Raw genomic sequence first — 57,671 nt, 5'->3', positions numbered from 1 at the left:
TCATAGAGGATTTCGTAGGCTCTGCGGTATAACTCTTCCATCTTAGCTGCTTTTATAGCTTCGCTACTGAAAAGTCTTGTCTCTGACATTCTATTATTCGCCGATTCGACCTCTGAGAAACCAGCACCTGCGAGGGATGTCATCCAAAGATCAAGCAGACGATTGGCATTCTGAATGTCACCACTTGCATTTACATCCATCACTCCATAAATTAAAGACACACCTGCTTTTCCTGCCAAAGTCTTCGTTATATCGTTCAGAAGTTCTTCTTCGTTTTTCAAGTAAGTAGAACAGCCATTCTCGAAGCCACCAATGCAGCTCTGATTCCCACGAATGGTAACGATGCCGATGCTGTCAGGATTCAGAATCTCTCCTACAACTGCGTGGGCTGCTTCATGTAATGCAATATTCTGGCATTCGGTCAAATCAAGGCACTTGTCTGTTTTGGAGAGCTTATAAACTACCTGAAGCAGAGCATCTGTCACATCATCTTTGTAAATATGCTCGTGTCCTTGGTAGGTGCTATTCAGCGCAGCAAGGTTCATTACCGTTTCAAGGGTAGCACAGCTCACCTTGGGCATAGCTTTAACAATATCCGAGATAAGAATATCTTCTGCCAAATCCTTGTCCCGGAGATAATAGCTGACGATCCTCTCTGCAATCTTTCCCGTTGGAGGGTCAAGATAAAGCGTGTAGTCGAATCTGCCGGGCCTCAGCAGCGATGGAGGCATATACTTTGTGTCATTCGTCGTAGCAATTACAAAAAGATCTGTGCTCTTTGCGTCATCAATACAGGCTTGCAGACAAGCCCATTCCGGCGCATAGGGAGAATTGGATTCTACATAGAGGTTCAAATCCTCCAAGAGCAGTATACTAGGTGCGGCTTCCTTTGCAGCCGAGAAAGCAGCCCTCAATTCATCTAAAAAACTGTTTTCCTGACTGGTTTTCCGAAAGACATAAGACCTGCGACCTGATTCTTTTATAAAGACGGTTGCCAGCAAACTTTTACCAAGGCCAGGATCGGATTCCATCAGAAGTCCTCTGGGGATAGAAGCTCCTTTGCTTTTATAGAGTTCTGGCCTTTTCAGGGCATCCAGTATTTGACGTAGAATGTTTTTAGTGGATTCATAACCGATGATTTTTTCATCAAATCTGTCCATGGTAGTAGTCCTTTCCATTTTTACCGCCAACCTGCGGCTTTCATCTGTGATTCTTTAACGATGTACTCTTGAACGGCTCTTTTGGGAATTTTCCAAACCCTGCCGATTCGCATAGCCTTGATTTTGCCTGTTTTCAGGAGCTTGTAGGTTGTATTCATGCCACATCCCAGTATGTTGGCTACGTCTTCCGGGGTGATAAGAACGTCGTAGTAATCGAACATAACGATCAGCCTCCTTCTGATACTTCGTTATAATGAAGTTGAGGCACAGAGGATGAAAGAGGTTGCAAGATGATTTTTTGCAACAAAAAAGACACCTCCGAAGAGATGTCTTAGTTGGTTGTGTGGGCTGGACAGAGGAGAGTACTCACCCTTTACTCACCCTTTTGCCATGAGAATGCAGCAGGATGTACAAATTTACATAGAAGTGCAAATGACATAGCAACGATGAATATAAGGATATATGAAGTGGTATCAGGATACATTGCAGGCAGTGCAAACTCCGATACCTAATTTCATTTTATTATACTCCTTGCGAAAAAGATTTTACGCTGCGGTAAAAAGCGATATTATAACAGGATAATTGTAGCACAATGGACGTTTTTTCTCAATACTCACTTAAGTGGAAACGAAAAGCCGCCCGTGGAAAAGCAGTGCTGCTTTTCCACGGGCAGTCCTTATGATTCAGGTTGTACGGGTCTTACTTGCAGATGGTAAGGGTGCCGGATGCGGTCTCCTCAAAATGGCTGGCGTAGAATTCCTCCATCAGCCGGATGAGAGAAACGATGTCCCGGGCACCGGCGGTCTCGTAGCAGGAGTGCATGGCCAGCTGGGGCAGGCCGATGTCCACGCAGTTCATGGATACCTGCGCCATGGCAAGGTTGCCCAGAGTGCTGCCGCCGACCTTATCGGAACGGTTGGCAAAATACTGCAGCGGGACACCGGCGCGGGCGGCAAGCTCTTTGGCAACGGCTATGCTCATGCCGTCGCTGGTATACTTCTGGCCGGCATGGACCTTGACCACAACGCCCTCGTTCATGTAGGTGCAGTTGTTCACATCGGTATATTCCGGGTGGTTGGGGTGCACGGCGTGGGCGTTATCGGCGCTGAACATGAAGCTGGAGGCCACCGCACGGTGGAAGTCCTCATCGCCGGGGCAGACGTTCTGCGCGATGCGGTGCAGAACGTCGTACAGGAAGGTGGAAGCTGCGCCCTGCTTGGTGCCGGAACCCACCTCTTCGTTGTCGAAGAAGGCGGCAACGTTGATGGAGCGGGCGCAGTGCGCGTTCAGAAAACCTTTCAGGATGCCGAACACACACTGCTGGTCGTCCAGACGGCCGGAGGAGATGAACTCCTCATTGCAGCCCCAGACGGCGGCCTTTTCGCGGATGCAGAGGAACAGGTCACTGCCAAGGATCTGCTCTTCTGCCACCTGCAGCTCAGCGGCGATCAGCTTTTTCAGCACGCCTTCCTCGGCGGCACCGCCCAGCAAAGGCAGCATATCCACCTGCTTGTTGTAGGAAGCCCTGTCGTTGACTTCGCGATCCATGTGGATGGCTACGCTGGGGATCATCAGCAGGTCGCGGTCCAGCGTGAGCAGGCGGGAAGTGATGGCATTGTTCTCCTTTATCAGCACGCGGCCTGCCACCGACAGCGGCCTGTCCATCCATGTGGAGCAGATCATGCCGCCGTAGCCCTCGGTGTTCAGCTTAGTGTACTTCTGGCCCATGTGGATCTCGGCGTTTTCCTTGATGCGGAAGCAGGGGGAATCCGTGTGGGCAGCGGCCACGTTGAAGCTGTAGTTTTCCAGCTGTTCTCCCATGCGGAATGCAAGGATGCTGGAGCCGTTGCGGCAGACAAAATAGCTCCTGCCGGGTTCCAGCTGCCACCGGCGGCTCTCCAGCAGCTCGGAAAAGCCCTCCTTCAGCAGGATGTTCCGGACGGATGCAGTGGTGTGGTATGCGGTAGGATTGCCGTCAATGAAGGACAGCAGCTCCTGTACTTCTTTTTCGATCATTGGAAGACCCTCCATGGATTTATCGGTTTGGATGCTCCTATTCTACTTCTGCTGTTTGCGCTTTGCAATAGCCGGCCCTGCGTGCGGGGAAGAATTTGTTTTACATTGCGCGGGTTCTATAGTATACTATTCCTGTTGGTAAATATCGAATCGACAGGAAAGGCAGGGACCCGTCATGGAACGCAGTGATCCGCGCTATCAGGCGTATGTGAAAATATTAAAAGAGGAGCTCATCCCGGCAATGGGCTGCACAGAGCCCATTGCACTGGCTTATGCTGCGGCCCGGGCACGCGAGGTGCTGGGCGCACTGCCCGAGAGCGTGCAGCTGCAGGTGAGCGGCAGCATCATCAAAAACGTGAAGAGCGTCATCGTGCCCAACACCGGCCACCTGAAAGGCATGGAAGCCGCTGTGGCAGCGGGCATCATTGCCGGTTCGGCAGACAGAGAGCTGGAAGTCATCTCCGAGGTCAGCGAGGACAAGAAGGCTGCCATCCGGGACTATCTGCAGACGGTGCCCATTTCCATCCAGCACATCGAGCAGGGGCATGTGTTCGATATCATCGTTACCGAGCGCAGCGGGGATTCCTACGCAAAGGTGCGCATTGCGGATTTTCACACCAACATCTGCCTGATCGAAAAGAATGGCCGGGTGCTCTACGAAAAGCCGCTGCTGAACGAGGAGACCCGGCGGGACAGCCGGGCCGACCGCAGCCTGCTGAACATGAAGGACATCTGGGACTTTGCCGAGACGGCCGACCTGCAGGATGTGGCGGACCTGCTGGAACGCCAGATCCGCTATAACAACGCCATTGCAGAGGAGGGCCTTCTGGGCGACTATGGCGCGAACATCGGCCGGGTGCTGCTTTCTACCTACGGCAACGATGTGTCTATCCGGGCCAAGGCCAAGGCGGCCGCCGGTTCGGATGCCCGCATGAACGGCTGTGAGCTGCCGGTCATCATCAACTCCGGCAGCGGCAATCAGGGCATCACCTGCTCGGTGCCGCTCATTGAATATGCCAAGGAGCTGCACAGCGGCAAGGAAAAGCTTTACCGTGCCCTCATCATTTCCAATCTGGTGGCCATCCACGAAAAGACCGGCATCGGCACCCTGTCCGCCTACTGCGGCGCAGTCAGCGCCGGTGCGGGCGCTGGCGCGGGCATCGTATATCTGTGCGGCGACGGCTATCAGGCCGCCATCCACACGGTGGTCAATGCGCTGGCCATCGTGTCCGGCATCGTGTGCGACGGCGCAAAGGCCTCCTGCGCGGCAAAGATCGCATCCTCGGTGGATGCGGCCTTGCTTGGCTACAACATGTACAAGTGCCATCAGGAGTTCAAGGGCGGCGACGGCATCGTGATGAAGGACATCGAGACCACCATCAAGGGCATCGGCCGTCTGGGCAAGGACGGCATGAAGGAGACCAATGAGGAGATTATCCGGCTGATGATCGAGTAAGGCCGGGCCGGAATTGTGAAAAAATCATACAAATCCTTCTTTATTTTGTCATAACTCTTCCGTATAATAAGAAGTGGAATACTTTGCTGCTCTGCCCGCCCGGCGGGCATCCGATAAAATGGGAGGAGATCATTATGGCCAACGAAAAGATCCTCGTTGTGGACGACGATACCAATATCTGCGAGCTGCTGCGGCTGTACCTGACCAAGGAGGGCTATCAGGTCACGGTGGCAAACGATGGCGAAGAAGGTCTGGAAAAGTTCAATCAGGTCAAGCCCGATATGGTGCTGCTGGACGTGATGATGCCCAAGATGGACGGTCTGGAAGTGTGCCGCCGCATCCGCAAGGCGGGCAACACCCCGGTGATGATGCTCACGGCCAAGGGCGAGACCTTTGATAAGGTGCTGGGCTTGGAGCTGGGTGCAGACGATTACATGGTAAAGCCCTTTGATGCCAAGGAAGTGGTGGCCCGCATCAAGGCGGTGCTGCGCCGCTGCCAGACCACCACGGCTGCTGCCGAGAGCACCGAGGGCGTGATCGAATTCGACAACCTGCGTCTGGACATGAACAGCTATGAGCTGCGGGTCAAGGGCAAGGTGGTGGAGGCTCCCCCCAAGGAGCTGGAACTGCTGAACTGTCTGGCCTCCCACCCGAACCGCGTCTACACCCGCGACCAGCTGCTGGACGAGGTGTGGGGCTTTGAGTATTACGGCGACAGCCGCACCATTGATGTGCATGTCAAGCGCCTGCGCGAGAAGCTGGCCGGTGCTTCCGACAAATGGGAGCTGAAGACCGTATGGGGCGTGGGCTATAAGTTCGAGGTGCGTCAGTAATGCGCAAAAGTATCTCGGTGGCGTTCTTCTCGCTGGTGTCCACCCTGATGGTGCTGGGCATCGTGCTGATGGGCGCTTCGGAGTGGGTGCTGTTCAAGAACTACTTCGCCAAGGACCGCTACGAAACACTGGATCAGGTGGTGGGTGTCACCCAGCGCACGGCCCAGTATCTGGTCCAGCAGGCGGAGCTGCCGGAAGGCGATGAGCTGGACGCACTGAGCACCAAGCTGGAGATCATCGGCGAGAGCGCAGAGGCCTATCTGTTCTTTACCGACAACGACGGCCGGGTGATGATCGCCTCCAGCCCGGACAAGCTGGAGTGCCTGACCGTGCCGGAAGAAATGATGGAGAAGATCGACGCTTCCGATGCAGATTACTACCATGTGTTCGGCACGCTGGGCGGCATGCTGGACGGGAAAAGCTACATCACGGTCAGCGAAATGCGCAATGAGAACGGCCAGCCCAGCGGATACCTGTTCCTGTGCTCTTCCGGCGAGCAGCTGACCCAGTTCAAGCAGCAGTTCTGGTCCAACTTCCTGCTGTCGGCCTGTGTGATGCTGCTATGTGCCAGCATCCTGACCAAGATCCTGATGCGCCAGCTCACCGACCCGCTGCAGAAGGTGACGGATGCCGCCCAGCGCTTTGGCGGCGGTGATCTTTCCGTCCGTGTGGAGGGAGTGGAAGGCGAAGGCGAGGCAGCCGACCTTGCCCGCACCTTCAACCGCATGGCAGACAACATCCAGATGAACGACAACTCCCGCGGTCAGTTCATGGGCAACATCGCCCACGAGCTGCGCACCCCCATGACCACCATCAAGGGCTTTGTGGACGGCATTCTGGACGGCACCATCCCGCCGGATATGCAGAACCACTACCTGCAGCTGGTCAGTGAGGAAACGGGCCGTCTGGCACGGCTCATCCAGAACATGCTGGATCTTTCCAAGCTGGAAAGCGGCGAATATCAGGTGAATGCCCGGATGTTCAACATCTGGGAGACGATCACCGGCGTGGCGCTCTCGGCAGAGCAGCGCATCAACGACGGCATGATCGACATCGACGGCCTGACCATGGACGAAAAGGTGCTGGTCTACGCCGACCCCGACCTGATCCATCAGGTGGTGTATAACCTGCTGGACAACGCCATCAAGTTTACGCCTGCGGGCGGCACCATCCGCTTCGGGGTGGAAAAGCTTGGCCCGGAAGCCGAGATCTCCATCTGGAACTCCGGTCAGGGCATCAGCCCGGAAGCGCTGCCATACGTGTTCCAGCGGTTCTACAAGGAGGACCGCTCCCGCGGCCTGCACGCCCGGGGCGCGGGTCTGGGCCTGAACATCTGCAAGGTGCTGGTGAACCTTTCCGGCGGGCAGATCCGGGTGGAGAGCCAGCAGGGCGAGTGGTGCCGGTTTGTGTTCACCCTGCCCACCGTGGCCCCGAACCCCGGCGGCATGAAGCGTCTGCCGGACGAAGCCGGCGGTGAACCCACCGTGGAAGACCCTGCAAGCATGAAGCCCGTAGAATGAACTTCCAGCCAGACTGCCCCGGACCCGGGGCGGTCTGGCTGTTTTGGCGTGGGGAACTTTGCCGCCGATGAAACTCCCCCAGTCATCTCGCTGCGCTCAATGCCAGCCCCCTCTGGGATGGGGCCCGTGGCATGGCGGTAAAGCTTCCGGTTAAAGTGCAAATCTTCCGGGCGTGCCAGAGGCTCCCTCTCCGAGGGAGCTGGCAAAGCCGTCAGGCTTTGACTGAGGGAGTTTCTTCGCAAATGGACAAATCTTTCCAAATACGTCATTTCCGTGAAAAAGCCATTGGCGGGTTTGATTTTTTGCTCGTTTTCATGTAAACTAAAAGATAACCATGCCCATGCTGTTTTTGCGGTTTGAAACCGCCAGTACAATGGGACAAATGGGAATAAGAATTTATAAAATAACGGAGCGTAAAGATAGAATATGGCAATCGTAAGTCCTTCGATCCTTTCCGCTGATTTTGGCAAACTGGGTGCAGACTGCCGCATGGTGCTGGATGCCGGTGCACAGATGCTGCATTACGACGTGATGGACGGCCACTTTGTGCCCAACATCAGCTTTGGCGTGCCGGTGCTCAAGAGCCTGCACAAAAATCTGCCGGATGCCTTTTATGATGTGCACCTGATGATCAGCCATCCGCTGCAGTATGCGGAAGCCTTCATCAAAGCCGGTGCCACTCTGTACAACTTCCACCTTGAGTGCGAGGACGATATCCAGGCCACCATCGATGCCGTCCGGGCGCTGGGCTGCAAGGTGGGGCTGACCATCAAGCCCGGCACCGAGCCGCAGGCGCTGGCACCGTATCTTGACCAGCTGGATCTTGTGCTGGTGATGAGCGTGGAGCCCGGCTTCGGCGGGCAGAAGTTCATGCCCTCGGCGCTGGACAAGCTGCACTGGCTCAAGGCAGAGCGCGAAGCGCGCGGCGCACACTATCTGCTGGAAGTGGACGGCGGCGTGGACAATGCCACCGCGCCCCAGTGCGTGGAAGCGGGCGCTGATATTCTGGTGGCGGGCAGTGCGGTGTTCGGCGCAGCAGACCCTGCTGCAGCCGTGCAGCACCTCGCCAGCCTTTGAAAGGATAACCATTTATGGATGAATCTTTGATCCGGGAGCAGGAGGCACAGCTCCAGAAGACCGGCCGCTACTATAAGCATATCTGCTTTATGGCGGTGCCGGTGCTGTGCATGGCCTGTTTTCTGTACGGTGTGCGCCCGCTGCTGCTGTGCGGCATTGCGGTGCTTACCGGTAACCTGTGCGACCGTCTCGTTTCGCTGCTGCGCCGCCGCGTGTATCAGGGCAGTGACTTTTCCAACGAGAGCTTTGCGCTCGTCATTGCCCTGCTGATGCCGGTGACGGTGGATATCTATGTTCTGATCGCCGCAGTGCTTGCCGGTGTGCTGATCGGCAAGGAGATCTTTGGCGGCTACGGCAGCTACCCCTTCAACCCGGCTGCTGTGGGCTATGTGGTGGCGGCAGTGTCATGGCCGGAACAGGTGTTCCGCTATCCGCAGCCCTATACGAACATCCCTTTGTGGGACGCTTCCATGGTGCCGGTCTCCAGCGCCATTGAGGACACCCTGCGCAGTGGCGGCATGCTGAACATCGGCTCGCTGGCGCTGGGTCTGGGCGAATATGCTGCTCCCATGGGCACCGGCGCTGCGCTGGTGATCCTTGCCTGCGGCCTGTTTTTGTGGACCCAGAAGGATGCCCACATGTCTGCATCGATCAGCTTTCTTGTGACCTGTGCGGTCATTGCATTCTTCTTCCCGCGGCAGGCGGGCCTTGCCGACAGTGCCGTGCTGTCAAATATCCTGCCCCGCCTGCAGTGTGTGCGGGATGAGCTGCTGACTGGCGCGATCCTGTTCAGCGCGGTGTTTCTGATCAACGAGCCTTACACCTGCGTGCACCACCGCATGGGCCGTGTGCTGTACGGCGTGCTGGTGGGTGTTGTGAGCATGGGCTTCCGCTACTATGGCGTGTACGAGACCGGTGTGTGCTTTGCACTGCTGGCGGTCAACAGTGTGTCGGCATGGATCGACCGCACCGAGGCAAAGCTGTATCACCTGACCCATCTGCAGGCAGATGCCGGAAAGGAGGCAGCACAATGAGACGCGCAACGGCTGAACTGATCGTAAAAGATCCCAACAAGTTTGCCCACCACGACCGTGTGTTCCTGAATAACCCGGTGGTCATGCAGGGCATGGGCCTTGCCCCGCTGGTGGTGCTTGCCACCAGCGGCCAGAATGCGGTGATGCTGGCGGTGGCGGTGGCGCTGCTGCTGGTGCCCTCCCGCGTGCTGGCCTGTCTGCTGAGCCGCCTTGTGCCCCTGCACGACGAGGACCCCGCCCCGGAAACGCTGCAGAAAAAGCTGCTGCCCCGTGCACTGGTGTACGGCTTCAGCACGGCGGTGGTGTATCTGGCGGTGTATCCCATCCTGAATATGCTGTTCAGCACCAGCCTGCTGAGCCTTGGCATCTACCTGCCCCTGCTCACGGTGGAGCCGCTGCTGACCTACCGCTTTGGCCGCGTGCAGGAGACGGTGCGCAAGGCTGTCTCCAAGGGCCTGCGCATCACGGTGGGCTATGCTTTGCTGCTGGTGCTGCTGGGCTGCGTCCGTGAATGGCTGGCCGCAGGCACCATGTTCGGTGTGGTTGTCAGCCGCCCGGTGCTGCCCATGGCAAGCATGCCGGCAGGCGGCTTTATCGTGCTGGGTGTGCTGTGCGCCGTATGGCGTGCACTGGCCCAAAAGCGCAAGGCATATCTCACCAAAGAGGCACGCAACCTTGTGGATGTGCATTCCCAGAAGGAGGCGGACCGCGAACAATGAGAGATGTTGTAACAACAAGCGCAGTGTTCTTCAGCTATGCACTGCTGGCGGTGTTCGCGCAGAACGCCGTCTTTACCCGTGCACTGGGCGTTTCGCGTCTGGTGCAGCTGGTGGGCGATGACCGCACCAGCAGCTGGCTGTTTGGTATGCAGCTGTGCATCACGCAGGTGCTGGTAACGCCGTTTGCGTGGTATGCCGGCAGCCGGATCGCGCCGCTGGCAAACCGTGCCCAGCTGCGCCCGCTGGTGTATGTTGCCAGCATTGCCGTGGTGTGCGTTCTGGAGCACGCCGTGCTGTGGCTGGCGAAGGGCCTGCCGCACCGCAGCGCATTGCTGCGCATCGTGCCGCTGGCGGGCCTGAACAGCTGTGTGCTGGGCACTGTACTGGTGGAGCGCACCCAGAGCTTTACGCTGGGGCAGAGCCTTGGCTTTGGCCTTGGCAGCGGCCTTGGCTATGTGCTGGCGGTGCTGCTGGTAACGGAAGCCCGCCATCGCCTGCGCAGCAAGGCCATCCCGGAAGCATTCCGCGGCCTGCCCATCACGCTGGTGTATATCGGCGTGCTGGCACTGGCAATCTATGGTTTCACCGGACATTCTGTGATCCTGTAACATTGGCAGGGAGGAGAATCGACAATGGCAAAGTATAAACGTCAGAAGGTCAAGCGCTACCGCCGCAGCTTCTACAGCCGCGGTACACGCATCAAAAAAGGCATCGGCATCGTGGTGCTGGTGCTGGCGGTGCTGGGCGCAGCCTGGCTGGCAGCACCCCACGTGCTGGACTGGGCTACCCACACCTGGTATACTGTGGTGAAGAACCGTGATCTGGAAGCTGAATCGGCATCCCGCGCAGCCGCCTCGTCCGAAGCAGCTGCATCCTCGGCGGTACAGGAAGCGGCTTCGTCCCAGCCGGAGCCGGAACAGCCCAAGGAGCTGGACGGCAAGGCCATTACCGGCGGCAGCTGGGCCGCAGTGGATGTGAGCACCCTTGCCGATGATGCGGCCATCCGTGCAGCGGCGCAGCAGCTCAAGGCGCAGGGAGCGGATTACGGCCTTGTGACCCTGAAAACACCGGATGGCAGCATCTGCTACGCTTCGCAGGTGCCGGCTGCCGCCCAGAGCATTGCCGACACCACCGTGGACCCGGCCCGCATCGCGGCCATCTTCCGGGAAGAGGGCGTGATCCCTGTGGCTCAGCTTGCAGCCTTCAAGGACCCCATCTCCTCCCGCACCGACCGCAGCATGGCCATCCACTACGGCGACGGCCTGTGGCTGGACGCCCAGAAGGACGGCAATGCATGGCTGAATCCCTACTCCGCTGCGGCAGTGGAATATGTAGGCGATCTGGTAGCCGAGGTGCAGGGCATGGGCTTTGAGCAGGTAGTCCTGACCAATGTCCAGTTCCCGAAGCTCAGCCGCAAACAGGACTACGGCGAGACCAGCGGCGTTTCCCGCGCGGATCAGCTCAAGGCGGATATCGCCGCCCTGCAGAGCCGCTTTGCGGGCAGCATGACCCTGTGGTTCAGCTACACGCTGGATCAGTGCAATACCAACAGCGTGTCGCTGGATGTGCCCGCTGTGACGCTGGGCATGGACAACCTGCTGGTGACGGCAGACAAGGCGATGGACGCCGACAGCCGCACCGCACTGGAGCAGTCTGCCGCCGGACAGGGCGTGCAGCATCTGGTGCTGCACAGCGCCGACATTTTCCAGTAACGTCTCTGGTTTTATAAGAGGGAGGAATCTGCTATGAATACCAAATCCTGCTTTGCACCGGCCCACATCCTTCTGCCTTCGGAGCAGATCCCACTGGAAAAGTGGGGCTGCATTGCCTGCGATCAGTTCACCAGTGACCGGGATTACTGGCAGAAAGCCGAGGTTGCCGCGGCAGGCAGCCCAAGCACCCTGAACATGATCCTGCCGGAGGTCTATCTGGAAGACGGCGATGCCGATGCACGCATTGAGAAGATCCATGCCACCATGGATGACTATGCCCGAAACGTGCTGACCCGCGCGGTGGACGGCTTTGTTTACGTGGAGCGCACCGAGCAGAGCGGTAAGGTGCGGCAGGGCCTTGTGGGCATGGTGGATCTGGAAGCCTACAGCTACCGCCGGGGCGAGAAATGCACGGTGCGCCCCAGCGAGAGCACCGTGGAAAGCCGCATCCCGCCCCGCATGAAGGTGCGCACCGGTGCCGCGCTGGAAACGCCCCACATCATGATGCTGGCGGACGACCCCGGCTGCACCCTCATCGAGCCGGTGGCGGCGCATAAAGCCGAACTGCCCAAGGTATACGAGGGCGAGCTGATGCTGAACGGCGGCCACATTGCGGGCTGGGCTGTGGAAGACCCTGCCCTCATTGCGCAGATCGAAGATGCGCTGGCTGTGCTGGGCAGTCAGGAAGAATTCGACAAAAAGTATCCGGATGCCACCCGCCGCGACCCGCTGACGCTGGCCGTGGGCGACGGCAACCACTCGCTGGCCACTGCAAAGGCCTGCTGGGAGGAGCTGAAAAAGACACTCACACCGGAGCAGGCAGCAAACGATCCGGCCCGCTGGTGTCTGGCCGAGGTGTGCAATGTGCACTCGCCTGCGATCGAGATCGAGCCGATCCACCGCGTGCTGTTCAATGTGGACTGCGCAGCGGTGCTGCTGAGCCTGATCACCTGGAGCGATTCCAATATGGCCGGCTGCAGCTTTGGCGGCAGCAAGCAGCAGCCCTTCACGCTGGCCGGGCCGCACATGTCCAACGTGCTCAGCTTTGAGGACCCGACCGCACCGCTGACCGTGGGCACCATTGACGAATTTATCGAATACTATCTTGAGCACCACAAGGAAGCCCGCGTGGACTATGTGCACGACGAGCCTGCTGTGCGCGCCCTGTGCAAAAAAGGTGCTGTGGCATTCCTGATGCCGCCGTTTGCCAAGAGTGACCTGTTCAAAGGCGTTGTGATGGGCGGCGTGCTGCCGCGCAAGACCTTCAGCATGGGCCACGCAGAAGAAAAGCGGTACTATGTGGAGTGCCGGAAAATTACGGAATAATTATTGGAGAACCATGACATTTAAAGAATTGAATCTGTCCGCCCCGCTTCTGCGCGCTGTGCAGGAGGCAGGCTATGAGACCCCGTCGCCCATTCAGGCGGCGGCGATCCCGCCGGTGCTGTCCGGCCGGGATCTGATGGGCTGCGCCCAGACCGGTACCGGCAAGACGGCTGCTTTTGCGCTGCCCATGCTGGACCGGCTCACGGCCAATGCGCCCCGCAGAAAGGGTGCCATCCGCGCCCTGATCCTGACCCCTACCCGTGAGCTTGCTTTGCAGATCGGCGAAAGCTTTGATGCCTACGGAAAGTATCTCAAGCTGCGCAGCACCGTCATTTTTGGCGGCGTGGGCCAGGCACCGCAGGTGGAAGCGCTGAAAAAAGGCGTGGACATCCTGATCGCCTGCCCGGGACGGCTCAACGACCTGATCGGTCAGGGATTTATCGATCTCTCGAACCTTGAGATCTTTGTGCTGGACGAAGCCGACCGGATGCTGGATATGGGCTTTGTGCACGATGTGAAGAAGGTGATCGCAAAGCTGCCCGGGGAGCGTCAGAACCTGATGTTCAGCGCCACCATGCCCGCCGAGATCGAACAGCTGGCCGCAGGCATCCTGCGCAAGCCCGCCTTCGTCAAGGTGGACCCGGTGTCCAGCACCGTGGACCGCATCCAGCAGAGCCTGTACCATGTGGAAAAGGGCAACAAGAAATTCCTGCTGCCGTGGCTCATCAAGAACCTGCAGCCCCCGGTGGTGAACGCGCTGGTGTTCAGCCGCACCAAGCACGGCGCGGATAAAATTGCAAAAGACCTCACCAAGCAGGGCATCCCGGCGGCGGCCATCCATGGCAACAAGAGCCAGACCGCCCGCGTGACCGCGCTGGAAAACTTCAAGGCCGGTAAGACCAAGGTGCTGGTAGCCACCGATATCGCCGCCCGCGGCATCGATATCAGCGAGCTGTCCCATGTGTTCAACTACGACCTGCCCGAGGTACCGGAGACTTACGTGCACCGCATCGGCCGCACGGCCCGCGCCGGTGCCGACGGTACGGCGGTCAGCTTCTGTGCACCTGAGGAGCAGGAGTATCTGGCAGGCATCGAAAAGTTGAACCGCCGCAAAATTCCCGTGGTGAGCGGCCACCCGTGGGACGGCGTGCCCGCGCCGGTGCGCCCGGAGCCGCCGGTGCGCGGCAAAAAGCCCAAGGCAGCCGCCGCTGAACCGGCAGAAAAGCCTGCCGCAAAGCAGCCGAAGCCCGCAAAGGCCGAAGCAAAAAACGCAAAACCTGAAAAAAAGGCTGCACCCGCACCCAAGGTGCAGGCAAAGCCCGCAAAAACCGAAAAAGAGGAACCACTCATGGATGATACCAAGCGTACTACCGGCGGACGCAGCAATGACCGCCGTTCCAATAATAACAGCCGCCCGCGCCGGGAGCAGAACGCTCCTGCCCGCGGCAGCAATGCGCAGCCCAAGTTTGACCCGCATTTTGTGAGTGCCCCGGAGGCCACTCCGCTGCGCCCGGCCAAAAAGACTCCGGCTGCACCCGCCGCCCCGGCCATCCGTACGGCTGCACAGCCTGCTCAGCAGAATAGCAGCACGCAAGGCCAGAAGAGCCGTCGCAATGACCGCAGCGACCGTCCGGCCCGCCAGAACAGCCAGCCTGCCGCCCAGAGCCAGAGCGCAGAGCAGGGCCGCGGTGCAAACAACGGCCAGCGCGGCCGTCAGAATGCGTCCCGCAATGCACAGCCTGCACCGGCCCGTGCCCCCAGAGCGGAGAGCAACCGCCGCGGCCGTGCCGCTGCTGCAAGGGACGAAGACCCGGGCCTTATGCTCATCAGCCGTCGTCCGCCGCAGCAGAAGTTCACGAACTTTGAGGAGTATATGAACGCCCACGGCGGTGCAACTGCACCCATTGAGGACCACAGCGACGAAGTATGAGCAAAAATGAACCGTTTGCCCCATGGCAGTGCCCGCTGTGCGGGGAGAAACTGACCGGCGACAGCACCCTGAAATGCACAAAAGGCCACTGCTTTGACCGCGCCAAGGAGGGCTACTGGCATCTGCTGCCGGTGCAGAGCATGCGCACCAAGGCTCCCGGCGACAGCAAGGAGATGGTGGCCGCCCGCCGCGCGTTCCTGAATGCCGGATACTACGGCATCTTTGGCAAAGCGGTGGGTGAGCTGTGCGCAGAGTACGGCCAGCCTGCCAGCCCGGAGGCGGCGCTGCATCTGCTGGATGCAGGCTGCGGCGAGGGCTGGTACGACCGCTGCATCGCGCAGGCGCTTGCCGAAAAAGGCCGCCGGGTGCAGCTGGCGGGTTTTGATATCGCAAAGCCTGCGGTGCGTCTTGCGGCCAAGGCCCTGCCCACGGCACAGTATGCGGTGGCATCCAGCTTCAGCCAGCCGGTGCGCGCCGGCTGGGCCGACCTGCTGCTGAACTGTTTTTCGCCCTTTGCACAGGAGGAATTCCTGCGGGTGCTGCGCCCGGGCGGACGGATGATCTATGTGGTGCCCGGTGCCGAACATCTGTACCAGATGAAGGCCGTGCTCTACGAAAAACCCTATAAAAACCCGGTGCAGCAGATCGCCTATGACGGTTTTGCCGCCATTGGGGAACGGGAAGTGACCGGCCGCGTCACAGTGCCCCACGAACAGCTGAAAGCGCTGTTCGCCATGACACCCTATTACTGGAAAACGCCGCGCGGCGGGGCGGAGCGCCTTGCTGCGCTGTCCCAGCTGGAAACCGATATCTCGTTCCGGTTCCTTGTATTTGAAAAGCTGTAATGATAGCAGTTTGCGTTTTTAATGCACAAGCAACATCCGCAGACTGCATATTGCAAATATGCCGTTTTAATAGGCACTATTTTTGAAAATTGCGATAAAAAGCAAAAAACGCTCGTCATGCAGAATTGTGTGACGAGCGCTTTTTTGCTTCAGTTTCTGTCAAAAGCCCCATCCCCGAGGGGGCTGTCGAGCGAATGCGAGACTGGAGGAGTTCCGTGTGATAGGTCGTCCACGAAAAACACCACTGCCCCCACCGCCGGAGGATAGGAGAAGTCCGGCAGGTGAGGGCAGCAGTGCTGTATCAGGATAGAGAGATCGCTTAGTGTTTTTCGCCCTTGGGCAGCAGACCGGCACGCTCCAGGGCCGGACGCAGGGCGAGGTACAGGATGACCGCACACACGGTGGAGGCCACGCTGTTTACAAAGGTGACGCCGCCTGCAATTTTGGTCAGCGCCTGTGCCACGGTGTATTCCTGACCAAAAATGTACACATTGCGGAAGTAGCCCAGGAACGGGTCGGTCAGCACGTTCAGCAGCAGGCCGGAACCGGCAGAAACGATCACCTTGACGAGATAGCCGGAGCTGTGCTTGTCGAGGTCGCGCAGCTTGAATGCCTTGTGCGCCACGGCACCGCAGGTGATGCCGATGATGAACTTGAGCACAAAGGTGGTGACGGCGTAGCCCGGGTCACCGGCCAGAATATCGGCCAGCGCCAGACCAATGGCACCGGCCAGACCGCCGGACACACCGTCCAGCAGCAGGGCGGTCAGGGCGGTGAAGGTGTTGCCCAGATGGAACGAAGAGCCGCCGTAGAACGGCACACGGAAGAACAGATAGGCCACAAGGCTTAAAGCGGCCATGACACCGGTCATGGCCAGCTCCTTGGTGGTGAAGGTGCGCTTGTACAGCACACTTGCAAACAGAATGACGATGACAACGACTGCCAGAAGCAGCCACATTGCAGTAGTAGACATGATTTTACTCTCCCTCCAAATTTCCGTTCCCGCGGCACCAAAGCCCCACTGGGGCTTTGATTGCTTTGCAACCACTTACCTACAATCCTACTTGACATTTGGGTGTCCAGCGGGTATGCTCCTATTATACGCAGAACTGACACCATGAAAATACCCAGAATAAAGTTTTTTAATGGGGTCAGTTTGATGCAATACCCAGACAGGAGGGATAATTTATGGTCCATCTGACCACGGCGCTGGATGCTTCTTCTGGCGTGCCGCTGTACGAACAGCTGTACCGCAGCCTTGCCGGAGAGATGCGAAGCGGCACTCTTGCGGCGGGCACCCGGATGCCCGGCAAGCGGCGGCTGGCGGCAGAGCTGTCCGTCTCGGTGAATACGGTGGATGCCGCCTATCAGATGCTGGCGGCGGAAGGGTATCTGGAATCGCGGGAGCGCAGCGGCTTTTATGTACAGGAATATCTGGCCCTGCCGTCCCGGCCTGCCAACGGGCCGGAACAGCCCGCACCGCCAAAACCGGAACCGCCTGTGCTGCCGGTGCGGTACGACCTTTCCACCCGCGGGGTAGACCCGGAGCTGTTCCCGTTCCGCACATGGGCGCGGCTGCAAAAGGAGCTGCTCTATTCTTCGCCCCAGCTGCTCACCCACGGCGATGCGCAGGGCGACCCGGCCCTGCGGCAGGCGCTGGCGGAATATCTCTCTGAATACCGCGGTGTGCAGTGCGGGCCGCATCAGATCGTGGTGGGCGCGGGATTGGAATATCTGCTGGGCCTGCTGGCACCGCTGCTGCCCGGCCCTGCAGCGGTGGAAACGCCGGGCTACCCCCGTGCTTTGCAGGTGCTGCAGAACAACGGTGTGCACTGCTGCTGCCTACCGGTGGACGAGGACGGCCTTTCGGTGGAAGCACTGAACCGGTCGGATGCAGCGGTGTGCTACGTCACGCCCAGCCACCAGTTCCCCACAGGCGTTACCATGCCTGCAGGCCGCAGGGCCGAGCTTCTGCACTGGGCAGCCCGCAGGCCGGGCGGGCGGTATATTATAGAAGATGATTACGATTCAGAGTTCCGTTTTGATACCCGGCCTCTGCCCAGCCTGCAGGGCATGGCGGGTGCAGACGGCCCGGTGGTGTACCTCTCCACCTGCTCCCGCAGTCTGGCTCCCAGCATCCGTATCGCCTATATGGTGCTGCCGGAGCATCTTCTGCCTGCATGGCGGAAAAAATACCGCCTGTACTCCGGCACGGTGAGCCGGTTCGAGCAGCAGACGCTGGCCCGCTTTATCACCGAGGGCTACTTCACCCGGCATCTGGCCCGGGAGCGGGTGGCCTACAAGGCCCGGCGGGACGCGCTGGCGGCAGCATTGAACACTGCCTTTGCTCCCGGCGAGCTGACCCTTGCGGGCCTGCACACCGGACTGAACCTGCTGGCAAAGCTCAAAGACCCGCCGCCGGATGCTGCGCTGCGCTGCGCGGCGGAAGCCGAAGGCGTGCAGCTGAGCCTGCTGAGCGATTACGACCTGACCGGAGAAGCAGCCTCAGCGGCGGGCACGCTGGTGCTGGGTTATGGCTCGCTGAAGGACGAGGCCTGCGCCTCGGTGGGCGAAACATTGAAAAAGGTCTGCATGGCAGCGCGGGAAGCATCCGTGACCGTGTAAGTGCCGCTGGCGGCATTCCACTGGCCGGGCAGGGCCTGCGCCGCCACAGCGGCGCTGTTGTTGGCAAGAAATTCCAGTGTGCGTTCCAAAGCGTCATAGTCCAGCGCGGTCAGGTCGGTGAGCAGGGCCGAACTGCTGGCACGCAGGGCATCCGGCAGGGTGGCGGGCAGCAGGTCCAGATCCTGCCGGAGAAACGCATCCCACACGGCAGCGCGGGCCGCTGCGGTGCGTACTGGTGAAAAGGCTTCGTCGGCCTGCAGCTGGCACAAGAATTCGTGCGCGTCCCCGGCGGAAATGCCCTGCACGGCCCGGCTGCGGCCATAGCGGGCAAGCTCTTCCTCGGTCAGTGCGCCGGTAAAGCCTACCCGCACCGGCCCATACCGGCTGGCAATGCGCTCCAGCACATCGGGAGAAAAGGCCAGATACCTTGTGCCCTCCGGCAGGGCCAGCACCTGTGCCAGCGCTTCGCGGCAGCGGGCCGGGCCAGCGGCGGCATAGCAGCGGGCAAGGGATGTTTCTTCTTCTGCAAAAGGCACGGTGAGCACGGCAGGCACGCTGAGCAGATGCACGCAGTTCTGGCTGGCGTTCAGGTAGGCCAGCACAAAGCCGGGCTGTTCGCCGGAGACGCACAGCAGCACAGTGAGCTGGTCAGTGGTCTTGGGCAGCTGGATGGGTACACCGCTCTCGCTGCGGGCAGCCTGCCGCAGCTGGGTGCGCAGCTGCTGACGGGACAGCAGCACCGTGCCGCCCACCAGCGGCACCAGCACCAGCAGCGAAGCAAACAGTGCTGCCCAAAAGGGCTTCCAACCTCCACTGCGCATGGGATACACCGCCTTTCCTTTGCATAAAGCTTTGGCCTGCAGGCAAGACTTTATGCAGAAAAGGAGGCGTTTGCAGATGAAAAACAAAAAAGAGACAGCACCGACCACAGAGAAAGAACGGGAGAACTTCTGGCTGGAGATCGGCCCCGCCAGCGCCTATTACGGCACAGATTCTTACGAGACCGCGAAAGAAAACGGCGATGCCAGCCCGGATGGCAAAGCCCGGGGGTTTGAAGGCGCGGAGCCAAAAGAAAAGTAAAATAAATTTATGGCAGCGCTATGATGAGGGAGGACAAAAGTAATACCAAAACAAAATTCATCTGTCGGCATAACAGATGAAAAAGCAGCGTATGATATACAAAATGTCTTGCGCACAAGGACAGAATATGGTATAGTCTTTCTATCGCGCACAACTGTGCGCCGGAAGAACTGAAAAAGACGTGCACGGCGGAGAAAGACCGTGCACTCTGGAGAAGCCCGCTTGTAAAGTGGGTGCCGAAGGTGTAAGGCCGCAGGGAAAGCGGCTGTATCTCTCAGGCAAAAGGACAGAGCCATCGTCTTTGCGCAATGGGGCGCAGCCGGAAATGCGGCGCACCCCGGCTGCGGAAAATGAGAGCGCTCCGAATTTTGCGGGCAGAGCCTTTGGTGGGTTCTGTCCGCTTTTGTTTTGTGTATAGGGGGAAAGAGAGAATGGTCGAGATGATCACGCAGGTGAACAATGCCATCAATGGCGTGGTGTGGGGGCCGTTTGGTCTGGCACTGCTGTTCTGCACCGGCTTCTGGATGAGCGCCCGCACGGGCTTTTTCCAGTTCCGCAAAATGGGCTACTGGCTCCGGCACACTATCGGCGCGATCTTCACCAACAAGGACATCACCGCGCACACCAGCAAGGAGGATATGGCCATCAGCCAGTTCCAGAGCATGTGCACGGCGCTGGCGGGAACCATCGGCACCGGCAACATCGTGGGTGTGGCAACGGCTATCGTTTCCGGTGGGCCGGGTGCCATCTTCTGGATGTGGGTCATGGCATTGCTTGGCATGATGACCAGCTTTTCGGAGAATGTGCTGGGCGTGTACTACCGCCGCAAAAACGAAAAAGGCGAGTGGTCGGGCGGTGCCATGTACTACCTCACCGATGGTCTTGGCGCAAAGAAGGGCTGCAAACAGCTGGGCAAGGTGCTGGCAGTGCTGTTTGCCTGTTTCTGCATTCTGGCTTCCTTCGGCATTGGCAACATGAGCCAGATCAATTCCATCGCGGGCAACATGAACGCTGCTTTTGGCGTACCGACCCTCGTCACCGGCCTGTGCCTGATGGTGGTCACGGCCCTTATCGTCATTGGCGGTTTGAAGCGCGTTGCCGCTGTTACCGAAAAGCTGGTGCCGCTCATGGCCCTGTTCTACATTGCAGGCGCGCTCATCATCGTAGTGCTGCACGCGGGCAACATCCCAGCGGCATTTGCGGCTATTTTCAAGGGTGCGTTCAACCTGAACGCGGCAGGCGGCGGTGCGCTGGGCTACGGCATCAGCCAAACCATCACCTGGGGCTTCAAGCGCGGTGCCTTCTCCAACGAAGCCGGTCTCGGCTCTGCCGTCATGGTCAACTCCGCTTCCAACGTCAAGGAGCCGGTGCATCAGGGCATGTGGGGCGTGTTTGAGGTGTTTGCCGATACCATCGTGGTCTGCACGCTCACTGCTCTGGTCATCCTGACCACCGGCGTGGTGGACCTGCAGAGCGGCGCTGTACTGGCCGGTGTGCAGGACAACGCATTGGTGGGTCAGGCCTTCACCGCCGCATTTGGCAGCTTTGGCCCCAAGTTCATTGCTGTTTCCATTCTGCTGTTTGCCTACTCCACTACGCTGGGCTGGAGCCACTACGGCACCAAGGCCGTGGAGTATCTCTTCGGCACCACCGGCAGCCGCATCTACAAGGTGGTCTTTGTGTGCATGACCGTGGTGGGTGCCACCATGAAGCTGGGCCTTGCGTGGGATCTTTCCGACACTTTCAACGGTCTGATGATGATCCCGAACCTGATCGGCGTGCTGGTGCTGTCCGGCACTGTGGTGGACATCACCCGCAACTACTTCGACCGCCGGGTGAAGGGCAAGGACATCGAACCCATGTGGTCGGCTTTCCTGGAGTACCAGAAGCAGGAGGAGGCCGAAGCTGCCGCAGAGGAAGCGGAGCTGGAGAAGGCCGCAAACGAATAAAATACCCAAAAGCAAGGGCTGTCTGTGAATGAGGACAGCCCTTGCTTTTGTCTGCTGCCCTGCCTTATAATAAATTAAAAAACAGGGGAGGGAACACCCATGAGCGAATTTTCCCATCTGAAAAACAAACTCCTTGCCGAACAGGTGGAGGACGAAATTTACCACTATATTCTGGACACGCCGCTGGAACCGGGCACCAAGCTGCCCAATGAATTTGAGCTGGGCGAAAAATTCGGTGTGGGCCGCAGCACGGTGCGCGAAGCCGTGAAGCTGCTTTCCAGCAAGGGCATCGTGGAGGTGCGGCGGGGCTCCGGCACCTATGTGGTCACGACTGCCAAGGGCCTTTCGGACCCGCTGAACCTGCGCAGCGTGCAGGAGAAGAACGCGCTGGCACTGGATCTTGTCAATGTGCGCCTGCTGCTGGAACCGGGCATGGCCGAGATGGCAGCGCTGAACGCTTCCGACGAGGACATTGAGCGCATCCAGCGCCTGTGCGACCGGGTGGAGAGCAAGATCCACAGCGGTGATCTGTACATTGAGGACGACATCGCATTCCATACCTGCATCGCAGAGAGCAGCAAGAACATGGTGGTGGAGCAGCTGATCCCCATTATCGATACGGCGGTCATGATGTTCGTGAATGTTACCCACAAAAAGCTGACGGAGGAGACCATCCTGACCCACCGCATGATCACTGAAGCCATTGCCCGGCATGACTCCATTGGTGCCCGGTCTGCCATGGTGATGCACCTGAACTTCAACCGCAACTGCATCCGAAAGCTTTACGACGGCGAATGGGAAACCTGATGCCGCTGCATTTTACGTCCCCGCACAGTGCAAGGTCTGTGCGGGGACTTTTTACGTTTGAAGTTATCTGATGACTTTTTAAGACGAATGATACAGAAAAGTCGAAAAACTGGTTAGATTATATGATGTATCCAAGATTTCAGAGCAATGTGCACGAAAAATTGGGCTGGTTATTGTTATAAAGTGGGTTCTGACTGCGACAACTTGCAAACAAGGCGGGATTCGATTAAAATGAACATGTAAGATGTCCGACAGTCAAAAGGACGATTTGCAAAGCAGAAAAAAGAGTATTTTGGAGGTACGATCATGGAACTGCGTTCTCAGGCAGTGCGTAAACTGGCACCGGAAAACGATCCGCTGAAGATCGGCATGGGCTGGAAGGTGGACGACCTTGCAAAGCCCCAGATCATGGTGGAGAGCACCTTTGGCGACAGCCACCCCGGCAGCGCCCATCTGGATCAGTTCGTGAAGGAGGCTGTACAGGCAGTCAACACCCACGGCGGCAAGGCTGCACGCTATTTTGCAACCGATATGTGCGACGGTATCGCACAGGGCCACGACGGCATCAACTACTCGCTGCCCCACCGTGACGCCATCGTGAATCTGGTGGAGGCTCAGGCCAACGCCACCGTGTACGACGGCGGTGTGTTCATCGCCAGCTGCGACAAGTCCATGCCGGCTATGCTGATGAGCATTGGCCGCCTGAAGGATATGAGCGCCATCGTGGTCACCGGCGGCGTGATGGAAGCCCACACCCTGCCCAAGAAGTACGTGGTCAACGACCCCGCCTGCGCCATCAACGACCTGCTGACGCTGGAACAGATCGGCAAGTTCGACGCATGGGAAAAGACCGGCGTCATCCCCAACGAACAGCTGGACTACTACAAGCACAACGCCTGCCCCAGCTGCGGTGCCTGCTCCTTTATGGGCACCGCTTCTACCATGCAGATCATGGCCGAGGCTCTGGGCTTGATGCTGCCCGGCACCGCCCTGATGCCGGCCACCGCCCCGGAGCTGAAGCAGGCTGCCTATGATGCCGGCGTTCAGGTGATGAAGCTGGTGGCCGAGGGCATCAAGGCCAAGGACATCGTCACCATGAAGAGCTTTGAAAACGCCATCATGGTGCACGCCGCCATCTCCGGCTCCACCAATGCCACCATGCATCTGCCCGCCATTGCACACGAGTTCGGCTTTGAGATCGATGCCGACACCTTTGACCGGATGCACCGCGGCGCACACTATCTGCTGAACATCCGTCCTTCCGGCGACTGGCCCGCACAGTACTTCTACTATGCAGGCGGCGTGCCCCGCGTGATGGAAGAGATCAAGTCCATGCTGCATCTGGACGTGATGACTGTCACCGGCAAGACGCTGGGCGAAAACCTGGAAGACCTGAAAAAGAACGGCTTCTACGAGCACTGCGACGAGATCCTGCAGGAAAAGACCAAGGGTCTGGGCATCAAAGTCACCCGCGAGGATATCATCCACAGCTTTGACAACGCCAAGGGCACCGACGGCAGCATCGCTATCCTGAAGGGCAATCTGGCCCCGGAGGGCAGTGTCATCAAGCACACCGCCTGCCCCAAGAACATGTTCCACGCCACCCTGCGCGCAAAGCCCTTTGACAGCGAGGAAGAGTGCATCAGCGCTGTTCTGAACAAGCAGGTCCAGCCCGGCGACGCCATCTTCATCCGTTACGAAGGCCCCCGCGGCAGCGGCATGCCCGAGATGTTCTACACCGGCGAGGCCATCTGCGCCGACCCGAAACTGGCTTCCAGCGTAGCGCTCATCACCGACGGCCGCTTCTCCGGCGCAAGCCGCGGCCCGGTCATCGGCCATGTCAGCCCGGAGGCCGCTGTGGGCGGCCCCATCGCTCTGGTGGAAGAGGGCGATCTCATCCGCATCGATGTGCCGAACCGCCAGCTTGCCATCGTGGGCGTGAACGGTGAGGAAAAGACCCCCGAAGAGATGGAGGCTATCCTTGCCCAGCGCCGTGCCAACTGGAAGCCCAAGGCTCCCAAGTACACCAAGGGCCTGCTGAAGCTCTACTCTCAGCACGCCGTCAGCCCCATGAAGGGTGCATATATGGAGTAAAAACGCTTCGTTTGCGATAAAAACCAAAAACAAAAATCAACTGTTCAGCGTTGTTTTACTGGACGGTCTGGATAAAGTTACGCCAAAAACAAAAAAGCGGATATTGCTTCGTCTATAAAAACCATCGGAATCCGGTGTCCGTCTGCGGGGACGGCGCTGAAGTAAGACCCAAAGCACACAAAACATCAAAAAATGGAGGAAACGTTTATGACAGCTGTTGCAACCCCGGACGCCGCGCGGCTCGTGTTCGCCGCGGTGGCGGGCCTGATCCTTTTGCTCATCCTTATCATCAAGTTCAAAGTCCACGCCATGATCTCCATCCTGATCGGTGCGGTGGGCATCGGCCTGATGGCCGGTATGCCCCTGTCTGACATCATCGGCTCGGTCAACGAAGGTATCGGCAACACCTTAAAGGGCATCGCTCTTCTGGTAGGCCTTGGCTCCATGTTCGGTGCCATTCTGGAAGAATCCGGCGGCGCACAGACGCTGGCCGTGACCATGGTGCGCAAGTTCGGCGACGAAAAAGCCGCATGGGCGCTGGGTATCACAGGTCTGGTGGTGGCCATGCCGGTGTTCTTTGATGCCGGTCTGATCATCCTGATCCCGCTGGCCTTCTCTCTGGCAAAGCGCACCAAGCGCTCGGTCCTGTACTATGTCATCCCTCTGCTGGCCGGTCTGGCTGTCGGCCACGCCTTCATCCCTCCCACGCCGGGCCCCGTTCTGGTGGCCAGCATGCTGGGCGTTGATCTGGGCTGGGTCATCCTCATCGGCATCTTCTGCGGCATCTTCGCCATGATCGCCGCCGGTCCCATCTGGGGCTCCATCTGCGGCAAGAAGTATATGATCGAGGTGCCCGAGCACGTTGCACAGCAGGCAGACATCGACGAGAGCAAGCTGCCCAAGTTTGGCACCATCGTGGGCATCATCCTGATCCCGCTGGTCCTCATCATTGCAAACTCTGTGGCAAAAGTGGTGCCCGCTCTGGCTGGCATCCAGCCCGTTCTGGCCTTCCTCGGCGAGCCCTTCATGGCGCTGCTGCTGGCTACCATCGCTGCTATGTATCTGCTGGGCACCCGTCACGGCTATAACAATGCCCAGCTGGAAAAGATCATGACCAAGTCTCTGGAGCCCACCGGTATGATCCTGCTGGTCACTGCCTGCGGCGGCGTGCTGCGCTATATGCTGCAGAACTCCGGTCTGGGCGATGTCATCGGCAACGCCGTGGCAAACGCCAGCCTGCCGCTGGTTCTGGTGGCCTTCATCGTGGCTGCTCTGGTGCGCATCTCCGTTGGTTCCTCTACCGTGGCTATGACCATGGCAGCAGGCATCATCTCCGCCATGCCCGGCATCAGCGAACTGAGCCCGCTGTATCTGGCCTGCGTCACCGCTGCCATCGCCGGCGGCTCCACCGTGTGCTCCCACTTTAACGACTCCGGCTTCTGGCTGGTGAAGAGCCTTGTGGGCATGGACGAAAAGACCACCCTCAAGACCTGGACCATCATGGAAACTCTGGTTGGCGGTGTGGGCTTCCTGGTAGCACTCATCATCTCCTTCTTTGCTTAATCATCCTCCTCTGCGGGGCTGTGCCTGCACACAGTCTGCGCAATGCTTTGCAAATTCCTGAAATCTCCTCAGCACAGCAGACCCCCGGGCGGTTCACCGCCCGGGGGTCTGCTGCTTTCTGCTGCACCTTACAAAAGCGGAAGGTCCGGCCCGGAGGCCAGCTGGATGAAGGCGTCCATTTCCCGGGTGCAGCATTTATCCTTGTGGTAGAACATCTGGCGGTACATGGTCAGCCGGAAGTCTGACACCTCCAGAATGCGCAGATCTCCTCTGGACGCAGGCTCGGCCACAGCGAAGCGCGGCAGCAGGGAAATGCCGGAGGAGCGCTCCAGCATCTTGATGATAAAGGAGGTATCGCTGATCTCAAGGCTGGGGGTCAGCTCGATCTGGCGGGAAGCCAGAAACCGGTCAAAGGTGCGGCGGTAGTTGGCGTTGCGTTCGGTGAGGAAGAAGGGCTTGTCCAGAAGCTCTGCCACCCGGTACGGGCCGGGGTGGCCCAGATCGATGTCCGGGGAAGCCACGAACACCACCTCCTCCGGGATCTCGTTGCATTTGTGCCAGCTGTTGGAGTAGCGGGGCTCGTCCAGAATGCAGATGAGGTCCACCTCGCCGCGCTCCATCTTTTCGATCAGCTCTTCCGGGGAGCCGGTAGTGACCCGAAGGCTGACTTTGGGGTGTTCCACCCGGAACTGATGCATCAGGCCGGGCAGGCGGAAAAAGCAGAGGGATTCCAGCGTGCCGATGTGCAGGCAGCCCTCCAGCTCGGCATCCTCGCTCAGGGCGCGGCGGGCGTTGTGGATGGTATCCAGAATGCTGTTGGCGTATTCCAGAAAGCACTGACCCTGTGCGGTCAGGATCACCCGCTTGCCCATGCGGTCGAACAGGCGCACACCCAGCTCTTCTTCCAGCGCTTTGATCTGCACGGTAACGGCAGACTGGGAATAGCCCAGACTTTCCGCTGCCTTGGAAAAGCTCTGGAACTGGGCGGCACGGATCAGGGTGTTCAACTGGCGCACTTCCATGGCAAAGCTCCCTTGCTATTAAGATTTTTAAACCATAACTTTATTTTTATGAATTTGAATCATGCATATGTCTATGTTAAACTAAATGTGTCAACACGTCAAGTGAAAATTTGACGTTTCGTGAAAGGCTGGCCGTGCGGGCTGCGGCGGAGAGAGCGCTGTCAGGTGCCGCACAAAGGTCAGAATAGGAAAAGGAGGATTTTATTCTTATGGAAAAGAAAAAATTCAAGCTCGGACTGCTGCCGAAGCTGCTCATCGCCATCGTGCTGGGCATCATCATCGGCCAGTTCTTCCCGGTGTGGTTCTGCCGGGTCGTCGTCACGGCATCCAGCATCTTCAGCTCGTTCCTGAAGTTCATCATCCCGCTGATGATCGTGGCCTACGTCACCATGGGCATTGCCGACCTGAAGAGCGGCGCAGGCAAGCTGCTGCTCATCACGGTGGCTCTGGCCTACGGCTCCACCCTGATCGCAGGCTCGGCATCCTATCTGGTGTCCGCAAGCCTGTTCCCCAGCTTCATGAGCGAAGGCGCTCTGGAACAGATCGCCGCCACGGCTGACAACTCTCTGGTCAGCTACATCTCCATCTCCATCCCTCCGCTGCTGGACACCCTGTCTGCCGTGGTGCTGGCCTTCGTGCTGGGCCTGTGCCTGTCCACCTTGCGCGGCAAGACCATCGGTGATACACTTTATAATGGCATGAAGGACTTCTCCGGCATCATCGATCAGGTGCTGCACAGCGTCATCATCCCGCTGCTGCCCCTGTACGTCTGCGGTACCTTCATCGACATGACCAAGTCCGGCAAGACCTACGCCATTCTGGGCATCCTGTGGAAGGTGTTCCTGGTGGTCATCATCATGCATCTGGTCTGCATCTTCCTGCAGTTCTGCGTTGCAGGCGCTGTGAGCCACAAGAGCCCCTTCAAGATGATCCGCAACCAGATCCCCGGCTACACCACCGCTCTGGGCACTCAGTCCTCTGCAGCCACCATCCCGGTCAACCTGCAGTGCGCTGCGGCTGATGGCGTGAGCGAGCAGATCCGCAACTTCGTGGTGCCTCTGTGCGCAAACATCCACATGGCAGGCTCCATGATCACCATTACCGCCTGCGCAACTGCCGTCTGCCTGATGAACCAGCTGCCCATCAGCCTTGCTACCGTGGTGCCCTTCATCATGACGCTGGGCGTTGCCATGGTGGCTTCTCCCGGTGCTCCCGGCGGCTCCATCATGACCGCTCTGCCCTTCCTGTACATGATCTTTGGCGCTGAGGCCGGTGACCCCAATGGCCCCATCTGCGCCATCATGGTGGCTCTGTACATCACTCAGGATTCCTTCGGCACTGCCTGCAACGTCTCCGGCGACAACGCCATCGGCGTGATCGTGGAGACCATCTACCAGAAGTTCATCAACAAGAGCAGCGCAAGCGTCTGATGCGCGGCGCGGTTCTTGACCTGACAGGAGTGACACCCCATGGCATTTATCAGTGTTTTTGATGTTCTGGGCCCGAACATGATCGGCCCTTCCAGCTCCCACACCGCAGGCGCGGAGATCATCGCCTTTCTGGCACAGAAGATGATCGCCCCGCCGCTGAAGCGGGCGGACTTTACCCTCTACGGCTCCTTTGCCAAGACCTACCACGGCCACGGTACCGACCGCGCCCTGTTGGGCGGCATCATGGGCTTTTCGGCCGATGATACCCGCATCCGGGATTCCTTTGCCATTGCCACCGACCGCGGCCTTGGCTACAGCTTCACCCCCAATGAGGTGGAGACCGACATCCACCCCAACACGGTGGATATCCGCATGGAGAATGCGGCCGGTCAGGTCATGACCGTGCGCGGTGAATCGCTGGGCGGCGGCAAGGTGCGCATCGTGCGGATCAACGGCGTGGAGGTGGACTTTACCGGCGAGTACAATGCCCTCATCGTGGTGCAGAAGGACAAGCCCGGCGTGGTGGCGCATATCTCAAAGATCCTCAGCGACCGCGGCGTGAATATCGCGTTCATGCGTCTGTTCCGCGAGGGAAAGGGGCACACGGCTTACACCATCGTAGAGTCGGATGAGCGCCTGCCCGAGGGTGTGGATCAGCTGCTGCTGGCAAACCCGAACATCAACGATGTAATGGTCGTGCAGCCGTAAGGAGGGACGAGTGATGAACATGGATTTCAAGTCCGCCAAGGAGCTGCTGGACCTGTGCGAGGAAAACCAACTGCCCATTTCGGAAGTGATGCGCCAGCGGGAATGCATTCTGGGCGAAGTGCCCCGGGATGCTGTGGATCACCGCATGGCAAAGGCATGGGAGATCATGCGCGCTTCTGCCACCCAGCCGCTGAAAAAGCCCATCAAATCCATGGGCGGGCTCATTGGCGGCGAGGCCAAAAAGCTGGAAACACATTATAATAAGAAGAAAAACATCTGCGGCGATGTGCTGCAGAAGGCCATGACCTACGCCATGGCCGTGCTGGAAGTGAACGCTTCCATGGGCCTGATCGTGGCTGCACCCACCGCAGGCTCTGCAGGCGTGGTGCCGGGCATGATGCTGGCCCTGCAGGAGTGCTACCGCATCTCCGACCAGCGCATCGTGGATGCCCTGTTCAACGCCGGTGCCGTGGGCTATCTTGCCATGCGCAACGCCACCGTGGCCGGTGCCGTGGGCGGCTGTCAGGCCGAGGTGGGCATTGCGTCTGCCATGGCTGCTTCTGCCGCCGTGGAGCTGATGGGCGGCAACCCGCAGCAGTGTCTGGATGCAGCTTCCACCGTGCTGATGAACATGCTGGGCCTTGTGTGCGACCCCGTAGGCGGGCTGGTGGAGTACCCCTGCCAGAACCGTAACGCCGCCGGTGTGGCCAACGCCCTCATTGCAGCAGAACTGTCCCTGAGCGGCATCCGCCAGCTGATCCCCTTCGACCAGATGCTGGAGGCCATGTACGCCGTGGGCAAGCGCCTGCCCGCCGAGCTCCGCGAGACCGCCCTTGGCGGCTGTGCCGCCACCCCCGCCGCCTGTGCCGCCTGCGGCCTGTGCAGCGGGAACTGATCTTTCAACATGCAGCGCCGCCGGTGTGGAAACGCCCGGCGGCGTTTTTGCGCGTTCGTGACCGGAAATGCCGGCCCAAACGGCGGGGCTTTGCATCTTTTTGTGCAAACACACCGAAAAGATGGCCGGGATGACTGGCGCTTGTCTGCGAAATGTGATAAACTAAACACAGAAGTGCTCTGCGCAGTCCGTGCAGAGCGGCAAAAAAGATGATAAGTGAGGTCGTTTGTAATGAAGATCATTCGTGCAAAAGATTATGCGGATATGTCCCGCAAGGCAGCCAATATCATTTCGGCACAGGTCATTATGAAGCCCAACTGCGTGCTGGGTCTGGCGACCGGCGGCACCCCCGTGGGCGCGTATGCACAGCTGGTGGACTGGTACAACAAGGGCGACATCGATTTTTCTGAGGTGACCACCGTCAATCTGGACGAGTACCGCGGCCTGCCCAAGGAGCACCCGGAAAGCTACTGGAGCTTCATGCACCGCAACCTGTTCGACAAGGTGAACATCGACCCTGCAAAGATCAACCTGCCGGACGGCACCAACCCCGATGCAGAGGATGCCTGCGCAAAGTACAACCAGATCATCCACGCTGTGGGCGGCATCGACCTGCAGCTGCTGGGCATCGGCCACGACGGCCACATCGGCTTCAACGAGCCGGGCGAAGCCTTTGAGCTGGAGACCCACTGTGTGAACCTGACCGCCGAGACCATTGAGGCCAACAAGCGCTTCTTTGACGGCAATGTGGATCTGGTGCCCAAGCAGGCTTATACCATGGGCATCAAGACCATCATGCAGGCACGCAAGGTGCTCATGGTGGCAAACGGCGCAGGCAAGGCCGAGATCATCAAGAAGGCATTCTTCGGCCCCGTCACTCCGGAGGTGCCCGCAAGCATCCTGCAGATGCATCCGGACTTCACGCTGGTGGGCGACGAGGAAGCTCTGAGCCTGATCTGATCGTTCCACGCTCTGACTGCCGCACGGTGCAATGCTGTGCGGCAGTTTTTTGCTGCCAACGGCTTTACAATCGCGCAAAAAGGCGGTATTCTTTTATATATGACACTTTTCTCAGGGAGGAAACCATGGATATCCGCCAGCTGCACTACTTTCTGGTATTGTGCGATGAAATGAATTACAGCCGCGCGGCACAGCGGCTGTTTTTGTCACGGCAGGCACTGCGGCAGAGCATCTCTGCGCTGGAAGCCGAGCTGTGCGGGCCGCTGTTCCTCAGCGCCCACCACAAGCTCACCCTTACCGACCGCGGCATGAGCCTGCAGCGCCATGCCGCGCCGGTAGTGGAGCAGTTCCAGCAGATGCAGGCATCCCTGCGGGCCGAGATCCAGTCGGCGCAGCCGGTGCGCATCGGCATCAGCGTGTCGCTGGTGCCGGACTACCTGCCCGGATTGGAGACCCAGCTGGACAAGTTCCGCCAGCAGTATCCCCATGTGGAGATGCGCTTCCGCATGATGGACAACGATGCGGTGGCGGACGATGTGGAGCAGGGGGAGCTGGACGCGGGTCTGGTCATCGATCTGGGCTGTGCTGCGCCGGTACTGGCCCGTACCACCCTGCGGGCAGACCCTGCCTGCCTGCTGGTGCCTCGGGGGCACGCGTTCTGGGATAAGGAGAGCATCCCGCTGGCAGAGCTGCGCGGTCAGCGGGTGCTGCTGCCCAGCTTGCGGCAGGATCTGTTCAGCCCGCTGTGGTCGGCCTGCGCCCGGTTGGGCTTTGCGCCGAATGCGGAGATCGGCCCCAGCTTTTATCAGGCCTATTATCTTGTGCAGGAGCAGCTTTGCACCTGTCTGACCCGCTATGAACCGGGAGCCAGACGGGAACTGGACCGTGTGCGGGATGTGCTGCTGGAAGATCTGCCCCCGCTGTGCGTCTCACTGGTGCAGCGGCGGGATCATTCCTCTGCCTACATCGACCTGCTGCGCAGCTACCTGATGGAGGTGCTGGGCGGTTCGGCCAGCCTGCCGCCCCGCCGCGGACGGCCCGCAAAGCCGTTCTACAATTTCCCGGTGCTGTCCAGCGCTGCGGCAAAGGCTGCACCGGCCCACCCGGTGCCCGGCACCCAGCTGGATTTTGCCGGCGGCACCAACTTCCGGGAGCTGGGCGGTTACGAAGCCGACGAGGGCAAGCATATCAAGTGGGGCCAGATCTGGCGCGGCATCCCTACCTGCAAGCTCACCGGTGAGGCCGACCGCGCGAAGCTGGACGCGCTGGGCCTGCGCCTGATCCTTGATCTGCGCAGCAGCGGGGAAGTGCAGAAAGAACCGGACTACGTACCGGACGGTGCACGTCTGGTGCAGATCTGCGGCCTGTGCGCCGAGGACGGCCACGAGATCTCCTTTGCGCCGGATGATATCGCCGCCCTGATGAAGGGCTATGAAGAAAGCGCCGACGGCAGCACCTTCGTGCAGGCTATGTACGAGCGGATGCTGTTTGGCAACAAGGCGTTCAAGGAGCTGTTCCGTGCGTTGGAAGCAGGCGAGACCCCCATCCTGTTCCACTGCTCGGCCGGCAAGGACCGCACCGGCGTGGCGGCCATGCTCATTCTGCTGGCACTGGGCGCTTCGGATGAGACGATCTGTGCGGACTATGAGCGCACGAACCTCTGCCGCAAGGCTGAGATCGACGCAGTGCTGGCGGAGCACGCCGAAGAGATCGCGGCAAACCCGGCCTGCCGGATGCGCTATTACCGCAAGGCGGGCGTGGACCCGGCAGCCGCACCCTTTGTGCTGCGCACCATCCGCGCAAAATACGGCAGCGCCGAGAACTATCTGGAAGCCGAATACGGCCTGACCCCTGCGCGCCTGATGCGGCTGCGCAGGATGTATCTGGAATAAACGGGAACGGGGACGGCATCCGGTGCGGATACTGTCCCTGTTTTCTGCACAAAATGTTCTGCGGGGCAGGGTTTTCCTCTTGACAAGCGGGCAATTGTTTCGTACTATAATTAGTAGTATGGAATAAAAGACGCTGTGTGCAGGTCGTTCCCGTGACCCGTGTCCCTTACAGGCAGAGCCTGCCTGTTTTTATATAAGATAGAACTGTAGATAGAAAAGCTTGCAGCCTGTCCGTGCGGCATTTGCCGTGCGTGTGGTCTTGTTGCCACTTTTTGCATTGAAAGCTCACTTATAAAAAATGTTTGCAGCCTACACCTGCCCTACAGCGTCTCCTGCTTATGATTCAGAATTTTGAATTTTAACAAAGGAGAGTGAAATGCGATGTCCACGATCATCTGGATCGTGATCTTGATCGTCGCGCTTGCTGCGGGCATCGGTGCAGGCTATTTTATTGGTTACAACAACCGTAAAAAGACCGCCGAAGCCCAGATCGGCAGCGCGGAAGCCGAGGCCACCCGTCTGGTGAACGAAGCGATCAAGACCGCAGAACAGAAACGCAAGGAAGCGGTTCTGGAAGCAAAGGACGAGGCCTTCAAGCTGAAGGCCGAGGTGGATGCCCAGAAGGCAGAAGCCGATAAGGAGATCAAGCAGCGCCGTGCGGAGATCAGCCGTCAGGAGAACCGCATCGACCAGAAGGAAACCGCCCTCGACCGCAAGACCGAGGTACTGGAAAAGAAGGAAGAGGAGCTGAAAAAGCGCGCCGCTGAGGCCGAGGAGCGTCTGGCCGAGATCGAGGCCCTGCGCGCCAAGGAGATGGAGCGTCTGGAAACGCTGGCCGGTCTGAGTCAGGAGGACGCCCGCGAGGTGCTGCTGCACAAGGTGGACGAGGAGCTGACCCACGAAAAGGCCGTGCGCGTTGCCGCCTACGAGACCGACCTGAAGGAAAACTGCGACAACATCGCACGCAACCTGATCGGTCAGGCCGTCAGCCGCTGCGCTGCCGACCACTGCAGCGAGACCACCGTCAGCGTGGTGCCGCTGCCCAGTGATGAAATGAAGGGCCGCATCATCGGCCGCGAGGGCCGCAACATCCGCGCTCTGGAGACTGCGACCGGCGTGGACCTGATTATCGACGATACCCCGGAGGCCATCACCCTGTCCTCCTTCGACCAGACCCGCCGCGAGGTGGCCCGCATGACGCTGGAACGCCTGATCGGCGATGGCCGCATCCACCCCGCCCGCATCGAGGAGACGGTGGAAAAGTGCCGCCACGAGCTGGAGCTGCAGATGAAGCGCGAGGGCGAGCGTGCCGTGATGGAGCTGGGCATCCATGGCCTGCACCCCGACCTGATCAAGCTGATCGGCCGGTTGAAGTACCGCACCAGCTTTGGCCAGAACGCCCTGACCCACAGCATGGAGGTGGCATGGGTGGCCGGTCTGCTGGCAGGCGAAATGGGTGTGAATGTGACCATGGCACGCCGTGCCGGTCTGCTGCATGATATCGGCAAGGCACTGGACCACGAGATCGAGGGCAGCCATGTGCAGATCGGTGTGGACATCTGCCGCAAGTACAAGGAAAATACCCAGATCATCCATGCCATTGAGGCCCACCACGGCGACGTGGAGCCCAAGACCCCGCTGGCCTTCATCATTCAGGCTGCCGATGCCATCAGCGCTGCACGCCCGGGTGCCCGCCGCGAGAATGTGGAAAGCTACGTCAAGCGTCTGGAAAATCTGGAGGAGATCTCTTCCAGCTTTGAGGGCGTGGAGCAGGCCTTTGCCGTGCAGGCAGGCCGCGAAGTGCGCATCATGGTCAAGCCCGATGTCATCAGCGACGATCAGGTGATCCTGCTGGCACGCTCCATTGCCAAGAAGATCGAGGACACGCTGGATTACCCCGGCCAGATCAAGGTCAATGTGATCCGCGAGAGCCGCGCTGTGGAGTACGCAAAATAAAGTTTTGCCCAAAAAGCTGCCGTGCAGATGCACAGCAGCTTTTTTCTGCTTGTAATCCGGCGGCAAAAAAGGTATCATGGAGAAAAACAGACCGAAAGGGGAGAACCACTATATGAAACATGCAAGAAAATGGCTGGCTTGCCTGCTGGCGGGTGCACTGGCACTGGCGGTGCTGGCCGGATGCAGTGCACTGATGGGCGGCACGGTGCAGAAGGATACAGAACAGGCCAAGGCCCTGATGAAAGAGGTAGACCCCAGCCTGACCTATAATACCGATCTGGAAGATGCAGCCAGCCGTCTGGCAGACTGGCTGGTGGAGGACTCCACCCAGCTGACCACCCAGTCCGGCCTGCTGACACGCAAGGTGCCCATGACCACCGGCTCCGGTGCCATGCTGGATACGAATGTGTACGATTTTATCGATCATTCCACCAGCTTTCTGTTCCTGCCCAGAGGCGTGGTGATCGGCCTTGCAATGAACAACGAATGGGGCTTTACCGGCTACTTATATGCTCCGCCGCTGAGCGAGGCGGGCAGCGTACTGCGCAGCTATGCGGCAGGCTGCACACGGATGGGCGCGGTGTTCATTGAATACGGCGGCGAGACTTACGTAGTGGCTATGTTTGCCTAAAAACCGAAAAAACGGTGTTCCCCTGCTGAGAACGGTGCGTTTTCAGCAGGGATTTTTTTCTGTCTGGTATGTGCACAAAAACAGGTTGAAAGTACGACTTATGCACAAAAAATAAAAATACGCAGGTGAAATCTCTTCATCTGTTTCCCCGAAAAACACAAAAAACTCATGTTTTCACGAAACTGTATTTCGAGCAACTACAGTATATCTTCAAAACTGCACAAAAACAAAAACAAAATTTTTGCTGACCATTGGTCAAAGCACAGAAAAACAGCCGGAAGCCTTTCCTTTTCAGGCGGAACAGCGTATAATGCGGATATCGCACAAAGGTGTGCAGCGCTCCAGAGAAGGAGCAAAAAGCCTTTGTGCATTTTTCACCATTCAATGCTTTACCTCAATAAAGCATTGAGGTAAGAGAGAGGGAAAAAATATGAAATTCGATCGTCGTATTTCTCGCCGCAGCTTCCTGGCTGCTGCAGGCGTATCGGCTGCTGCACTGGCTCTGACTGCCTGCGGCGGCTCTTCCAGCACCGCTGCTTCCGGCTCCACCGCTGCTTCTGGTGCAGCCGCCTCTGCTGAGGGCGGTGTGCTGAACGTCATGCTGGAGACCGAAGTCCAGTCTCTGGACCCCCAGCTGGCTACCGACGGCACCTCCTTTGAGGTTATCGCCAACTACACCGACGGCCTGATGCAGATGGATGCGAACGGCGCAGCCGTGGAGGCTCTGGCAGAGAGCTATGAGCTGAGCGAGGACGGCAAGACCTACACCTTCCACCTGAAGGATGCAAAGTGGTCCAACGGCGATGCCGTTACCGCAGCAGACTTCGTGTTTGGCTGGCAGCGTGCTGTTGACCCCGCAAACGCATCCGAGTATGCCTACATGCTGAGCGATATCGGTCAGGTGGTCAACGCCGCCGAGATCATTGCAGGCGACAAGCCCGTCACCGATCTGGGCATCACCGCTGTGGATGACAAGACCCTGAAGGTGGAGCTGAATGTTCCGGTCAGCTACTTCCTGAGCCTGATGTACTTCCCCACCTTCTACCCCATGAACCAGAAGTTCTTTGAGAGCTGCGGCGATACCTATGGCACCAGCGCAGACACCGTGCTGTCCAACGGTGCATTCGTGCTGACCAGCTATGAGCCGGCCGCCACCGCTTTTGAGCTGGTGAAGAACGCCGACTACTACGATGCTGACCGCATTGCTCTGGACGGCCTGAACTATCAGGTCATCAAGGACAGCCAGCAGGCTCTGATGAGCTATCAGAATGGCGATCTGGATATCACCCTGCTGAACGGCGAGCAGGTCGAGCAGGTCAAGGACGACCCCGAGTTCACCAGCGTGGGCGCCGGCTACCTGTGGTACATCAGCCCCAACATGGACGCTGTGCCGGAGCTGGCAAACCTGAACCTGCGCCGTGCCATCACCTTTGCACTGGATCGTGATTCCATCACCAATGACGTGCTGAAGGACGGCTCTTCTCCCGCCTACACCGCAGTGCCCGCACAGTTCGCCACCGGCCCGGATGGCAGCGATTTCAGCGCCGACCAGACCAAGTTTGCAGAGTTCTGCGCATACGATCCCGACAAGGCTGCAGAGTACTACGAGCAGGCCAAGGCTGAGCTGGGCAAGGATTCCTTCTCCTTCACCATGGTCGTCGATGCCGACGATGCTCCTCAGAAGGTCGCTCAGGTCGTTCAGGAGCAGCTGCAGACCACTCTGCCCGGCTTTACTCTGGAGCTGAAGGTGGAGCCCAAGAAGCAGCGCGTGCAGGATATGCAGGACGGCAACTTTGAGATCGGCCTGACCCGCTGGGGCCCCGACTACGCCGATCCCATGACCTATCTGGGCATGTGGGTCACCGGCAACTCCAACAACTACGGTCTGTGGAGCGACGCTGACTACGATGCCGTCATCGCAGAGTGCACCACCGGCGATCTGTGCACCGATCCCGAGGGCCGCTGGGAAGCCATGTATGACGCTGAGTCCATCGTGCTGGAGCAGGCCGCCATCTTCCCGCTGTATGGTCAGTGCAACGCCGAGATGATCTCTTCTGCCGTGACCGGCGTGGACTTCCACCCGGTTGCTCTGAACCGCGTCTTCAAGGACGCAAAGAAGAGCGTCTGATCCTGATCGAGAACTGAAATGCCGCACAGTGGCAGCGTGATTGCCGCTGTGCGACTTTTTGGCTTTTGCACTGTCCGCGTCCGGCGCACGGATGACCGCGGCAGAAAAAGCCGCCCTGTCTTGAGCAGGGAGAAGAAGAAACTTTAAGGGGGTCTACCCAACGTGAAAAAATACACGCTCAAGCGTATCATCACTTCGTTGTTTACGCTGCTGGCCATCCTGCTGGTGTTGTTCATCCTCATGCAGCTGATGCCCGGTTCGCCCTTCAACGATGAAAAGCTGACGCCGGAAATGCGCGCATCCCTGTACGCAAAGTACGGTCTGGATCAGCCGATCTATGTGCAGTTCTTCCGCTATGTGACCAACATGCTGCGCGGTGACTTCGGCGTCAGCTACAATATCTCCAAGAACACGCCCATCTCCCAGCTGATCCAGTCCCGTCTGCCCATTTCCATCCGTGTGGGCGGCATGGCTGTTACACTGGGTGCCATCGTGGGCCTTGTGCTCGGCATCATTGCAGCCCTCAAGCGGGACACCATCTTCGACACTCTGGCCACCATCATCTCGGTCATCGGCGTGTCGGTGCCGTCTTACGTGATCGCACTGGCCCTGAGCTATACCTTTGGCTTCAAGCTCAAGTGGTTCCCTATGCTGTTCTCCGCAAAGGACGTGTTCGGCTCCAGTGTGCTGCCCAGCATCTCGCTGTCCATGTTCACCATGGCTTCCATTGCCCGCTTTACCCGCAGTGAAATGATCGAGGTTCTGGACTCCGATTATATGCTGCTGGCCGAGAGCAAGGGCATTTCCGGCCCGGCGCTGATCTTCCGCCACGCGCTGCGCAATGCGCTGATCCCCATTATCACCGTGCTGGCCCCGCTGATCGTGGACCTGATGACCGGCTCGCTGGTGGTGGAGAAGATCTTCGCCATTCCCGGCGTGGGCAGCCTGCTGGTGACGGCCATCCAGTCCAACGACTACAACGTGGTCATCAGCCTGAGCTTCATCTACAGCGCCATGTACATTGGCATCATGCTGGTCGTTGACCTGCTGTACGGCATCATCGACCCGCGCATCCGCTTGGCAAAGGGGGACAACTGATATGGCAGAAAAAGCGATTCGCCTGGGCGGCGAAGCCACGGCTGATGCCATCGTCAGCGCAGTGGATACCATGTATTCCGAGCACACCTTCAACGAGAAGGACTTTGCGCTCAAGCATAACGACGCAGAGATCGCAATGGACTCGAACTTTGCCGCACAGAGCTTCTGGAAGGATGTGCGGGTGCGCTTCTTCCGCAAAAAGAGCGCGGTGCTCGGCCTGATCCTCGTTGTCTTTATCGTGCTGCTGGCGGCATTTGGCCCCGGCATGAACGAGTATACCTACTCCGGTCAGGAGCTGAGCCAGAAAAACTTTGCGCCCCGCGTGCAGGTGCTGGAAAACTTCGGCATCTTCAACGGTGACGAGAAAATGAGCACCACCACCGGTTCCAAGACGGTCAATGCCTATGTGGAAAAGGGCAAGGAGGATGTCTACTACTGGTTCGGCAGCGACACCTATGGCCGCGATATCTGGACCCGTACCTGGGAGGGTGCCCGCGTGTCCCTGATCATCGCGGTTGCCGCCGCCATCATCGATATGGTCATCGGCATGAGCTACGGCCTGATCTCCGGCTACTTTGGCGGCAAGGTGGATATGATGATGCAGCGTTTTCTGGAAGTTGCCAACGGCATCCCCCGTCTGGTGATCGTCACGCTGCTTCTGCTGGTGCTCAAGCCCGGCATGATCACCATTATCTTTGCCCTGATGCTCACCGAGTGGGTGGGCATGAGCCGCATTGCCCGCGCTGAGATGCTCAAGCTGAAGGATCAGGAGTTCGTGCTGGCTTCCCGCACGCTGGGCGCAGGCAGCTTCTTCATCATCTTCAAGGAAGTGCTGCCCAACATCATCGGACCCATCATCACGCAGGTCATGTTCAGCATCCCCACCGCAATTTTCACCGAGGCATTCCTGTCCTTTGTGGGTCTGGGCATCCCGGTGCCGCAGTGCTCGCTGGGTTCTCTGATCAGCGAGCTGTACAACAGCTTCACCACCCATCCTTATCAGATCATCCCGCCGATGGTGGTCATGAGCCTGTTGATGATGAGCTTCAACCTCGTGGCCGACGGCCTGCGCGAGGCTCTGGACCCCAAGATGAAGAGTATGTAAGGAGGAACACCCCATGCCTGAAAAGAAAAAAGAACAGGTCTTGTCGGTGCGAGACCTTGATATCACCTTTAAGACCACCGCAGGCCCGGTGCACGCCATCCGCGGCGTGAACATCGACCTGTACAAGGGCGAAACGGTGGCGCTGGTGGGCGAATCCGGCTCCGGCAAGTCCGTTACCATGAAGGCCGCTATGGGCATTCTGGCACAGAACGCCATTGTGAACAGCGGCTCCATCCAGTTCAGCTACCATCACGCCGACGGCAGCCCCGAGACGGTGGACCTGCTGCAGAAGGACAAAAAGTGGATCCGCCGCCACATCAACGGCAAGCGCATCGCCATGGTGTTTCAGGACCCCATGACCAGCCTTGACCCCACCATGCCCATCGGCAAGCAGATCATGGAGGGCATGCTGTGGCACTACAAGATGCCCAAGGATGCCGCCTACAAAAAGGCTGTGCAGCTGCTGGAAGAGGTGGGCATCACCGATGCCGAAAAGCGCATGAAGAGCTACCCGCACCAGCTGTCCGGTGGTATGCGCCAGCGTGTGGTCATTGCCATTGCACTGGCCTGCGACCCCGACCTGCTGATCTGTGACGAGCCCACCACGGCACTGGATGTGACCATTCAGGCCAAAATTCTGGAGCTGATCCGCAGCATCCAGCGTGAGCGCGGCATCTCGGTCATTTACATCACCCACGATCTGGGCGTTGTGGCAAAGGTGGCCGATTATGTGGACGTGATGTACGCAGGCAAGATCGTGGAGACCGGCACCATCGACGAGATCTTCTACGAGCCGCGCCACCCCTACACATGGGGCCTGCTTTCCGCCATGCCCGATCTGGACACCGCAGACGACCGTCTGTACACCATTCCGGGTTCGCCGCCGAACCTGCTGCATGAGAAGCAGGGCGATGCCTTTGCGCCGCGCAACCATTATGCCCTGAACATCGACGACGAAGTTGACCCGCCCATGTTCAAGATCAGCGACACCCACTATGCAGCTACATGGCTGCTGGACCCCCGCGCACCCAAGGTGGACATGCCGCCTGAGCTTGCTCAGCGCATTGCCCGCATGCGTGCCGAGGCAGAAAAGATCAAGGAGGCGGAATAAATGGCAGGACAGAATGCTGCTCCGCTGCTGAAGGTCGAGGGCCTGAAGCAGTATTTCCGCGTGAGCAAGAGCTATACCGTCAAGGCTGTGGACAATGTCAGCTTTGAGATCTATCCCGGCGAGACCTATGGTCTGGTGGGCGAGTCCGGTTCCGGCAAGTCCACCATCGGCCGCAGCGTCATCCGCCTGTATGACCCCACTGCCGGAAAAATCACCTTTGATGGGCATGATATCAGCGGCAGGCTGAGCCGCGTGCAGAACGATACGCTGCGCACCCAGATGCAGATGATCTTTCAGGACCCCATGGCGTCCCTGAACCCCCGCAAAAAGGTGGAGGATATCATCGGTGAGGGTCTGGACATCCACCACATGTACAAGACCCGCGAAGAGCGCCGCGAAAAGGTGGAGAAAATTCTGGCCAAGGTGGGCCTTGCGCCCGAACATGCCGAGCGCTATCCCCACCAGTTCTCTGGCGGCCAGCGCCAGCGCGTGGGCATTGCCCGCGCCCTCATTATGAACCCCAAGCTCATCATCGCAGATGAGTGCATCTCGGCGCTGGACGTGTCCATTCAGGCGCAGGTGGTCAACCTGATGAAGGATATCCAGCAGGAGACCGGCACGGCCTACCTGTTCATTGCGCATGACCTTTCCATGGTCAAGTACATCTCGGACCGCATCGGCGTGCTGCATCTGGGCCACCTGCTGGAGACGGGTACGACCGAAGAGATCTTCGAGAATCCCGTCCACCCCTACACCCGCAGTCTGCTGTCGGCCATCCCGCTGCCGAACCCCGTTGTGGAGAAGCGCCGCGTGGCTGAGACCTACGACTACGCCACTTCCGGCATCGATTACAACAAGGGCACCGATCACCATGTGAGCGGCAGCCACTATGTCAAGTGCACCGACGAAGAGTTTGCAAAATGGTGTAAATGATAGTAAACAAAGAAGGAGCGTTCCCGCGTGGAAACGCTCCTTCTTTGTTTTATTATAATTACGCAGAAAGGAATGGAATGCAGGAGATTCAGCAGTTATCGTAGCGGGCAAGGTTGCGGTTGCGGCGTTCGATAAAGTAGTACAGGGCTTTGCTCCGGCTGAAAAAGGCAAAGCGCATTTTATTGTAGAAGGACAAAATGGAACGGCTCTTTTGGTAGGCATGGCGGATGAGCTGATCCGATTCAGGGTCTAAGGCAGAACGATAGAGGATCGGGTAATCATTCAGGGCCATATCCACAAAATAGGCATCGTTTTCCAGCATGTCGGGGTACCGCTTTTCAAGAAACAGATAACGCTCTGTGACCATCGCAAGCCTGTCCTGAAAGAACTTTATACAGTCTGTATGGAGAGTGCTGCCATCGCGCTGATAATAGTAATACAGGGGTTCGTCCGAGTACACGATCTGCCCTGCGTCGAACAGGATCTTGTATGCAATGCCAAGATCTTCCATAACGCGACCGACCGGAAACCGGATGGTGTCAAACAGTTCCCGTTTGCATAATTTATTCCATGCATAACATGCGTAGGTATCCTCCGTAAAAAGCTCCCGGATGGCATCAGCACCTTGAAAGAGCGTAACGTTTCGGGAAGAAAGCGGAGCAGGGACCTCCGGCGCGTCAGCATAGACGAGTTTCCAATGGACGGCAGAAATATCAGTGTGGTACTCATGGAGCAGATCATAAAGGGTCTCGATGAAATTTTCTGCAATGTAATCATCGCTGTCAACAAAGGAGATGTACGCACCGGATGCCGCATCCAGTCCCACATTCCGGGCATCGGATAGGCCACCGTTTTTCTTATGGATGACCCTGATGCGTGCGTCCCGCTGTGCCCATGCATCACAGAGTGCAGGGCAGTTATCGGGAGAACCATCATCGACCAGGATCACCTCAAGGTTCGGATATGTCTGGGCCAGAATGCTGGCGACACATCGGTCCAGATAGGGTTCTACTTTATATACCGGAACAATGACGGACACGAGTTCGTTATTTGTATTCTGCATGATATCCTCCTCCAAGCTGGTTTAATCATATCATGGGAGCAGGGATTCCGCAATGAGAACTTTATAAGTTTTGGGTTCAAGTCCTGGCTGGCCCTCAGAACGGCATCCGACACTTTTTGATATTCCTATGCGCTGGGACCCGCAGGCTAAGTAAAGCCCCACCGGGGCTTTACTTGCGTCGCTTCGCGTCGCCGCCTTGTTCAAGTCCTGACTGGCAACAAAAAAGAGCACCCCGATGGGTGCTCTTTTTTGTTATGGGCCAGCCAGGACTTGAACCCGGGACCAAGCGGTTATGAGCCGCCAGCTCTGACCAACTGAGCTACTAGCCCGCATATTCTGCGCTGCGGCATTTACAAGTATACCAAAAACAGCGCAAAATGAAAAGCATTTACACAAAACTTTATTTGGTGCGGTGGGCATCCAGCTTCTGCTGCATAAAACGATCAAGCATTTCCTGCGGGAACAGCGGCTCCTTGTAGCCAAAGGCTTCGCGGATGAAGATCAGGGTCACTACGGTCTGACGACCGGGGTCCAGCCGGAGGGTATACAGGGTGTCCAGCGGCTGCTGGGTGGGCTGGTGCAGGGTGAGATGCAGCAGAAAGCCGCCGTCCTTTTCCCGGCGGCACTCGTACACGAACTCGTCGGCGTCCCTGTGCTCGTCCAGCCGGTCGAAGCACTCGTCCAGCGGCAGGTCGGTGCGGAACTCCGAAAGACCGGCGGGACCGTACTGGCTGCGGCGGGTATTCTCGCGCCGGGACAAAAGAAAAACGATCACGCCAAGTACGGCGGCAAGCAGGACAATGGAAACTGCGGCGTTCATGAAGATCCTCCTGAAGAGTTTTTCTTATTGTAACACAACCCGCATACTTTTGTGCTATAATATTTTTAATTCTTTGAAAATTTTGTCAGGAGCCTGCGCACTGCTGCAGGCGGGAGGAACACAATGAAGCTCAAATTTACACGCAAGACCTGGTATTTTTTCCTGCTGGCGGCAGCGGCAATGTCCATGCTGGGCGGCTTTGCCGTGCTGGGCGGCATGGATTTTTCGGGGCTGGAACTGATCGTGTTCTGCATCACCGGCATTGCAGTGCTGTTTTTGGCCGCACAGAAGGGTGCTCCCGCCAAGGATAAGCGCAGCTACACGCTGGTGTTCGTGCTGCTGATGCTCAGCAAGCTGGCTGCAGGCGGCTGGGCGGGCGACCTGTGCTCGGCACTGGTGTGGCCGGGCCTGCTTGCCATCGAGTACGGCCACGGCAGGCCCATCCAGCGCCCGCTGCAGCTGGTGTGCATCTCGGAAGCGCTGCGCCTTTTGTTCTGGCTGCTGACGAAGTATGCGGGCATGAGCGCCCTTGCCTTCTGGACGAACATCATGTTCGTGCTGCTGGCCTGCGCCCGGGGCTGGGCAGCGCTTGTGCTGTATAAGACCCAGGAGGAGACCCTGTGACCCAGCGGCGCAAGTCCAAAAAAACGGAAGCGGAACCGCGCCGTGTGAACCGGCGCACCTTTCTGGCGGGGGCCGGTGCTGCTGCCTGTGTGGGTGTGGGGCTGTGGCTGCGCAGAAAAAAGTTTTCCAAACGGGACAAAACGAAAGCAGAAAAACAGCCTGTTGAGAACCCTGCCCTGCCTGCAGGCGAGTGGCGGGCCGTATGGGTGAGCTATCTGGAATGGGCAGCAATGGATTTTTCCTCGGCGGATGCCTTCCGCGCCGGGTGCGTGCAAATGCTGGAAAACTGCGCGGGCCTTGGGCTGAACACGGTGCTTGCGCAGGTGCGGCCCTTCGGGGATGCACTTTACAAAAGCCAGCTGTTCCCGTGGAGCCACCTGTGCACCGGCGTGCAGGGGCAGGACCCCGGTTTTGACCCGCTGGACATCCTTTTGCAGGAGGCCCACGGGCGCGGCCTTTCGGTGGAAGCGTGGCTGAATCCCTACCGGCTGCGGTCCTCTGCAGCCATGCCGCCGAATCTGGCAGAGAACAACCTTGCCAACACCCACCCGGAATGGGTGTGTGCAGTGGGCGACGGGCTGTATCTGAACCCGGCCGAGCCTGCAGCGGCGGACTATGTGGTGCAGGGCGTGGCCGAGCTTTTGCAGAACTACGCGGTGGACGGCATCCACTTTGACGATTATTTTTACCCTACGACCGAAGAAAGCATCGATGCGGCGCAGTTTGCGGCCAGCGGTGCGGCAGACCTTGCAGCATGGCGGCGGCAGAACGTGACCGCTCTGGTCAAGAAGGTGCACGACACGGTGAAGACTGCAGACCCGACGCTGCGCTTTGGCATCAGTCCGCAGGGGAATCCCGACAACGACCTCAACAGCCAGTACAGCGATGTGACGGCGTGGCTGGCTGCGGGCGGGGAAGAACAGGTGGTGGATTATCTCTGCCCGCAGATCTACTGGGGCTATGGCTACACGCTGCAGAGCGGCAGCACCCGATTTGCCTTTGAGAACATCGTGCCCGCGTGGCTGGCGTACCCGCGCGCAGAGGGCGTGGCCCTGTACTTCGGGCTGGGCGCGTACCGCGTGGGCACCGGTGACGGCGGCGCGAACCCGGACAGCGTAAGCGGCTGGAGCACCGGCGATGTGCTGGCCCGGCAGGTGCAGGACCTGCGCAGTCAAAACGCGGGCGGCTGGGCGCTGTACCGGTACGGCAGTCTGTTTGGTGCGGGTGCACCGGAGCAGGCCGCTGCCGAGTGTGCTGCCCTGCGGGCGGTCACTGGCAAAGAAACGTAAAATCAGGCGGCAAACCGCACAAAAAGAAAAGCCCCGGCGGGGCTTTTCTTGCAGTACGGCACAGGACAAATGTCTTGTACAGCGCCGGAAAATGCGGTATACTATATCTGTATCTGCTCTGTACAAGAACAGGGCGGAGGGATGAAAAACAAAGAGAAGCGCATTGCTTCGTGAGGAAACGTATGAAGATGAAAAAAAGGATCGTTGTGCTGCTGATGGCGCTGGTGCTTGCAGTGGGCCTAATCGGCTGCAAGGACACCCTGAAGAGCATCGTGCACAAGGCATCGGGCACTTCGGACGAAGTGCAGGAAGAGGACACTACCCGCTGGGCCGACCAGACCAGTGATCCGCTGATCATTCAGGGCATTGCAGACTCCTCGGCCAAGTTTGCCACGGCCACGGCGGATGGCTGCCTGTATGCAGTGTTCAACGGCATCTGGAGCCGCCAGACCAGCTACTTTACCGTGCCCTCCGGCACGCTGAGTATTATGGGTTGCGGCACGGCTGAGGGCACCCAGCGGTTCAAGGTGGCCGTGTGGAAAAAGGTGGACGGCGGCGCAGAGTATGTGACCGACAGCACCTATTATATCCATACCGACGGCACCGACTACCGCTGCACCATCTCCGGGCTGGACCCGGCGGCGCAGTACCGTGTGACCATCTCCTATGACTCCAGCAAGTACTACCTGTACGGCCTGCTGAAGGTGGAGGGCATTGGCTGATGAACACACAAACCAAGAACTCTCTGCTTTTGCTGCTGTGCTCCCTTATTTGGGGCACGGCCTTTGTGGCCCAGAGCGCCGGTTCCGGCATGGGAGCCTACAGCTTTCTGGCCGGGCGCAGCTGGCTGGCTGTACTGGTGCTGATTCCCACGGTGATGGTGTTTGATGCCATCCGCCGCAAAAGCGGCACCGATGCAAAGCCCAAAACTGCTGCTGAGAAGAAAAAGCTGCTGGCGGCAGGCTTTGTGTGCGGCACCCTTCTGTTTGCTGCTTCCGCTGCACAGCAGATCGGCATTACCATCAATCCGTCCACGGCAAAGGCCGGCTTCCTGACCGCCATGTACGTGGTGCTGGTGCCGGTGTTCGGCCTGTTTCTGGGCCGGAAGGGCAGTGCGCAGCTGTGGGTGAGCATGGTGGTAGCCGTGCTGGGCCTGTACCTGCTGTGCATGAAAAACGGCTTTGGCAGCATCGAGTCCAGCGACTGGCTCCTGCTGAGCTGTGCGGTGCTGTTCAGCTTCCAGATCATTGCGGTGGACCACTTTTCCCCGCAGGTGGACGGCGTGCGGCTGAGCCTTGCCGAGTTTCTGGTGGTGTCGGTGGAAAGCACCGCTGCGGCCCTGCTGTTCGAGACACCTTCCGCAGCGCAGTTCGCGGAGAATGCGCTGCCGATCCTCTACTGCGGCATCATGTCCAGCGGCGTGGCCTACACCCTGCAGATCCTGGGCCAGCGGGATCTGAACCCCGCCATTGCCAGCCTGATCATGTGTCTGGAAAGCGTGTTCAGTGCGCTGGGCGGCTGGATGCTGCTGCACCAGAACCTTTCTGCCCGGGAAGTCTTTGGCTGCGTGCTGATCTTTGCTGCCGTGGTGCTGGCCCAGCTGCCGCTGGAAATGCTGCACCGGGCAAAAAAGACTACCTGACCTCATGGCGGGCAGAAAGCAGGAGACACAGCTGCGCACGGCAGGCGGCATCCAATACGAGCTGACCCGCAAACGGGTCAAGAACCTGAACATCCGTGTGCGGGAGGATGGCACCGTGGCGGTGAGCGTGCCGCTGCGCACGAGCGCGGAAGCTGCAGACCGCTTTGTGGCCGCACGCGCCGACTGGGTGCAGCAGGCCCGGGAACGTGCCATGCGGCGCGCAGCGCAGAAAGCGCGGTCTCTGCCGGATAAGGAAACAGCGCTGGCCTATTTTACGGCCATGAGCGATAAGGTCTACCCGGCCTTTGCCGGAGTGCTGGGCGGGCACAAGCCTGTTATCAAAGTGCGCAGCATGACCAGCCGGTGGGGCGTGTGCTTTATGGCAAAACGGCAGATCACCTTTGCTTTGCAGCTGTATCATATGCCCCCGGCGGCGCAGATCTATGTGGTAGTGCATGAGTACTGCCACTTTTTGCAGCCCAACCACAGCCCGGCGTTCTGGGCCGAGGTGGCAAAGCTGCTGCCGGACTGGAAAGCCCGGCGGGCGCTTTTAAAGTGACTAAATAGTGGGAAAGCGGATGCGGGCGGTCACAGACCGGCCCGCATCCGAATTGTAAAACAGGAGGGAAGTTCCCTTGGAAAACGAAAAAAAGTCCGGCGATAAATATTCAAAGCTTGCCGGCAACACATTGATCTTTGCAATTTCCAGCTTTTCGTCAAAGCTGCTCACCCTGATCGTCCAGCCGTTCCTGACCTATGCAATGGCGGAGATCTCCGATCTGGGCCTTTCCAAGATCCTGAGCCAGTACGCGAACCTGCTCATCCCGTTCGTGTCCATGGGCATGTCCAACGCCATCATCCGCTTTGGTCTGGACAAGGGCAACAGCGAAAAACAGGTGTTCACCAACGGCCTGCTGACCATTCTGGGCGGCTTTGGCATTCTGGTGCTGTGCTGGCCCATTGCGCAGTTCCTGCCCGATATGGCACAGTACGGCCTGCTCATTTACATCTATGTGCTCATGAGCTGCCTGCGCACCCTGTGCACCCAGTTCGTGCGCAGCCGCCAGTGGAACAAGCTGGTGGCCGTGGACGGCGTGCTGTGCACCGTGGCCACCATGGCTTTCTACGTGCTGTATCTGGTGGGCTTCAAGTGGGGTGCCAACGGCTACCTGCTGGCCATCATCAGCGGCGACCTTGCCAGTGTGCTGTTCCTGATGTTCACCGGCAAGCTGTGGAACTATGTGGAGCTGAAGGGCATCAACAAGGATCTGTGGAAGCAGATGCTGCGCTTCTCGCTGCCCATGATCCCGGCACAGATCAGCTTCTGGATCATCAACGCATCTGACCTGTTCTTTGTGCGTGAGATGTGCAACGGTCTGGACGGCCGCGACGGCAATGCATGGAGCGGTCTGCTTTCCACCGGCTATTTCCTGCCCACCATCCTTACTACGCTGGGCCTGATCTTCTACGATGCATGGCAGCTTTCCGCTGTGACCGAGGAAGAGGGCCGCGCGAAGTTCTTTACCAAAATTTTCCGCACCTATTCCAGTGTGCTGTTCTGCTGCGCAGCCGGTATCATCTGGCTGTGCCGCCCGGTGATGCACATTATGAAGTCCAACTACTACTACGCATGGCACTTTGTGCCCTTCCTTGTGCTGGCTTCCACCTGCAGCTGCTTCAACCAGTTCATGAACAGCGTGTATGTGGTGAATAAAAAGTCCACCCGCAGCATGATCACCATGATGGCGGGTGCTGTGAGCAACTGCATCATGAACTACTTCTTCATCAAGTGGTGGGGGCCTGTGGGCGCTACCTATGCGTCCTTCCTTGGCCTTGCGCTGGTGTTCACCCTGCGCGCCATCGATGCCCACCGCATGATCGGGATGCAGGTACATCCGGGCCGCGTGCTGGTGAATGCGGCTGCGCTGGTGATCGAAGCCTTTGTGCTGCTGGCCGAAACGCCGCTCTATGGCCTGTGGACCGGCATCATCACGGCGCTGATCATCCTGTACAACTTTGCCGGTGTGTGGGCCATGGCCCGTGTCCTGCTGCCCAAGCTTCTGGGCCACCGCGGCAAGGCACTGGTAAATGTGATCGACGGCTGGATCGCACCCAAGAAAGCATAACAGCATAACTGAAAATAAACGCAGAAAGTCCCCGGAACGCTGGTTCCGGGGACTTTTTCAGCAATCGGGAAAACGTTCAGTGCCGGGCATTTTTGCCGGTCAGGCTGGCAAAAGTGCCGCCAGCCATTAGGGCAAAAAGTACCGCCATTCCTCAGAATGACGGTAAAACGGATGCGGCAGATCAGGCAAGATGCTTTTCCAGCCAGCTGCCGATATCTTCAAACACTTCCTGATGGTTCGTTTCCACCAGCAGTTCATGCCGGGCACCGGGGTACAGCTTGCACTCAATGTTCTGCACACCGGCATCTTTCAGGCTCTGGATGGCACGCTGCACGCCCTTGCCCTGTTCGCCCACCGGGTCGGCATCGCCAGCCAAGAACAGCAGCGGCAGGTCTTTGGGCATTTTTGCAAGGAACGCCGGGTCGTGCAGGCGCAGGATGCCGCTGAACATGCTGTAGTAGGCGTTCAGCGTAAAGGTAAAGGTGCAGCGTTCGTCGGCCAGATATTTGTCCACCTCGGCCTGATCGCGGTTGAGCCAGTCGTGGGTAGTGCGGCCCTCCAGCCCTTTGTTGTAGCCCATAAAGGACATGTTGGCCACGAACTTGCTGCGGTACTGCCAGCCATGAAAGACCGCCAGCACCCGGCAGAGGGCTTTGGCAAACTGCACCAGCGCTTTGGGCTGGAAGCCGGTGCCCATGATGATGGCTCCGTCCAGTTCGCTGCCATACTCGCACAAATACTGCCGGGCATAGAACGAACCCATGCTGTGCCCCAGCAGAAAATAAGGCACGCCCGGGTACAGCTCTTTGGTGCGCACGGTCATGGCGTGCAGGTCGGCCAGAACGGCGCGGTTGCCGTCCGGCTCGGCAAAGTAGCCGTAGTCCGCTTTGGTGCGGATGGAGCCGCCGTGGCCCAAATGGTCGTGGCCGGTAACAAGGATGCCCCGCCCGGCCAGATATTCCGCCAGCGGCTTGTAGCGGTCAATAAATTCCACCATGCCGTGGGACAACTGCAGAACCGCCTTTACTTCACCCTCCGGCACACAGCGGAAGGCATGCAAAGTCCGCCCCGGCACAGTGGACGGGACGGTGAAATCGATCATCTGGCTCATAGCAGAGCCTCCTTTTTGTGTGTTTTACAGTGCACCGATCTTGCGGCGGCAGGCCGGGCAGATGCAGTAGCCCGCAAACTGCACCGAAGACTCGTCCACCTCGCCGCAGAAATCGCAGCTGCCGGCGGGCCGATGCTTTTTGAGCACGATGGAGTCGCCATCCACAAAGATCTCCAGCTTGGTGTCAGTGTCCAGATGCATACTGGTGCGCAGCTCCTTGGGCAGAACGATGCGGCCCAGCGCATCGATGCCGCGGACGATACCGGTACTTTTCATAGTATTCCATTCTCCTTTATCCTTTTCCTGTGATAGCCAGTCTGTGACACAATAGGAAAATTGTTCCAGTGGCGCTATGCTCAGTATACAAAAAATAACAGGGTTCGTCAATGATTGCGTGACATTTCGACAAAAAACAACCTTTTATGCAACTTCTTCCGGCTTGTTCTCCACACGGGCGCTGGTGCGTCCCTCGGGACGGATCTCTCCAGCGGCAGTCAGTGCGATCTTGGTCAGCGTGGGGCCTGCCAGCTCATACACCAGCACCGAGAACAGCACCACGTTGCGTACCATGTGGCCGTCCGAGAGCTGGGCGGCTGTGGCAGCCATGCCCAGTGCCACACCGGCCTGCGGCAGCAGGGTGATGCCGAGGTACTTCTGGATATCATCACTGCAGCGGGCCCGCGATCAGCGAAAGGGAAGAACGAAAAGGAAAAACGCAGCGCAGCCAGAAAAAACGCATATACGTCTAATATACTATCCGCCCAGACAAAAAGCAACCGGAATATGGAGACCCGGCAAAGAGCTCCGGTCGGGCAAATAAAAGAAACTCCTTCCGTCATCGCTGCGCGATGCCACCCATTCCCCTTCTGGCACTTTCGTGCCACCTCCCCCGGCCGGGGGAGTCTTTCTCACGGAGGGAGGCTCTGGCGAGAAGGAGAAGTGTTCCATTCTGCCAAAGGCTCCCTCTTTGAGGGAGCTGGCACGGCGTAAGACGTGACGGAAGGAGTAAATTCCAAAGAATCAGTTGAACTTGAAGACCTTGCGCAGCTGGCGGTAGACGCCCAGAGTGAGCTTGTCGCCGCCGGGGAACTTCAGGTCGGTCAGACCGCCCAGATTGTAGCGCACGGCGCGGTAAACACCGGTGCTTACGTGGTCCTTGAGGTACTGCCACAGCCCGGTGCGCTTGGCCTTTGCCTCGTCGCTGCCGTCCAGCAGCAGGAAGATGTCGCTCACGGCCATCATCACGGACAGATAGTGCACCATGTAAGCGTGCAGACGTTTCTGATCCTTCAGCTCATCCAGATCCTGACAGTCGATCATGTGCCGGGTGACCCGCAGCTGCTGATCCACCCGCTTTACCATGATGCTCTCGTTCACGCTTTGGTCGGCACGGCCAATGAAGTAGCGGTACAGATCCAGATCCATGTAGTACATGCTCTTGACATAGGGCAGGGGCTGGTAGACAAAAATGTTGTCCACATAGAAGGTGTGCTTGGGCAGCACCATGCCGCACTTGCGCAGCACCTCGGTGCGGTACATCACCGAGTGCATCAGGATGTTCTGGTCCGGGCGGAAGCGGCCCACATGGGTCCAGTTGAACAGGCGGTTCTGCGGGAACACGTTGGTGTAGCGCACGGTCAGGGTGGTGTTGTCCTCCACATGCTCGTACACATAGTTGCAGATCATCATGTCCGGCGCGGTGCCGCGGGCCACCAGAGTGGTCAGGCGGGCCAGAACCTTTTTCAGGGCGTCGGTGTCCAGCCAGTCGTCGCTGTCCACTACCTTATAGTACAGGCCTGTGGCGTTGCGGATGCCCTGATTCACACCCTCGCCGTGGCCGCCGTTCTCCTGATGGATGGCCTTGACGATGGTGGGATATTTGGCGGCGTACTCGTCGCAGATGGCGGGGGTATCGTCCTTCACGGAACCGTCGTCCACAAGGATGATCTCGGCCTGCTCTCCGGCAGAAAGCAGGGTCTCGATGCAATGGCGCATATATGCCGCCGAGTTGTAGCACGGAACGGCAAAGGTGATGAGTTTCTGATGCATAAGATGATTGCTCCTTTTTCTATCAACAGTCGGCGCACAAAAAACCGCCGGACATGGAGTTATGTGCTCCTATTATATCATTTTCGCGCCTGAAAAGCTATCATTTGCAAAAAAATTACCTTTGACATTTCGTGCTTTTTGCCGAAAAAACGGCTCTGCACCTGCGCAAAAGCCCGGCTTTTGTGGTATACTGATATGGTTTTGAAGACATTGCGCAGAAAAAAACCTATTCTATGATACGGAGGGACCCATGGAAAACCCGCACTCGATTTTAAAAAAGGTATTCGGCTACGACAGCTTCCGCCCGGGGCAGGAGGACATCGTCCGGCGGCTGCTTGCCGGGCAGGATGTACTGGCGGTGATGCCCACCGGTGCGGGCAAATCCATCTGCTATCAGGTGCCGGCGCTGCTTTTGCCGGGCATCACCATCGTGGTGTCGCCGCTGGTCAGCCTGATGAAGGATCAGGTGGGGGCGCTGGTGCAGGCCGGTGTGGCGGCGGCGTTTCTGAACAACAGCCTGAACGATAACCAGAAGGCCCTGATGCTGCGCCGCGCCCGGGAAGGCTGGTACAAGATCATCTATGTGGCACCGGAACGGCTGGAGATGCCGGGCTTCCAGCGGTTTGCACAGGAACGGACCATCAGTATGGTGACGGTGGACGAGGCCCACTGCATCAGCCAGTGGGGACAGGACTTCCGGCCCAGCTACCTGCGCATCAAAGCCTTTGTGGACAGCCTGCCCAGCCGTCCGGTGGTGGGCGCATTCACGGCCACGGCCACCGCCCATGTGCGGGACGACATCCGGGAACAGCTGGCCTTGCAGAAGCCCTACGAGGTGACCACCAGCTTTGACCGGCCCAACCTCTATTTTGAGACCCGGCGGGCTCTGCCCAGCCAGAAGCCGAAGGAGCTGCTGGATCTTGTGCTGAAAGAGGGCGACAACGCGGGCATCGTCTACTGCAGCACCACAAAGCAGGTGGATGAGACTGCCCGCCTGCTGCAGAGCCGCGGTATCCGGGCTGCGGCCTACCATGCCAAGCTGGACGCGGATACCCGGCGGAAGAATCAGGACGATTTCCTCTATGACCGGGTGCAGATCATGGTGGCGACCAATGCCTTCGGCATGGGCATCGACAAGCCCAACGTACGGTTCGTGATCCACTACAATATGCCCAAGGATGTGGAAAGTTATTATCAGGAAGCAGGCCGTGCAGGCCGCGATGGACAGCCCGCCCGGTGCACGCTGCTCTATTCCGGCACCGATGTGCGCACCATCCGCTTCTTTATTGAAAAGGAGATGGAGGCAGACAACGGCCTGCCCGCCGATGTAAAGGCCGAAGCAGCCCGCAAGGCCGAGGAGCGGCTCAAGTACATGACATTCTATTCCACCACGCAGGATTGTCTGCGGGGATTTCTGCTGCATTACTTCGGCGAAGCTGCACCAAAGAAATGCGGCAACTGCTCCTGCTGTCTGGCCGCAGAGCAGGAAGCGCAGCTGCAGGTGGAGTATTCCCGGCGGCGCGCGGCGGATAATGCCCGCCGCCTGACCGAGAAGCCGCGCCGCACAAAGGCGGTGGCAGGCGAGCTGAGCGAGTTTGACGAAAAGCTGCTGAATGCCCTCTATGCTCAGCGCAAGCGGCTGGCCGGAAAGCAGAATATCCCGGCCTTTATGGTGTTCAGCGATGCCACCCTGCGGGAAATGGTGGAAAAGAAGCCGCTGAGCACCGATGAACTGCTGAATATCAGCGGTGTGGGCGAGAAGAAAGCCGCCCGCTACGGCAATGCCTTCCTGCGCATCATCGAGGATGCCGTGGGCAGCAGAGAGTAAAACAAAAAAGAAAGCGTCCAGTTTTCCACACGTTCCGTTCAGGAAGTGGAAAACCGGACGCTCTTTTCTGTTATGTTTATTTTTCCATGGTATGGGTGGCGAACACCTTTTCGTCCTCCCACCACACGGGCTCCCCGGCGGCAAGGGTCTTTTTCACATCCAGCAGACGCTGGTTGCTGCTGCCGCGGAACCGCAGGGAGATATCGTGCTTTGCCTGCACGAACTCGCCGTCCACCAGCACATCCAGCAGGCTCAGCAGCTCGTCGGTGGCTTCACACCGGGCAAGGCTTGGCTCTTTGCCGGTCAGCTGTTCCCAGGTGTAGCCGGAATAGCACCACACCGTTTTGTTCGGGTACAAGGCCTTGAAGTTGCGCACGAAGGGCAACAGCTCCCGCTGATTTTCCGGCTCCATGGGTTCGCCGCCCAGCAGCGATAGGCCCGCGATATAGTCCGGCTGGCAGGAAGCAAACACCTCGTTGCGGGTGGGTTTGTCGAAGGGCTGGCCATAGTCAAAGTCCCACGCCACGGCGTTGAAGCACCCCGGGCAGTGGTGGCGGCAGCCGGACACGAACACGCTGGTGCGCACCCCCGGGCCGTTGGCAATGTCATAGTATTTGATGGTTGCGTAGTTCATAATTTTAGCGGCCTAGCCCTCTCAGGCCGCTTCGCGTCCAGCCTGTTCCCCCTTTTGGCTTCGCCATCTTCCCCCGGCGCGGGGGAAGTCTGTCAAAGGGAGAGCCCCTGGCGAAACCACACACTTTGCATGGACTGCCAAGGCCTCCCACTTTGGGGGAGGTGGCATCGCGTCAGCGATGACGGAGAGGGCAAGAATGCTTTCCTTTCTACAAAAAAGGTTACAGATGCAGCACGCGGTCCTTGATCTCCTGCGTGCGGCCCTGATTCCAGAACTGGGTGCCGATATAGCCACAGGTGCGGCGGGCAACGTTCAGCTTGTTCTGGTCGCGGTTGCCGCACTTGGGGCACTCCCACACCAGCTTGCCGTCATCCTCCACGATCTTGATCTCGCCGTCATAGCCGCACACCTGACAGTAATCCGACTTGGTGTTCAGCTCCGCATACATGATGTTGTCATAGATGAACTGCAGCACACTTATGACGGCTTCCAGATTGTCCTGCATGTTGGGCACTTCCACATAACTGATGGCACCGCCCGGGGACAGGCGCTGGAAGTCGGATTCAAACTTCAGCTTGGTGAAGGCATCGATCTGCTCCGACACATGCACATGGTAGCTGTTGGTGATATAGTTCTTGTCGGTAATGCCGGGCACGATGCCAAACCGCTTCTGCAGGCACTTGGCGAACTTGTAGGTGGTGGATTCCAGCGGGGTGCCATAGAGGGAGTAGTCGATGTTCTCGGCCTTTTTCCAGGCGTTGCACTTGTCGTTCATGTGCTGCATCACGCTCAGAGCAAAGGGCTTTGCACCGGCATCGGTGTGGCTCTTGCCGGTCATATACTTCACGCACTCATACAGACCGGCATAGCCCAGACTGATGGTGGAGTAGCCGCCGAACAGCAGCTTGTCGATCTTTTCCCCCTTTTTCAGGCGAGCCAGTGCACCATACTGCCACAGAATGGGAGCGGCATCGCTGGGAGTGCCCAGCAGCCGCTTGTGCCGTGCCTGCAGTGCGCGGTGGCACAGGGCCAGACGCTCGTCGAAGATCTTCCAGAACTTCTCAAAGTTGCCCTTGGAGGAGAGTGCCACATCCACCAGATTGATGGTGACAACGCCCTGATTGAACCGACCGTAGTATTTGGGCTTGCCGGTCTCGGGGTCCACATAGGGGGTCAGGAAGCTGCGGCAGCCCATGCAGGTGTAGCAGTGGCCTTCGCCGTTTTTGTCCACCTTGAGCTCCAGCATTTTCTTCTCGGAGATATAGTCGGGCACCATGCGTTTTGCGGTGCACTTGGCGGCCAGCTCGGTCAGATAATAGTAGGGAGTGCCGGGGCGGATGTTGTCCTCTTCCAGCACATAGATCAGCTTGGGGAAAGCGGGGGTGATCCACACACCGGCCTCGTTCTTCACGCCCTGATAGCGCTGGCGGATGGTCTCCTCGATGATGATGGCAAGGTCTGCCTTCTCCTGCGGATTGCGCGCCTCACCCAGATACATGAACACGGTGATAAAGGGGGCCTGACCATTGGTGGTCATCAGCGTGACCACCTGATACTGGATGGTCTGCACACCGCGGTTGATCTCGCTGCGCAGGCGGCGCTCTACGATCTCCTTCTTGCGCTCGGCAGAAACGTCCAGACCGGCCATTTCCACTTCTACCTCAGCGGCGATCTTCTTGCGGGAGACATCCACAAAGGGGGCGAGGTGGGTCAGGCTGATGCTCTGGCCGCCGTACTGGTTGGATGCCACCTGTGCAATGATCTGGGTGGCGATGTTGCAGGCGGTGGAGAAGCTGTGAGGCTTTTCAATATAGGTGCCGGAAATGACGGTGCCGTTCTGCAGCATGTCCTCCAGATTCACCAGATCGCAGTTGTGCATGTGCTGGGCAAAGTAGTCGGAATCGTGGAAGTGGATCAGACCCTCCTGATGTGCCTTGACGATCTCCGGGTCCAGCAGCAGACGGGCGGTCAGATCTTTGGAGATCTCACCGGCCATATAGTCGCGCTGTACGCTGTTCACGGTGGGGTTCTTATTGGCGTTCTCCTGCTTGACCTCTTCGTTCTGGCACTCGATCAGGCTCAGGATGCGCTCATCGGTGGTGTTGGTCTGGCGCTTCAGGCTCTGCACATAGCGGTAGGTGATGTAGTGCCGGGCCACATCATGTGCCTTGATGTCCATGAGCTGGTTCTCCACCATATCCTGCACTTCTTCCACGCTGACGGCGCGGTTCAGCGCCTGACACTGGTCGGTAACAGCAGCGGCGATCTGGGTGATCTGGTCCTTTGTCAGACGGCTCTGACCGCTCACAGAATCGCTGGCCTTAGTAACAGCGGTGATGATCTTGGTGATATCAAAGGGGACCTCTGCACCGTTGCGTTTGATGATCTTCATCGGCTCTCCTCCTTAACAAATAAAGCACAGTGTGAACGGGTATCTCTTACAATAAGAGATACCCGTTTTGCGCACACGATATCCAACAAACTGAATGTAGCTCTATTCTATCACTATCTAGTGGCAAGTCAAGGAAAATACCACTACATTTTGCGTTTTGGAGTTTTAGCCAAAATTCATGGATAATTTTCAGGATAAAATCTGAGCCAAGACCTCTTGACAACGCACACCTGTTTCCGAGGTGTAATATCGCAAAATATTATACGGCGAAAGCTTTATAATACATTATATAAGCAAAGAGAAAGGGCATTTATGCCAAGCTGCACCAAAGCAGCTGCGGCGCATATACCTCACGGTCAGATGCCGTTTCCGGTCGTGCGCAAAAAAGAATGGAAAAAAGTTGTCAAAAAGTGTTGACAAGGAGGCGGGGGTGTGGTATTATACTTGAGCGCCAAGCGCTGAGGCAAAAGAATGACTT

At 58.5% G+C, this 57,671-nt stretch carries 50 protein-coding genes, 1 tRNA gene and 1 riboswitch (1 of these 52 running past the window's edge); of the genes, 36 read left to right on the top strand and 15 right to left on the bottom strand.

The window, feature by feature from the left end:
• The 3 genes from GKG34_RS12570 to GKG34_RS12560 form a co-directional block, all read right to left on the bottom strand.
• Positions 1-1,160, bottom strand: partial view of an AAA family ATPase gene (locus tag GKG34_RS12570; protein WP_154256422.1) — the 5' portion only. Its footprint begins 97 nt before the window's first position; only the first 1,160 of its 1,257 coding nucleotides appear in the window; it begins with the start codon at positions 1,158-1,160; its stop codon lies beyond the left edge, outside the window.
• Positions 1,161-1,180: 20 nt separating this feature from the next.
• Positions 1,181-1,381 carry a helix-turn-helix domain-containing protein gene (locus GKG34_RS12565; RefSeq protein WP_154256419.1) on the bottom strand — a complete coding sequence of 67 codons (201 nt, stop codon included), beginning with the start codon at positions 1,379-1,381 and terminating at the stop codon, positions 1,181-1,183.
• A 478-nt stretch (positions 1,382-1,859) separates the two neighbouring features.
• Positions 1,860-3,176, bottom strand: coding sequence for a M18 family aminopeptidase (locus tag GKG34_RS12560; protein ID WP_154256417.1), 1,317 nt, complete (start codon positions 3,174-3,176; stop codon positions 1,860-1,862).
• A 175-nt stretch (positions 3,177-3,351) separates the two neighbouring features.
• Between GKG34_RS12560 and GKG34_RS12555 the strand changes: the two genes are divergently transcribed.
• From GKG34_RS12555 to GKG34_RS12505, 11 genes are all read left to right on the top strand, one after another.
• A complete protein-coding gene (locus GKG34_RS12555) occupies positions 3,352-4,632 on the top strand; it encodes an L-serine ammonia-lyase, iron-sulfur-dependent, subunit alpha (RefSeq protein ID WP_154256415.1) in 1,281 nt (426 codons plus the stop codon).
• A 134-nt stretch (positions 4,633-4,766) separates the two neighbouring features.
• Entirely contained in the window at positions 4,767-5,465 is a 699-nt protein-coding gene (locus tag GKG34_RS12550; protein ID WP_005938284.1) for a response regulator transcription factor, read from the top strand.
• Positions 5,465-6,985 (top strand): HAMP domain-containing sensor histidine kinase, encoded by a 1,521-nt coding sequence (locus GKG34_RS12545; protein ID WP_154256414.1) that lies wholly within the window; start codon positions 5,465-5,467, stop codon positions 6,983-6,985. The genes GKG34_RS12550 and GKG34_RS12545 overlap by 1 nt, the downstream gene beginning before the upstream one ends.
• Positions 6,986-7,411: 426 nt before the next feature.
• Complete coding sequence (gene rpe, locus GKG34_RS12540; protein ID WP_154256413.1) at positions 7,412-8,062, top strand: ribulose-phosphate 3-epimerase; 651 nt, start codon at positions 7,412-7,414, stop codon at positions 8,060-8,062.
• A 14-nt stretch (positions 8,063-8,076) separates the two neighbouring features.
• On the top strand, positions 8,077-9,096 hold the full coding sequence (locus tag GKG34_RS12535; RefSeq protein WP_154256412.1) for an RnfABCDGE type electron transport complex subunit D: 1,020 nt from the start codon (positions 8,077-8,079) through the stop codon (positions 9,094-9,096).
• Entirely contained in the window at positions 9,093-9,815 is a 723-nt protein-coding gene (locus tag GKG34_RS12530) for an Rnf-Nqr domain containing protein (protein ID WP_154256411.1), read from the top strand. The genes GKG34_RS12535 and GKG34_RS12530 overlap by 4 nt, the downstream gene beginning before the upstream one ends.
• The gene (locus tag GKG34_RS12525) at positions 9,812-10,423 is read left to right on the top strand and encodes an Rnf-Nqr domain containing protein (protein WP_154256410.1); all 612 of its coding nucleotides are present in this window, start codon (positions 9,812-9,814) and stop codon (positions 10,421-10,423) included. The genes GKG34_RS12530 and GKG34_RS12525 overlap by 4 nt, the downstream gene beginning before the upstream one ends.
• Positions 10,424-10,447: 24 nt before the next feature.
• Entirely contained in the window at positions 10,448-11,527 is a 1,080-nt protein-coding gene (locus GKG34_RS12520; protein WP_097774162.1) for a putative glycoside hydrolase, read from the top strand.
• A 33-nt stretch (positions 11,528-11,560) separates the two neighbouring features.
• A complete protein-coding gene (locus GKG34_RS12515; RefSeq protein WP_154256409.1) occupies positions 11,561-12,853 on the top strand; it encodes a DUF1015 domain-containing protein in 1,293 nt (430 codons plus the stop codon).
• Between the two features lie 13 nt (positions 12,854-12,866).
• Positions 12,867-14,783, top strand: coding sequence for a DEAD/DEAH box helicase (locus tag GKG34_RS12510; RefSeq protein WP_154256408.1), 1,917 nt, complete (start codon positions 12,867-12,869; stop codon positions 14,781-14,783).
• Positions 14,780-15,628, top strand: coding sequence for a putative RNA methyltransferase (locus tag GKG34_RS12505; protein ID WP_154256407.1), 849 nt, complete (start codon positions 14,780-14,782; stop codon positions 15,626-15,628). Before GKG34_RS12510 ends, GKG34_RS12505 begins: the two co-directional genes overlap by 4 nt.
• Positions 15,629-15,947: 319 nt before the next feature.
• Here the strand turns inward: GKG34_RS12505 and GKG34_RS12500 are convergent, their stop codons facing one another.
• Complete coding sequence (locus GKG34_RS12500) at positions 15,948-16,601, bottom strand: ECF transporter S component (protein ID WP_223388517.1); 654 nt, start codon at positions 16,599-16,601, stop codon at positions 15,948-15,950.
• Positions 16,602-16,816: 215 nt separating this feature from the next.
• On the opposite strand from GKG34_RS12500, the gene GKG34_RS12495 reads away from it, so the two are divergent.
• Positions 16,817-18,253 (top strand): PLP-dependent aminotransferase family protein, encoded by a 1,437-nt coding sequence (locus GKG34_RS12495; RefSeq protein WP_154256405.1) that lies wholly within the window; start codon positions 16,817-16,819, stop codon positions 18,251-18,253.
• Here GKG34_RS12495 and GKG34_RS12490 read toward each other — a convergent pair.
• Positions 18,160-19,074: a hypothetical protein gene (locus GKG34_RS12490; protein WP_097774157.1), complete on the bottom strand. Its 915-nt coding sequence runs from the start codon at positions 19,072-19,074 to the stop codon at positions 18,160-18,162. The genes GKG34_RS12495 and GKG34_RS12490 overlap by 94 nt on opposite strands.
• 76 nt (positions 19,075-19,150) lie before the next feature.
• On the opposite strand from GKG34_RS12490, the gene GKG34_RS12485 reads away from it, so the two are divergent.
• The 5 genes from GKG34_RS12485 to GKG34_RS12465 all read left to right on the top strand — a co-directional run bounded on the left by GKG34_RS12485 (position 19,151) and on the right by GKG34_RS12465 (position 25,746).
• Entirely contained in the window at positions 19,151-19,333 is a 183-nt protein-coding gene (locus GKG34_RS12485) for a hypothetical protein (protein ID WP_044953367.1), read from the top strand.
• 198 nt (positions 19,334-19,531) lie between these two features.
• A riboswitch (glycine riboswitch) is annotated at positions 19,532-19,633 on the top strand.
• Positions 19,634-19,764: 131 nt separating this feature from the next.
• Positions 19,765-21,282, top strand: a complete 1,518-nt coding sequence (locus GKG34_RS12480) for a sodium:alanine symporter family protein (RefSeq protein WP_097774156.1) — start codon at positions 19,765-19,767, stop codon at positions 21,280-21,282.
• Between the two features lie 99 nt (positions 21,283-21,381).
• On the top strand, positions 21,382-22,089 hold the full coding sequence (locus GKG34_RS12475) for a FadR/GntR family transcriptional regulator (RefSeq protein WP_154256403.1): 708 nt from the start codon (positions 21,382-21,384) through the stop codon (positions 22,087-22,089).
• Positions 22,090-22,395: 306 nt separating this feature from the next.
• On the top strand, positions 22,396-24,183 hold the full coding sequence (ilvD, locus tag GKG34_RS12470) for a dihydroxy-acid dehydratase (protein WP_005939089.1): 1,788 nt from the start codon (positions 22,396-22,398) through the stop codon (positions 24,181-24,183).
• A 207-nt stretch (positions 24,184-24,390) separates the two neighbouring features.
• Positions 24,391-25,746 (top strand): gluconate:H+ symporter, encoded by a 1,356-nt coding sequence (locus GKG34_RS12465; protein WP_097777045.1) that lies wholly within the window; start codon positions 24,391-24,393, stop codon positions 25,744-25,746.
• A 128-nt stretch (positions 25,747-25,874) separates the two neighbouring features.
• Here the strand turns inward: GKG34_RS12465 and GKG34_RS12460 are convergent, their stop codons facing one another.
• Positions 25,875-26,768 carry a LysR family transcriptional regulator gene (locus tag GKG34_RS12460; protein WP_005936828.1) on the bottom strand — a complete coding sequence of 298 codons (894 nt, stop codon included), beginning with the start codon at positions 26,766-26,768 and terminating at the stop codon, positions 25,875-25,877.
• 209 nt (positions 26,769-26,977) lie between these two features.
• Here GKG34_RS12460 and GKG34_RS12455 point away from each other — a divergent pair, with 209 nt between their 5' ends.
• The 12 genes from GKG34_RS12455 (at position 26,978) to GKG34_RS12400 (ending at position 41,615) form a co-directional block, all read left to right on the top strand.
• Positions 26,978-28,198, top strand: a complete 1,221-nt coding sequence (locus tag GKG34_RS12455; protein ID WP_097780990.1) for a dicarboxylate/amino acid:cation symporter — start codon at positions 26,978-26,980, stop codon at positions 28,196-28,198.
• Between the two features lie 39 nt (positions 28,199-28,237).
• On the top strand, positions 28,238-28,906 hold the full coding sequence (gene sdaAB / locus GKG34_RS12450; protein ID WP_154256401.1) for an L-serine ammonia-lyase, iron-sulfur-dependent subunit beta: 669 nt from the start codon (positions 28,238-28,240) through the stop codon (positions 28,904-28,906).
• 19 nt (positions 28,907-28,925) lie between these two features.
• Positions 28,926-29,801, top strand: coding sequence for an L-serine ammonia-lyase, iron-sulfur-dependent, subunit alpha (gene sdaAA, locus GKG34_RS12445; protein ID WP_154256483.1), 876 nt, complete (start codon positions 28,926-28,928; stop codon positions 29,799-29,801).
• A gap of 231 nt (positions 29,802-30,032) precedes the next feature.
• Positions 30,033-30,761: a glucosamine-6-phosphate deaminase gene (gene nagB, locus GKG34_RS12440; RefSeq protein ID WP_154256399.1), complete on the top strand. Its 729-nt coding sequence runs from the start codon at positions 30,033-30,035 to the stop codon at positions 30,759-30,761.
• Positions 30,762-30,886: 125 nt separating this feature from the next.
• The gene (locus tag GKG34_RS12435; protein ID WP_154256397.1) at positions 30,887-32,653 is read left to right on the top strand and encodes a tyrosine-protein phosphatase; all 1,767 of its coding nucleotides are present in this window, start codon (positions 30,887-30,889) and stop codon (positions 32,651-32,653) included.
• Between the two features lie 381 nt (positions 32,654-33,034).
• On the top strand, positions 33,035-34,609 hold the full coding sequence (rny, locus tag GKG34_RS12430; protein ID WP_097774149.1) for a ribonuclease Y: 1,575 nt from the start codon (positions 33,035-33,037) through the stop codon (positions 34,607-34,609).
• A gap of 112 nt (positions 34,610-34,721) precedes the next feature.
• A complete protein-coding gene (locus tag GKG34_RS12425) occupies positions 34,722-35,240 on the top strand; it encodes a hypothetical protein (RefSeq protein WP_154256395.1) in 519 nt (172 codons plus the stop codon).
• Positions 35,241-35,670: 430 nt separating this feature from the next.
• The gene (locus GKG34_RS12420; protein WP_097780985.1) at positions 35,671-37,368 is read left to right on the top strand and encodes a peptide ABC transporter substrate-binding protein; all 1,698 of its coding nucleotides are present in this window, start codon (positions 35,671-35,673) and stop codon (positions 37,366-37,368) included.
• A 162-nt stretch (positions 37,369-37,530) separates the two neighbouring features.
• The gene (locus GKG34_RS12415; RefSeq protein WP_339396023.1) at positions 37,531-38,466 is read left to right on the top strand and encodes an ABC transporter permease; all 936 of its coding nucleotides are present in this window, start codon (positions 37,531-37,533) and stop codon (positions 38,464-38,466) included.
• A 1-nt stretch (position 38,467) separates the two neighbouring features.
• Complete coding sequence (locus tag GKG34_RS12410) at positions 38,468-39,571, top strand: ABC transporter permease (RefSeq protein ID WP_154256393.1); 1,104 nt, start codon at positions 38,468-38,470, stop codon at positions 39,569-39,571.
• 13 nt (positions 39,572-39,584) lie between these two features.
• On the top strand, positions 39,585-40,682 hold the full coding sequence (locus GKG34_RS12405; protein WP_154256391.1) for an ABC transporter ATP-binding protein: 1,098 nt from the start codon (positions 39,585-39,587) through the stop codon (positions 40,680-40,682).
• Entirely contained in the window at positions 40,683-41,615 is a 933-nt protein-coding gene (locus GKG34_RS12400; RefSeq protein ID WP_154256389.1) for an ATP-binding cassette domain-containing protein, read from the top strand.
• Positions 41,616-41,703: 88 nt separating this feature from the next.
• Here GKG34_RS12400 and GKG34_RS12395 read toward each other — a convergent pair whose 3' ends face one another.
• The 3 genes from GKG34_RS12395 to GKG34_RS12385 form a co-directional block, all read right to left on the bottom strand.
• Entirely contained in the window at positions 41,704-42,678 is a 975-nt protein-coding gene (locus GKG34_RS12395; RefSeq protein ID WP_154256387.1) for a glycosyltransferase, read from the bottom strand.
• A 255-nt stretch (positions 42,679-42,933) separates the two neighbouring features.
• Positions 42,934-43,007 (bottom strand) — tRNA-Ile (locus GKG34_RS12390).
• A 71-nt stretch (positions 43,008-43,078) separates the two neighbouring features.
• Complete coding sequence (locus GKG34_RS12385; RefSeq protein ID WP_044953353.1) at positions 43,079-43,498, bottom strand: hypothetical protein; 420 nt, start codon at positions 43,496-43,498, stop codon at positions 43,079-43,081.
• 123 nt (positions 43,499-43,621) lie between these two features.
• Here GKG34_RS12385 and GKG34_RS12380 point away from each other — a divergent pair, with 123 nt between their 5' ends.
• From GKG34_RS12380 to GKG34_RS12355, 6 genes are all read left to right on the top strand, one after another.
• Positions 43,622-44,122: a hypothetical protein gene (locus tag GKG34_RS12380; protein ID WP_005938897.1), complete on the top strand. Its 501-nt coding sequence runs from the start codon at positions 43,622-43,624 to the stop codon at positions 44,120-44,122.
• The gene (locus tag GKG34_RS12375) at positions 44,119-45,411 is read left to right on the top strand and encodes a family 10 glycosylhydrolase (RefSeq protein ID WP_005938900.1); all 1,293 of its coding nucleotides are present in this window, start codon (positions 44,119-44,121) and stop codon (positions 45,409-45,411) included. Before GKG34_RS12380 ends, GKG34_RS12375 begins: the two co-directional genes overlap by 4 nt.
• A gap of 182 nt (positions 45,412-45,593) precedes the next feature.
• The gene (locus tag GKG34_RS12370; protein ID WP_005938903.1) at positions 45,594-46,133 is read left to right on the top strand and encodes a hypothetical protein; all 540 of its coding nucleotides are present in this window, start codon (positions 45,594-45,596) and stop codon (positions 46,131-46,133) included.
• A complete protein-coding gene (locus tag GKG34_RS12365) occupies positions 46,133-47,053 on the top strand; it encodes a DMT family transporter (RefSeq protein WP_005938906.1) in 921 nt (306 codons plus the stop codon). Before GKG34_RS12370 ends, GKG34_RS12365 begins: the two co-directional genes overlap by 1 nt.
• A gap of 4 nt (positions 47,054-47,057) precedes the next feature.
• Positions 47,058-47,612 carry a YgjP-like metallopeptidase domain-containing protein gene (locus GKG34_RS12360; protein ID WP_005938909.1) on the top strand — a complete coding sequence of 185 codons (555 nt, stop codon included), beginning with the start codon at positions 47,058-47,060 and terminating at the stop codon, positions 47,610-47,612.
• Between the two features lie 76 nt (positions 47,613-47,688).
• Positions 47,689-49,179: a lipopolysaccharide biosynthesis protein gene (locus GKG34_RS12355; RefSeq protein ID WP_005938912.1), complete on the top strand. Its 1,491-nt coding sequence runs from the start codon at positions 47,689-47,691 to the stop codon at positions 49,177-49,179.
• Between the two features lie 181 nt (positions 49,180-49,360).
• Here GKG34_RS12355 and GKG34_RS12350 read toward each other — a convergent pair whose 3' ends face one another.
• The 4 genes from GKG34_RS12350 to GKG34_RS12335 all read right to left on the bottom strand — a co-directional run bounded on the left by GKG34_RS12350 (position 49,361) and on the right by GKG34_RS12335 (position 52,339).
• Complete coding sequence (locus GKG34_RS12350; protein WP_005938915.1) at positions 49,361-50,290, bottom strand: alpha/beta fold hydrolase; 930 nt, start codon at positions 50,288-50,290, stop codon at positions 49,361-49,363.
• 24 nt (positions 50,291-50,314) lie between these two features.
• Positions 50,315-50,566, bottom strand: coding sequence for an AbrB/MazE/SpoVT family DNA-binding domain-containing protein (locus GKG34_RS12345; RefSeq protein ID WP_005938917.1), 252 nt, complete (start codon positions 50,564-50,566; stop codon positions 50,315-50,317).
• 144 nt (positions 50,567-50,710) lie between these two features.
• Positions 50,711-50,908: a hypothetical protein gene (locus GKG34_RS12340; RefSeq protein WP_044953354.1), complete on the bottom strand. Its 198-nt coding sequence runs from the start codon at positions 50,906-50,908 to the stop codon at positions 50,711-50,713.
• A 402-nt stretch (positions 50,909-51,310) separates the two neighbouring features.
• Positions 51,311-52,339: a glycosyltransferase family 2 protein gene (locus GKG34_RS12335; RefSeq protein WP_154256385.1), complete on the bottom strand. Its 1,029-nt coding sequence runs from the start codon at positions 52,337-52,339 to the stop codon at positions 51,311-51,313.
• Between the two features lie 250 nt (positions 52,340-52,589).
• Between GKG34_RS12335 and GKG34_RS12330 the strand changes: the two genes are divergently transcribed.
• The gene (locus GKG34_RS12330; RefSeq protein ID WP_154256383.1) at positions 52,590-54,167 is read left to right on the top strand and encodes a RecQ family ATP-dependent DNA helicase; all 1,578 of its coding nucleotides are present in this window, start codon (positions 52,590-52,592) and stop codon (positions 54,165-54,167) included.
• Between the two features lie 76 nt (positions 54,168-54,243).
• Here the strand turns inward: GKG34_RS12330 and nrdG are convergent, their stop codons facing one another.
• Positions 54,244-54,801, bottom strand: a complete 558-nt coding sequence (gene nrdG / locus GKG34_RS12325; protein ID WP_118528346.1) for an anaerobic ribonucleoside-triphosphate reductase activating protein — start codon at positions 54,799-54,801, stop codon at positions 54,244-54,246.
• Positions 54,802-55,021: 220 nt separating this feature from the next.
• Entirely contained in the window at positions 55,022-57,193 is a 2,172-nt protein-coding gene (gene nrdD, locus GKG34_RS12320) for an anaerobic ribonucleoside-triphosphate reductase (protein WP_005938935.1), read from the bottom strand.
• Between the last annotated feature and the right edge of the window lie 478 nt (positions 57,194-57,671).

Origin of the sequence: Faecalibacterium sp. BIOML-A4 (assembly GCF_009679665.1) — a bacterium.
Taxonomy (GTDB): Bacteria; Bacillota; Clostridia; order Oscillospirales; family Ruminococcaceae; genus Faecalibacterium; species Faecalibacterium taiwanense.
Note: the sequence above shows the minus strand (reverse complement) of the source record. Positions and strands in the feature narration are given on the sequence as shown.

Bases quoted from the DNA above. Each gene is read 5' to 3' on its own strand.
- GKG34_RS12565 (WP_154256419.1), bottom strand. From the start codon at position 1,381: ATGTTCGATTACTACGACGTTCTTATCACCCCGGAAGACGTAGCCAAC.
- GKG34_RS12560 (WP_154256417.1), bottom strand. From the start codon at position 3,176: ATGATCGAAAAAGAAGTACAGGAGCTGCTGTCCTTCATTGACGGCAAT.
- GKG34_RS12555 (WP_154256415.1), top strand. From the start codon at position 3,352: ATGGAACGCAGTGATCCGCGCTATCAGGCGTATGTGAAAATATTAAAA.
- GKG34_RS12550 (WP_005938284.1), top strand. From the start codon at position 4,767: ATGGCCAACGAAAAGATCCTCGTTGTGGACGACGATACCAATATCTGC.
- GKG34_RS12545 (WP_154256414.1), top strand. From the start codon at position 5,465: ATGCGCAAAAGTATCTCGGTGGCGTTCTTCTCGCTGGTGTCCACCCTG.
- rpe (WP_154256413.1), top strand. From the start codon at position 7,412: ATGGCAATCGTAAGTCCTTCGATCCTTTCCGCTGATTTTGGCAAACTG.
- GKG34_RS12535 (WP_154256412.1), top strand. From the start codon at position 8,077: ATGGATGAATCTTTGATCCGGGAGCAGGAGGCACAGCTCCAGAAGACC.
- GKG34_RS12530 (WP_154256411.1), top strand. From the start codon at position 9,093: ATGAGACGCGCAACGGCTGAACTGATCGTAAAAGATCCCAACAAGTTT.
- GKG34_RS12525 (WP_154256410.1), top strand. From the start codon at position 9,812: ATGAGAGATGTTGTAACAACAAGCGCAGTGTTCTTCAGCTATGCACTG.
- GKG34_RS12520 (WP_097774162.1), top strand. From the start codon at position 10,448: ATGGCAAAGTATAAACGTCAGAAGGTCAAGCGCTACCGCCGCAGCTTC.
- GKG34_RS12515 (WP_154256409.1), top strand. From the start codon at position 11,561: ATGAATACCAAATCCTGCTTTGCACCGGCCCACATCCTTCTGCCTTCG.
- GKG34_RS12510 (WP_154256408.1), top strand. From the start codon at position 12,867: ATGACATTTAAAGAATTGAATCTGTCCGCCCCGCTTCTGCGCGCTGTG.
- GKG34_RS12505 (WP_154256407.1), top strand. From the start codon at position 14,780: ATGAGCAAAAATGAACCGTTTGCCCCATGGCAGTGCCCGCTGTGCGGG.
- GKG34_RS12500 (WP_223388517.1), bottom strand. From the start codon at position 16,601: ATGTCTACTACTGCAATGTGGCTGCTTCTGGCAGTCGTTGTCATCGTC.
- GKG34_RS12495 (WP_154256405.1), top strand. From the start codon at position 16,817: ATGGTCCATCTGACCACGGCGCTGGATGCTTCTTCTGGCGTGCCGCTG.
- GKG34_RS12490 (WP_097774157.1), bottom strand. From the start codon at position 19,074: ATGCGCAGTGGAGGTTGGAAGCCCTTTTGGGCAGCACTGTTTGCTTCG.
- GKG34_RS12485 (WP_044953367.1), top strand. From the start codon at position 19,151: ATGAAAAACAAAAAAGAGACAGCACCGACCACAGAGAAAGAACGGGAG.
- GKG34_RS12480 (WP_097774156.1), top strand. From the start codon at position 19,765: ATGGTCGAGATGATCACGCAGGTGAACAATGCCATCAATGGCGTGGTG.
- GKG34_RS12475 (WP_154256403.1), top strand. From the start codon at position 21,382: ATGAGCGAATTTTCCCATCTGAAAAACAAACTCCTTGCCGAACAGGTG.
- ilvD (WP_005939089.1), top strand. From the start codon at position 22,396: ATGGAACTGCGTTCTCAGGCAGTGCGTAAACTGGCACCGGAAAACGAT.
- GKG34_RS12465 (WP_097777045.1), top strand. From the start codon at position 24,391: ATGACAGCTGTTGCAACCCCGGACGCCGCGCGGCTCGTGTTCGCCGCG.
- GKG34_RS12460 (WP_005936828.1), bottom strand. From the start codon at position 26,768: ATGGAAGTGCGCCAGTTGAACACCCTGATCCGTGCCGCCCAGTTCCAG.
- GKG34_RS12455 (WP_097780990.1), top strand. From the start codon at position 26,978: ATGGAAAAGAAAAAATTCAAGCTCGGACTGCTGCCGAAGCTGCTCATC.
- sdaAB (WP_154256401.1), top strand. From the start codon at position 28,238: ATGGCATTTATCAGTGTTTTTGATGTTCTGGGCCCGAACATGATCGGC.
- sdaAA (WP_154256483.1), top strand. From the start codon at position 28,926: ATGGATTTCAAGTCCGCCAAGGAGCTGCTGGACCTGTGCGAGGAAAAC.
- nagB (WP_154256399.1), top strand. From the start codon at position 30,033: ATGAAGATCATTCGTGCAAAAGATTATGCGGATATGTCCCGCAAGGCA.
- GKG34_RS12435 (WP_154256397.1), top strand. From the start codon at position 30,887: ATGGATATCCGCCAGCTGCACTACTTTCTGGTATTGTGCGATGAAATG.
- rny (WP_097774149.1), top strand. From the start codon at position 33,035: ATGTCCACGATCATCTGGATCGTGATCTTGATCGTCGCGCTTGCTGCG.
- GKG34_RS12425 (WP_154256395.1), top strand. From the start codon at position 34,722: ATGAAACATGCAAGAAAATGGCTGGCTTGCCTGCTGGCGGGTGCACTG.
- GKG34_RS12420 (WP_097780985.1), top strand. From the start codon at position 35,671: ATGAAATTCGATCGTCGTATTTCTCGCCGCAGCTTCCTGGCTGCTGCA.
- GKG34_RS12410 (WP_154256393.1), top strand. From the start codon at position 38,468: ATGGCAGAAAAAGCGATTCGCCTGGGCGGCGAAGCCACGGCTGATGCC.
- GKG34_RS12405 (WP_154256391.1), top strand. From the start codon at position 39,585: ATGCCTGAAAAGAAAAAAGAACAGGTCTTGTCGGTGCGAGACCTTGAT.
- GKG34_RS12400 (WP_154256389.1), top strand. From the start codon at position 40,683: ATGGCAGGACAGAATGCTGCTCCGCTGCTGAAGGTCGAGGGCCTGAAG.
- GKG34_RS12395 (WP_154256387.1), bottom strand. From the start codon at position 42,678: ATGCAGAATACAAATAACGAACTCGTGTCCGTCATTGTTCCGGTATAT.
- GKG34_RS12385 (WP_044953353.1), bottom strand. From the start codon at position 43,498: ATGAACGCCGCAGTTTCCATTGTCCTGCTTGCCGCCGTACTTGGCGTG.
- GKG34_RS12380 (WP_005938897.1), top strand. From the start codon at position 43,622: ATGAAGCTCAAATTTACACGCAAGACCTGGTATTTTTTCCTGCTGGCG.
- GKG34_RS12370 (WP_005938903.1), top strand. From the start codon at position 45,594: ATGAAGATGAAAAAAAGGATCGTTGTGCTGCTGATGGCGCTGGTGCTT.
- GKG34_RS12365 (WP_005938906.1), top strand. From the start codon at position 46,133: ATGAACACACAAACCAAGAACTCTCTGCTTTTGCTGCTGTGCTCCCTT.
- GKG34_RS12360 (WP_005938909.1), top strand. From the start codon at position 47,058: ATGGCGGGCAGAAAGCAGGAGACACAGCTGCGCACGGCAGGCGGCATC.
- GKG34_RS12350 (WP_005938915.1), bottom strand. From the start codon at position 50,290: ATGAGCCAGATGATCGATTTCACCGTCCCGTCCACTGTGCCGGGGCGG.
- GKG34_RS12345 (WP_005938917.1), bottom strand. From the start codon at position 50,566: ATGAAAAGTACCGGTATCGTCCGCGGCATCGATGCGCTGGGCCGCATC.
- GKG34_RS12335 (WP_154256385.1), bottom strand. From the start codon at position 52,339: ATGCATCAGAAACTCATCACCTTTGCCGTTCCGTGCTACAACTCGGCG.
- GKG34_RS12330 (WP_154256383.1), top strand. From the start codon at position 52,590: ATGGAAAACCCGCACTCGATTTTAAAAAAGGTATTCGGCTACGACAGC.
- nrdG (WP_118528346.1), bottom strand. From the start codon at position 54,801: ATGAACTACGCAACCATCAAATACTATGACATTGCCAACGGCCCGGGG.
- nrdD (WP_005938935.1), bottom strand. From the start codon at position 57,193: ATGAAGATCATCAAACGCAACGGTGCAGAGGTCCCCTTTGATATCACC.